Genomic DNA, 49,073 nt, shown 5'->3' on the forward strand with positions numbered 1-49,073 from the left:
CTACGATATTGATACTAAAGAAAAATTCCTTGAAATTCTTCAATTTAAAAATGCACGAGAGCAATTTCTAGAATTTGTTTATGATCATGAAGCGGAGCTAGAAAAATGGCAGCAATTTTATGCCGAGCGTTCGCGAATTCGCATTATAGAATGGCTGAGAAATAATAAATTCCACTTTGTTTTTGAAGAGGATCTTGATTTTACAAAAGTTATTTTAGAACAATTAAAAATACATCTTTTTGATACCAAGGTGAATAAAGAAATTGCTCAAGCGCGTCAGCTACTTCTGAATAAGGCTAAAGTGTATTATTCTAACGAGGCGCTGAACCCTCGTCCAAAAAGAGGGCGTCCTCCCAAGCAATCTACAAAAGTAGAAACTGAGACAACAATTTCTAGCGATATTTATACAAAAGTACCTCAAATTGCTCGGCGTTTTCTATTTTTACCAGAAATTACATCGGCCTCTTCAATAACGTTTTCAGAGAAATTTGATACTGAAGAAGAATTTTTGATCAATCTTCGAGGATCTACTCGAATAGAAGATCAATTAAATCTTGCTCAGCTTTCTGATCGATTTACTTCTTTAAAAGAGCTATCTGCAAAGATAAATTGCGATTCCCTATCTACAGAAGATTTCTTCGGAGAAGAAATTGATGAAGAAATTTCCTCTACTAAGCCTAAGGCTAATAAACGAGGGCGAAAAAAATCACTTGATAGTTTCTAATTTGATTTAGTCTAGTCTATTTCTAATAAAATTATTTAATTTGTTGAATGTACTTACTACTTTATAATAGTATGATCAAATTAAAATATATTTTATGGATATCTATCTTGGTTCTAGTCGACTGTATGGACTGTTTTACTATGTTAGTAGAGTTCCTATAGAGCCTATTCGTCGAGAATGGTCCACCCTTGTAGGTTCAATTGCTTTCTATGCTTCGATTCTTTTTCCCTTAGTGCTGAAACTCTGCTTAGGAGATTTATCTTTGTGGGGTATTATTCTTTATGGGTTTCTGGCATTCGTTACCCTTATTTTTGCTATTCTTGGTATTTCACTACTGCTGTACACTCTTCCAAGAGTAAGAAATGCTATAAAAGATACTTATTATAATGGTATTCATGCCTGGGATTTAACACGCCTCTCAACGACTGTCCCTACCTATGATGTAGAACTACTATCTCCGTTCGATAAATACTTGCCAAGTGATTCTGTTTTAGCTCGAATTGCTTTAACTTTAGAACACTTTATCCCTAGACCTTTTGAATACGGTCTTGTAAATCATGCTACAATGCTTCGTGATTTCCGAAGACGTCCTATTTCGGTTTTTTTCCCAATATTTTTATCAGACAAGAAAATAGACCTATTTGTTGAAGCTTTTCGCAGCGACTTAGATGCTCATATGGCTATGAAAGATTGTTATAGGCTGATTCACGCTAATGCTTTGATTTCAGAATTAGATTTGAAGTCTATCTCCATTTTGCCGAGTTCTGTGACAGCTGTGGACTATCCTTCATTGGAAGGAGATTCTGGAAGAAAGGGCCTTGTTCGTATATACCACCCTTCAAACAAAGCAGAAGATATAAATCAATTTCCCCAACTTATTCCCAATGATCGCTTACCTCAGGGCCCTTTATTTCTATCTTTTTACAGTAATATTAGAAAACAACATGATGCAAAAGAAATATTTGGAAGTAGAAATTTGGGATTCATAAAAGAATCTGTCATATTAAAGGCTCTTGAAGAACTTTTACAGTTATGTCTTCAGCAAAAGAATTTTTTTGCTTTGCAGTGGGATAATATTTATTTTGAATACGGTGATGAAAAGAGTATAAATCCTACTTTAAAAATTCGTTCCATGGTACCAGAAATCACTACTGAGATATCTGAATGTGGAATAGTGTGCGAAGCTTTGCTGCAATGGGCGTCAATTTTGGGAAGTCAAGAGCAGTTGGCTTGGTTAGATGGAAAACTTGATTATCTAGTATTTGATAAAAGTTTAGGAAGCGAAGATTCCAAGCCTCTTCCTGACATGAGAAAAGAAGAAGAGACACTTGAGTCAATAAGATTTCTGTTTCAAACTTCTGAAGAAAGGACGTTAGAAGAAAGAGCTTTGTACTGTCCAGAATTTGATAAAAATAAAAGTTCCTCTGTTCGAGTTATGCTGACGGATTATGAGAAAAACTGTATACGCCGTCGTATATCCCTTAGAGCTAAAGAACTTGAAGCGTTCAGAAAATATGAGGAGAATGTTTTTAAGAAATACTCTTTGAATCGATCTTTTGATAATATTTACGGTTACGAATCGTTGAAAATAAGAGAATTAAAGCAGTTCTTTAATGAGAGGCTGCGACAAAATGCGTTGTGGTCGTCTTTACCTGAAGAAATCAAATCTAAAACTAGGTTGTCAGTAATCAAGTCTTGTGCTCATTGGTTAGGAAAGTCTATGCACGAAAGCAAGGATTCTGATTTTATGTATCGAAATGATTATATGGGTTTACGTTTAGGCTGGTCATTTTGTTTAAGAATGACTTGGATAGCAGAGCCGGGGATAGAGCCTTGGTATCGTGATGCCTCTCAATCTAAGGAGATACTTGCTGCACTTTTAGCTCTTCAACACGGGGGATATATTTCCTTAGTACGTCCACAAACAGAGACTCCGGAGAAAATTACAATTTTACTCTAAAATAACTCTCTAATTAACTTAGTTTTTAGTAGTTATAAGCTTTTACATTAAATAAAAGTTCTATAATATAAGATTCTTTGTTTTATGAGTTTTGGTTTCCAATTATAATTGATTTTATATTAATTATTTAATAGTTTTATGCAGTTTTATAGTCTTGATAGCTATGTTCGTGACATTCCAGAATATACTCATTATAAACGAAGTATAAGAGCTCTTGCTAATGTCGTGATCACGTTTTATGTTTTAGCAATAATTATAGGCTTTTTAATAATATATTCAGCAGGATTGTCTCTGGGAGTAACTTTAGCTTGTGTGAGTACTTACATACTCGGAGTTATTCTTTTGAGTGCGTTTTTGCTTCTACTTGGCTTTAGCCGGCGGGATGAGCTTTTCTCGAGAAATAAAGTTCATGATGCCCACTACCGTGGTCTTCATTTTTGGAATTTAACTCGAAGAGCTTTAACAAAATTTTCAGAGACCTTGCCATATAATAAAGCTCTATATGCTCCTTTCAAAAAATATTTACCCGAGGAATCTTTGTTAGTTAAGATTTCTTTAATTTTAGAGCATTTCATAGAAAACCCTCCTCCTACTTCCCTTATTTACAAGGCCAAGATTTTTCGCGATTATCGAAAAAATCCAGATTCTGTATTTTTCCCTGTTTTTGAAAACAAAAACAATAAAATTATCTGTGAGGCTTTCTGTAATGACGAAAGTGCTCATAACGCTATGAAGGATTGCTACAGACTTATTTTTGCTAAGAACTTGATAAATAAGGCAGAATTTAAAGTTTTAGACGTCATTTCAAGTTCCATGGCAGAAGTTGATTATCCAGCTCCGAGAAATGATGTTGGTAGGCGTGGGTTGGTTCGATTGTATTATGATCAGGAACCATCAGAAGACGATTTTTTTCCTTCACTCATTCCAAATTATCGTTTGCCTCAAGGACCTCTTTATCACCCTTTACGTCAGTCTATGGGAAAAAAAGAAGAAACGGTACTGCAAGGTCTTGAAGAACTTTTACAATTATGTCTTCAGCAAGAATTTTTCTTTGCCTTGCAGTGGGATAACATCTATTTTGATTCTAGAACAACAAACCCCTCTTTAAAAATTCGTTCTATGAATCCTGCGATTGTAACTCATTCTCCTGAACACGGTATTGTATGTGAAGCTCTTGCTCAGTGGGCCTCAGTTTTGGGAAGTGAGGAGCAGATAAAATGGATGGCCTCTAAGCTTGACAAGCTGGCCTTCCCTAAACGCCTTGGGAATCAGAATGCAGAAGTTTTTTCAAATGGAGTGGAAGCAACTTTAGAAACTGAAGAAGACAAAATTCTGGAAGCAGCGGCTGCGTTATTTCAATCTTCTGAAGAGGAAAAAGAAAACACTTTGGATCTTTTTTCTTTTCAGTTATCTCAAGAACCTTTGGTTAAGCTTTCAGAGCAAGAAAAAACTTTTATTCGTTCTCAATTAGAGATTCGCTCTCTGGAGTTAGCATTATTTCGACAATTAGAAAATTCTTTAGGACAAGAGTTTCACTCATTTGATAATTATGATTATGAGAAATCTAAAGAAAAACAGCTAAATAGTTTTGTAAAGGATGCGAAAGTTCGTAATGAGATTGTCTTGGCTTTGCCAGAGGACATCAGAAAGAAAATTAAGAAACCTACTTTAATATCTTGTGCTCGGTGGTTGCTTTCCTTTTTTAATTCGCAGAGTAAAGACCACTTAACGGCTAATCTTTTTGGTAAGGATAATTTCAGCTTGAGAATGACACGGGTTTTGGAGTTAGGTCTAGAATCCTGGTACACTCTTCCTTCTCAAATAGATGAAGTTCGCGCTGCTTTACAGGTTATGAGTTATGCTGGACTTATTTCTTCCTTTTATGAAACAGGAGTTTTAGGAAGATTTGTCATTTTATCCTAAGAGAAGAATTTTTTTGTCTCTAGTTATTTTTCTAATAACCAGATTGTTGCTGTTCCCATAAGTAATTTCTTTTTCTTTTTTAGTTTAAAGCCTGTACGTGTAAATACTTGTTCAAGTTCTGTATCTTTAGGGAGGTTTTGTATACTCTCGCTTAGGTATTGGTAGGCGTTAGGATGTTTTGAATATAACTTCCCAATTGCAGGAACCAAAGCTTTTAGGTAAAGGGTATGGATACCGTGAATCAAACCTCGATTTTGGGGTCGAGTGAGTTCTAATATCCCCAATTTTCCATAAGGTTTTAGAATTCTCATTACTTCAGAAAGCACTTCTTCTGGATTAGAAAGATTTCTTAGACCATAGGCCATTGCAGCTAGAGATTGGGAATTATTTTCTATAGGAAGTTGGGATACGTCGTGTTGTAAGAAAGTCAGTTTTGCATGTTTTGAAGAGCGTTGTTTAGCTATTTGAAGCATTTCCAAAGAAAAATCTATAAGTGTAGCAGAGGATTCTGGATAGGTCTGTAGGTACTTTAAGGCAACTTTTCCTGTTCCTGAGCAAAGATCGACAAGATGATCAGATTTTCCTAACATATGTATTAAAGAATGATTCCAGAAGTAATGGAACCCTAAAGAAAGAATCGCATTGATCTTGTCATACTTTGAAGCTATGGCTCCAAATATCTTCTCAAGATTATGTTTGTTGGTACAAAGTTTCATAATATTTTTTAAATATTTTTAGGCCAGCATAGTCCTCATCTTCTAATCGATAACGACAAAGAGAATAATATTGTTCAAGTTGCTGGTAGGATAAACTTGTTCGTTTATGTGCTGTTTCTAAAACTTCTTTTGGAGATCTTTCAAAATGAGAAAAAGCAGCATTCAAAGTAAGAATTGGCAAAGAGTTTTCTTTCCAGGATGGGTTACAGAGGACTACAGCAAAAACAAAAGGTAGGCCTGTAAGTTCATCCCAGCTCTGTACTAGATCATAGGTTGTAAATCCAGGAATTGTTGGATGCTTTAAAGCAGAATCTCCGATGAGAAGAAGACCTTCATAAGTATCAGGAGAAGAGGTTGCTACCTCAGATGAGGAACAACTATACATTCGAGGTGTTGGAATTTGCCACAAATTCTGACAAAGAATTCTAAGTAGAGCAACAGAAGAGCGACTTTCTTTTGTTATGGCTATCCGAGGTTCTGGAGAAGAAAAAAAAGTTGGAGAAGCATAAAGATTTACACTTTGGATACGTTTATAAGCTGCTATTCCCCATCCAGGAAGGTACCTTAATTTATGAGAAATAGCGCCTACTGCTGAAGTTAAAGCAAGATCTATTTCATTATTCAAGAGCTTCGATAGGAGTTTTGCAGGAGGAGCAAGAACAAGCTTCATCTTTGCATTGCTTAAGAGTTGAAGAGAAAATGGCAAAGCATTGATGTAGCTTACACAGCCAAAGGTTACACTGTTTGAGAATTTGTGAGACATGGAGTTTTCCCTTGCCGCTCAATAAGGTTTGCCATGTTTTTAATATCCAGTTTTGTAGAATAGCCTAAAGATGCCATTTCAAAGATTTTTTCTCCTTGATGTGTTGAAGAAAGATCATTAGCTCCACAAGAAAGCATTTTCAAAGCTTCTTCGATTCCAAAATAGTTCCACATGGCTTTTAAATTAAGGAAATTATCTAAGAAAAGTCGTGCTACAGCAATTAAGGATTTTGGGGGGATTGTATGAGAAAAACCTAATCTTTTAAGTCTTTTTCCTAAAGAATTGTTTAATGTAGCGAATTTTATAGTTACGAAGTTTTTGAAGCCATGAGTTTCGTCTTGAAGATCTCTCAATAACTTCATATGAGTGATGATATCTTCTGGAGTTTCTCTGTGATAGCAAACCATAGTTGAGTTTGTAGGAATTCCAAGTTCATGGGCAAGCTTATGAATTGCTAGATATTTTTCTGGAGAGATTCTCCCTGGAGCAAGAATTTCTCGAACTCTATGAACAAGAATCTCAGCTCCTCCTCCTGGAATGGAGTCAAGACCAGCCTCTTTTAAAGTTATAAGAATCTCTCTTATAGGCATATCATGCAGCTGTTCAAGATAAGCATATTCAATAGCAGAAAGAGCTTTGATATGAAGTTTAGGATACTCTTTTTTTATCAAAGTAAAGAGTTTCGTATAATACTCGAGATTACAAGAAGGGTCACATCCAGCGACAATATGTAGCTCTGTTATAGTTTTTTTTACCTGGTGTATCTGTTCTAAGAGTTGCTCAGGAGAATAGTACCATCCTTTAGGATCACCAGGTTTGGCATAAAAGGAACAGAATGTACAGTTGAAAGCACAAAAGTTTGTAGGATAGAGGTAAAGTGTTGAGGAATAATAAACAACATCACCAACACGCTGTTTACGGATAATATCAGCAAAAGACCATAAAGCTTGGAGATCTTCTTCATTTTTTAAAAGGAGAAGTTGAATCGCATGCTCTGGTGTTAGACGTTCCCCCGATATTAAAGAGTCAAAAATAGTGCGAAGCCAAGGGGATTTAGGAAGGATTGTCTGAGGGGGAGGGGGTACTATCATAAGATTTTGAGTCCGAAGTTACTATTTTTTCTGAGAAGAATCTAATTTTTTTTTATTTCGACAGCAATCAGTTTTTCCACATCCTTTAGAGAGCGGTCGTCCTAAAAAGTAAGACATTAAGAGCAAAATCGAAAGACCTAATCCAATAAGAACTGTAGTAACACCTACTAACAATAAAAAAGACGTCACTTGAAAACCTTCTTTTTGAAGTTTTCTTAATGAAGATCTACCCAAATTGGAGAGCTCCATGCCATAGATAGATCTGTTTGCGTGACTCTAAGATAATAAAAAGCAAACGGAGAGTTTCCGTTTGGATCATCTAGAGTTACAGATCCTAGGGGTTCCATATCATCATATTCGTAATCTAAGTTATATCCTTGAGGGGTAAATGTTGTTAAAACTTCCCCATTACGAATAATCTCTACGGTTTTAAGAGGTGCTGTACCAGCTACAGATCCAGAAATATGACGATTAATAGCTAGCCCTGGTTTCGCTCCTACACATAATTCTGATCCCATAGGAGCAGAGGTAATATTGAAACTGAGATTGATTCTTGGACCTGTTGTTGCATAGCAGTGTCTTTGAAATAGAGCTTCTGTAAGAGAATCACGATGATACTTGTTGCAGATAATTGCAGTAAGTCCGGGAGAATATTGTGTTTGGTTTCCATCAAAGAAATCCTTATAGATTCCTCGATCATCGAGACCCCCAGCGACAAAACCAAAACGTAAGTTTTTTTTGAGACCCTCTATTATTGTCCCTTTAGGATTCATGTTATCCATTCCTTGAATAGGAAAAGGGTTCCCTAAAGCCTCTGTTTGTTCTGAACAACCCCAAGCATTGTAAATTTCTACAACTCTTTCGAATTCTGAATAGAAGTTATCAAAGTTGTATCCGAAACGTTGAGATGCTGTGAAACATGGAATCGAAAGGATTTCATGATTTGCAGTGCTTTTATAAAGCTTAGAAAGAGGAAGATGCTTGTAATCTTTGTGTTTTGAACATGACTTATTTTCTTTCATATGAAGAATATGTCGTATCCCTTCTTCTCCAGAATACTGAAATCCAGAAAGGGTAATAAAACGATCTTCTTCGTTAAAATCTCCAACAGTTTGATTTATAGTTTTCCAAATTTCTGGAGAAGAAAGATTCTGATGCTCAAAAGGCGATGTTGCATAGAAATTTAATGCACGATCATCTCGAAAATAACGCAGGCAAGCTTCGATATTTTCCTCAGAGTCCATACGTTCTGACTCTCCATGAAGGAGTCCCCACATGAGATTGGGAGCTGTATCTTGGAAACATTTGATAGGAGCAGAAGTAAAGATTTCTTGGGTTAAAAGATTTTTAAGTTGAATCCGATAAATTCCTGGTTCATTGAAATAGAGATTAGGAAGAATAACAAATCCTGTTTCAGGAATAAAAAGTTGCCAATTCAGATTTTCTCTTAAATGCTCATATGAAAGCTCTATACGAGTTTCTTCTGGAGAAAAATTTGTTAAGTTATCGAATTCATCTTCGAAGCGAATTGTGATATCAAAACGTTTGTTTTTAATGACATAGGAAGGTGTGAAAATTTGTATTTTTTTTAAGATATTTCCACGGATATCAATCGTAAACACGTCTGGTTCATCATAGCTTCCCTTGCCCGTAGGATCTACATAAAGATAAAAGGGTCTGCGACGCTGAGCAAAGAGTTGAGCTCCATTTCCGGCTGCATCTGTTTGTGGATGATTTGGAGATGGCCCAAGAATGATAACGAAGTTTTCTCCGGGTTCAAGCTCATAAGGAAGAGTAAATTCGAATTGTGGAACAGAACTGAGCTTTACGGGAATAGCTGTTGCTTGAAGAATTTCTCCTCCTGGCATTTCAGCATAAATTACATTGTTGGGTTGAGAAATATCTGTAGAAGGGCTCTCCCAATCTGAGGGTTTTCCGCTTCCTGCTAAGTCAAATTTAAGCTTAGTTCCTGCGGGAAGTGGGGTTGTTAGAGAATAAAGAAATTTCCAAGTGGAGATTTGCCCAGCTCTCGCTATAGAGGGATTAAGATAACAGATAGATCTACGCATAGTAAGAGAAACTTTAGATGATCAAAAAAAGGTGATCATACATTAAGCTCAGGGTTTTTCTCAATTCTCGTCTTTGCTTAGTGTTTGTAGTGCTTCATCTACAGTGTTAAACATTTTGAAATAGGATAGAAATCCTGTGACGTAGAGAGTTTGTTCTATAGTTTTGGGAACAGAAGTTAGAACGATTTTTCCAGAATTTTTTCCGACTTGGTGATAGCTTTGTAAAAGAACGCGAATACCGGCACTTGACATGTAGTCTAAGCTTGTACAATCTAAAATAATATTTTTAGATCCTAATGAGAGAGATTGTGAAATACTTTCTTGGACTTTTGGAGAAGTAATGCCATCAAGTTTGCCTTTGAGATGCAGAATTGTTGTTTTATTGCGATCTTCTTTCTGGATATCATCCATGCAACTTCCTTCAAATCGGTATGACTTACTTAAGTCCTCACTCTGATAAATCTCAGGATTTTTTGCCAAGAGATTTTTCTTGGGATTTTGTAGAATCAGGAGTCGTTAGATTTCCGTTTTCTTGGGGTGATTTTCAACTTACCAACACTTCGTTCAGAACAAGTAATAATTTCTATATCGAAATTTTCGTGGTGAATTTTCATACCTTTTTGTGGAACAGCCCCGGCTTTATGAAAAACATGACCTCCTAAAGTATCGTAGCTATTTCCGTGTTCTATTTTTAGGTTAAAGTATTCCTCGGCATCAGAAATATTCATCCGACCATCAACAATCCAGGAATTTCCGATTTTCTTATAGGGAAGATCTTCTTGAACATCGTATTCATCTGCAATCTCTCCAAAAATTTCTTCAATAATATCTTCCATTGTAGCAATGCCTTCGGTAAAGCCATATTCGTTAACAACAATGGCTAAATGGCGATGTTTTTGTCGGAATTCTTGCAGCAAAGATGCTGCTTTCTTTATTTCGGGAGCATAAAGCGGTGGTTTTGCTACAGAAGACACGGGTTGGAGAAAATCATCAGAATTTTTTGATAATTTCAAAATGTCTTTGACTAGTAGGACTCCTGTGATGTTATCAAGATTTTTTTGATAAATAGGAATCCTACTATAACCTTCTTCTATAATTTTTGGGAGAGCCTCTTGTATAGATATTTCTTCAGGAAGAGCAAAAATATCTATTTTAGGAATCATTACTTCGCGAACGATTAATTTATCGAAAGAAGAGATTGCTTCGGAGAGTTGATTTTGGAAAGCATACGTTGTCCAAAGACAGTCCGAGGATTGTTTGCTATACTGTGATTTTTTGTGAAAAGAAGCAGATAATGAGTGTGGGAAAGTTAATAAAGAACGTAGGGATTGGAGAATTTTTGGAGAAAGTTTTAGAGATAACCATGTGGGGAGTAGGTCACAATACAGGAGACCGGCGATAATATAACTAGGCCAAAAAATTAAAGATTTTATGGGAGATGTAGACGTTAAATAGATCACATGGCCTATGAAGCCATAAAAAATAAGAATAATAGTCGCAACTAGGGTAGATGCTTGAGGGAAACTACATCTTTTTTTTTCTTGGAAATCGTTTTTTGGAGATGTGGACTGAATAGGATCGAGATGTATTTTTTGAGTAAATCTTATTGCAAGAAGAAAAAATAGTAGGAGTATAGCGAGGGCTATGTGAAGCATCTTACGTTTTCAGTAGGGCACATTCTTTTTTTAGAATACATAAGAGTTGATTTTCTTTAACTCTCATTTTTTGTCTTTCTTTTGGGGTTGTATCTGTAAAATTTAACATGTGGAGAAGAGAATGTATCAAATAACGAGAAATTTCTTCGTAGACTTCTTCAGTAAGAGTCGTTTGCTTTAAGAAGCGTTGAGCTGCTTGAGGGCTAATGAAGGCTTCTCCAAGAATATGGGGAGAGGCGGAAGATCCTAAAGAATCTATGGGAAGAGTGATCGTGTCCGTTAAAGAGGGATCTGAAAAAATTTTATTATGAAGCTTAGCTAGAGCTCGATCACTTAAAAAATAAACAAACACTTGATCTGTTGAGATGTTTAGATATCGCAATACTACAGATACAAGCTTTTTTGTAGATTTCGCACTTATTGGTACATATTTTTGCTTATTAGAGACAAAAACTTTGATAGGTTTTGTTTTCAGAGTAAGCTTCCCGATCAAAAGAAAAACTTTATTTTAAAATAGGTGTTTTAGGGAGTCCTGTAGCTCTTTTTGCTTTAGCATCATCCCAACGACCCAGTTTGCGTAAGACTTCTATACGTTCAAATCGTTTAAGAACATTTCTTTTAGTAACCCCTTTAATGGATTTACCGTAACTACGATGACGAGACATAACTAACGTTCCTTTATTTTAGCTAACCAATCTTAGGGATGTAAACACTAACACTATTTAGAGTATTTTCGTGTACTTTATAAGCAATTCTTGGAGCTGCCTCAGGATGATGTATTGCATATTTAGGCTTACGTTTTTTAGGGCATTGTGCTCTACGACGCGCTTGTTTACTCATTCTTGTCATAAATAACTCAATATAGAATTTTTTAACTTTTCTAGAAAATAAAGAGAGAAAACTTCCTTTTACAAGAAAGAGATAGGATAGGGAAAAAATGTTTTTTTTTCAATAAAATGACGAGATCAAGGTAGAGGATCTACAGTTGTCTTAGAAATAGGATTCGAACTTTCTGTTGAAGAAAGAACGCCACAAGAAATGATGTATTTGAAGGCATCTTCTATTTTCATATCTAAGAAGGTTATATTAGATTTTTTAAATAAGGTTAAAAATCCTGATGTAGGATTAGGAGTTGTAGGAATGAAAACTGTAATGAGAGGATCATCTTGATTTTCCTTGTTACATACTAGAGGAGCTTCTCCAGCAACAAGTCCTATACAATGGGTGTAATCATTAGGAAAGGGAACCATAACAACCTGTTTGAAGGATCCTGAATGAGATCCAAAAATAGTTGTCATGACCTGTTGTGTAGCTTTGTATACGGTCTTGATAATGGGAATACGATGGAGGATTTTATCATATATTGACAGTACAGATTTAAAAATCATGAGGCGTGTTAGAAATCCAAGAAGTACTGTTGCAAAGAAAATTCCGAAAAGAAGAATAATTTGTAAAACGAATTTTAGCAGAGCACGGTGCTTTGAATAAAAGGAGATGTTTTCAAAAAAACTTGAAGCAAATCCTACGAAAGGCTGAGTTAGGAAGTTAACAATCATACCAACAATAGCGATAGTGATCGCTAAAGGTAAAAGAATAACAAGCCCTGTAATGAAGTGTTTTCGCATGAAAGTATTAGGGGGATAGCGCATACAGTTTCTTTTACTATATAGTTAGAGAATATTTAAGATAAGATTTTTATATAGTGTTGGTAGGACGGAGAAGAAATCTCCAGGGCATATCACGATATTCTTCCGCATAATCAATTCCTATGCGTGAGGTTGTAAGGACTTTTCCTGAAATTTTTTCATTACTAATGAATAGGTTTGAGGTGTTGAGAGAGATGTTGTTGTGTTTTAAAGTAATATTGAGAGCCTGACATACTTTTCCTGGACCATTGGTCAGAAGATGGAGAGGCTTATTTTCCCATACACGCCTTTGGATCATTAAAGGAAGACCTTCTTTTGGGAGAATGGCACGAATTAAAACTGCATGAGGGAGTTCTTGTGGTCCAGTAACAATATTAAAGAGTGTATGCATACCATAACACCGGTATACGTAAGCTGTGCCACCACGAGCATACATTGCTGCATTTCTTTGTGTTTTCCTATAGTTATAGGCATGACAAGCCTTATCATCTGGACCTCGGTATGCTTCGGTTTCTACAATATAGCCAGAAGTTACCAAATGGTTTTGTCTAGTGACGAGTTTATGTCCTAGAAGAGCTTTTGCTAAAAAGAGGACGTTTTCATTTAGAAAGAAATCTTCTTGTAGCATAGTGAGAAACTATTGTTTTTTCTTAGATTTTCTTACTGGGGATTTTTTTGAGGTTCCTTTTGATTTTGTTGTGATTGCCCACGTAATCGTTTGTGTTAGAAGATCTACTGTAGAGAGTTTCACCTGAATTGAGGCCCCAGGTTTTAGGTTGTCTGGAAGAGATTCTATTGAGGTTTTCTTTTTTAAAGCGTAGTTACTTGGAAGCTGTGCTGTAGGAATGAAACCTTCTTGACAGAATTCTGGAACGGTGAAAGAAATGCCTTCATGGTTATAGGAGATGACAAAAGCATGATAGATTGTTTCAGGCTGTTCTTGTAAAAATCTATTCAGGAAGCGGGCTTTTTTGATGCTTTCAAAAGCATATTCAGCTTTTGCTGCGATTCGCTCCTGAGTGGAACAAGAACGGACGATAATCTCAAGGCGGTTTTCATCCATAGCCATAGGGTTAAAGAGAAGTCTATGAACGACAAGATCAACATATCTTCGGATAGGACTTGTGAAATGTGTGTAATAGTCCAATTTGAGCCCATAATGGCCTTTGTTTTCTGTGGAATAGGAAGCTGTTTTCATGCTTCTTACAAATTGTGAGTGGACGACCTGTTCTAAGGGATGCCCTGTTGTTGTTGTTTGTAATAGGTATTGATAATCTGGCTCTTGAGTGGGTGTTAATTTAATATCAAACCCCATACTTTTAGCTATTTCTTGGAAAGAGATAAGGCTATCATTATTTGGAGGTTCGTGAATGCGGAATGGTAAAGCGATTCCTTGATGAGAGATGTGATAGGCAATAACTTCATTAGCTTTGAGCATGAACTCTTCAATAAGTTTATGAGAAGTGGTCTGAAGATTTTCTATAAGTGCGACAGGTTCTTGGAGATTATCTAAGGACATGGTGAAAGATGGTAAAACAAAACGTATACAACCACGTTCTTCTCTAATGTTTGCAAGTTTTTTGCTTAGAATTTCCATCGTTTGAAGGGTTTTTGAAATAGGATGAGTTTGTTTTTTTTCTAAGATAGCGTCAACTTCATCATAAGTCATGCGATACTTGCTGCGAATTACGCTACGGAAAACTTGATAATCAGAAAGATGGCCGGATTTCGTGAGTGTCATGAAAACGGATACAGCAAGTCTGTCAACATTAGGCTTTAAACTACAGAGATTATCGGAAAGTGCTGAGGGGAGCATAGGAATAACTTTTCCTGGGAAATATACAGAATTGCAACGTTTCTCTGCTTCTTTATCTAGAAAAGAATGTGGTGTGACGTAGTGAGAAACGTCGGCAATATGAACTCCAAGAATGTAATTATTATTGTGATCGTAGGTAAGAGATACTGCGTCATCGAAATCTTTAGCTGTTGCAGAATCTATAGTAAAGCATAGAAGATCGCGAAGATCTTTTCGTGTTCTTAGAGTTTGAACAATGTGTTTTTGAGAAAACTGTTTTGCTTCTTGAAGGGCTTCTTCGATGAAATCTTCTTTGAGGTTATATTCTGCTTTGATTGTAGGGAGGTCAGTTTTAGCATTTGTAATATTCCCAATGAACTCTTGCATTTCTAATGGAGAAGGAGCTTTTGCTGTAGGTTTTTGAGTCCATGGTGGAGTCTTAAGAAGAATACGATCCCCAACTTTGTATGTTCGTCCTGGAAGAAGATTTGCTGTAGCTAGTGCTTCTGGTCCCAGAGAACTGACGTAAACTTGTGCTGTTAGCGGAGTCTCTAAGGATGTAATTGTACCAACGAGAATCGTTTTTCCTCGAGATAGTACAGATGTAATACTGCCTTTCTTTTTTCCTTTATCTCTTGAAAAAGGAGAAACTGAGACGAGAACGCGATCTCCATCTAAAGCTCGTTTTAAATCTCTTGCTGGGATGAAAATATCGTAAGGGTGTTCTTCAGGGTTGTCTGGTGAGACAAAACCAAATCCTTTTTTTGCATGCACAAAGAGTGCCCCTGAAATCAAGATTTTGGATTGTCGATATCCAACTTTTCTAGGTTTTTTTTTTAGCTTTTTCAATAGTTATCCTGTAATTTGTTTAATTTTAGAGGCTTTCTTACAAATTGTGTAGAGTTTTTAATAGAAAGATTCTTTTATGAACAGAACTTCGAGGGAAAAAAATTCCTATCCCCCAAGAGAAGAAGGATAGGATGAAATGAGGATTTTTATTCGTTTTTATCAATGATTTCGACATCAGCATCTTCGATATGCTCTTCTGTTGAAGTGCTATTATTTGCAGCTCCTCCTGCTGGAGGTTTTGTACTAAAACTATGTTTTTTTAAATCTTCTGTATTGATATTGGGTCCGCCTGAGTTTTTAGCGTTTGCTGCAGAGGCTGCTGCAGCCGAAGCAGATTGAGATTGCATAGCTTCGCCGATTTTTTGCATATGTTTACTAAGATCTTCAGAGGCAGCTTTAATTTGTTCAACAGGAGCTTCTTCTTTAAGAGCTGTGCGAACCTTTTCAACACGTTCTTGGATCTCTTTAGTTAGGCTTTCTGGAATTTGATCTTTGTAGTCGCCAAGAGCTTTTTCTGCTCTAAAAATCATGCCATCAGCTTCATTTTTAATTTCAGAAGCTTCTTTACGTTTTTTATCTTCTTCCTTATTGAGCTCTGCTTCACGAACCATTCTTTCAATTTCTTCTTCTTTTAGTCCGGAGCTTGCCTCAATACGAATTTTTTGTTCTTTACCACTGGCAACATCTTTAGCTGAAACGTGAAGAATTCCGTTAGCATCAATATCAAAGGCGACTTCGATTTGAGGATGACCTCTAGGTGCTGGAGGAATATCTGTAAGATCAAATCTTCCAATTTCCTTATTGTCTTTCGCCATAGGGCGCTCTCCCTGGAGAACAACGATGGTTACTGCAGGTTGATTATCTGCTGCTGTGGAGAATATTTGTTTTTTTTGCGTAGGAATTGTTGTATTCCGTTCTACAAGAGGGGTCATGACTCCTCCTAGAGTTTCGATACCTAGGGAAAGTGGAATCACATCGAGAAGAAGAACATCTTTCACCTCTCCTCCTAACACTCCGCCTTGAATCGCAGCTCCAATAGCAACGACTTCATCAGGGTTGACGCCTTTATTTGGTTCTTTTCCAAAAAGTTCTTTTACGGCTGCTTGTACTGCGGGCATTCTTGACATTCCTCCAACAAGAAGAACATCATCAATGTCTCCAGGAGAGAGTTTAGCATCGCTTAATGCTTTTAAGCATGGAGATTTTGTTCTTTCAACAAGAGAAAATGCCAGTTTTTCAAATTGTGCCCGTGTTAGAGTCAAAGCAAGGTGTTTTGGCCCTTGAGCGTCCATAGTGATAAAGGGTTGGTTAATTTCTGTAGAAGAAACTCCAGAAAGCTCTATTTTAGCCTTCTCTGCGGCATCCTTAAGTCTTTGGAGAGCCATATTATCTTTACTAAGATCAATACCCTCTTGTTTTTGGAATTCTTCTATCATCCATTTGATAATAACTTCATCAAAGTCATCTCCTCCGAGATGGGTATCTCCATTTGTAGAGAGTACCTCAAAAACACCATCTCCAATTTCTAAAATAGAGATATCGAAAGTACCTCCTCCAAGGTCAAAGACAGCTATTTTTTTATCCCCAGCTTTATCGATACCGTAAGCAAGAGCAGCTGCTGTTGGCTCAGGGATAATGCGCTTTACATCGAGACCCGCTATACGTCCTGCATCTTTTGTTGAGGCTCTTTGAGAATCATTGAAATATGCTGGAACAGTAATGACAGCTTCCGTTACGGTTTCACCTAAGTAAGCTTCTGCTGTTTCTTTCATTTTCATTAAAATTTGTGCACCGATTTCTTCTGGGGTGTATTGCTTCCCATCCACATCGAACACAGCATCACCTTTAGAGCCTGCAACGACTTTATAAGGAACGGTTTTAATTTCAGAAGCAACTTCACTGTATTTTCTTCCGATAAATCGTTTTGTAGAACCTAAAGTTTTTTCTGGATTAGTTACAGCTTGACGTTTAGCAGGAATACCAACGAGTTTGTCTTGGCCTTTAAAAGCAACGATTGAAGGTGTTGTTCTTGTTCCTTCTGACGATACGATAACTTTAGCCTGTCCTCCTTCCATAACAGATACGCAGGAGTTCGTTGTTCCTAAGTCTATACCGATAATTTTATTAGATTTTTTGTTCATGGTGAGTACCTAATATCTAGAGAGTTATTTTATTCATGATTTTCTTTAGTTGTTAAAGCTTTGGCTACTTTGACCCTTGCAACCCGAATAGGGCGGTCTCCTATTTTATATCCTTTAGAAAATTCTTCAAGGATGGTTCCCTCTGGAGCTTCTGAAGTTTCTTGGGTTTCTACGGCTTCATGTAAGAAAGGGTCGAATTTCTGTCCTAAGGAAGAATATTCTGTGACGCCTTTATCTGAGAATATTTGTTTTAATTGCCCAAGAATCATAGCAAAACCTACAGCCCAGTTTTTAACGTCTTCGGACATCTGTGTTGTAAAATTTAAAGCTTTTTCCATGCTTTCTATAGGATTTAAAAAGTCTATAAGGACATTTTCAACAGCATATTGCATGAATTCCTGACGCTCTTTTTGCATGCGCTTTCGAGCGTTTTCAGATTCTGCAAGGGTCATAAGATATTTATCATTTTTTTCTTGCAATTCAGCTTTTAGAGCTATGATTTCTTGTTGAAGGTCTTGGATTTCAGTTTCAGAATTAGGAATTTTGTGTTCTTCTTCCTCATGATCGGGCAAGGTCTCTGTCATGATATCTCCTTAGAGGGTAATAATTTTATAGAGGCACTTCCTGCTAAAAAACTCGATTCTTTAGAAAGTTGAGGATCTGTAGAGCAGGGGCGTTTAAAGGATAGTTTAAATTTATAAAAGCTTCTAGTTAAGCTGTCTTTGATTCTGTTCGCAAATAGCTCCATCACAGGGAAAATTTCTTTATAAGGAAGGTTTTCGGATCCAAGGATTCCGAATGCTCCTAAAGGAGAGCGATTTATAAGAAAAGGAACAGCGATAACGCTACATCCTGAATAGGAAGATCTTAAAACGTCTGAAAGTTCTCTTCCTATGAATGCTGTTGGTTGATCTTTGCGCATACTGATTTCTAAGAGCTTACACATGTGCTGTCGATTCTCAAAAAGAGAAAGTCCTCGAGCAAGCATATCAGAATCTTTAAAGGCTTCGTATTTAAGGAGTCTTGAAAGTCCTGTTTGATGTAGATCTTCTTCGCTGAAATTACAATAGCGCATGAGGTAGCGAACAACGATCTCATTATATAGAGTCATGCTGATGTCTTCTTCTTTTCCAGAGAGAAAATCTTTTGGTGGGATTTTTTTTAGGTAATTTTGAAGAAAAAACTCAATACGTTTTAGGGATTCTGGCTCAAATGCTTCCGGAAGCCATAGGATGTCGGTAAATATTTGACCGAATTCTGTTGCAAGAATGACCACAGCTCTTTGCTCATCTACAAGAGTAAGTTGTATGTTGATAACCGAGTCGTTTTCAAATCTAGGTGAAGAAAAGAATACGGGGAGATCAAGAATTTCTCCGAGAAGTTCTATTATTTTCTGAAGATCTTTTGTGATATTGCGGCTTTCTTCAGGAATCTCGTTGAGCCTTGAAAGGATCGTATTGGGGATCTCATGATTTTTGTTGCTTACACATTGATCTATATAATAGCGGTAAGCTAGATCCGTAGGAATTCGTCCTCCAGAAGTATGATTTTTTTTAAGGAAGCCACTAGCTTCTAGTTCTGCAAAATAATTTCTTATAGTTGCAGTGCTTAACTGTGAGCCCAAGCTTTCTTTTAACGTCTTCGACCCCACAGGCTGACCTGTTTTTAGATAGAGTTCTATTGCTGTTAAAAGAACGTAAAGGATTTTCGAATCTCGTTTTGACACAGAGGATTTAGTCATTTCTATTTTCCGACGAGACAACTGCTATTGAGAGCATTATAGAAAAAAGTCCGATGGAGGTCAAGAAAGTTTAGCGCTTAAGATTATGGAGTGCTAACTTTTTCCTATTGGGAAAATGAAATTTTGTGAGATCTTGAAAGATGCTTTTGGCTCCAAAGGAGTAGGTCTTGCGGGGAAACCGCAAATTTTTCCCCAGATCGAGATTCTATTTCTAGTACTCCTGAAGATTGGAAAGTTTTTCCCAAAATAAGTTTGTAAGGGATGCCGATAAGATCACTATCTTTTAATTTAAATCCAAGTCTTTCATTTCGATCATCAAGCAAAGGTTCGAAGCCGTGTTGTTGTAGGTTCTGGTAAAGAGAGTTGGCAACTTCTTCAGAAGCAGAGTCTCCTCCGTTAAATAAAATAGCTATAGAAAATGGAGCAATAGCTTTTGGCCAAACAATTCCACGATCATCGGCTAATTGCTCAACACAAGCTGCTAAAGTTCTACCAATACCGATGCCATAAGTTCCCATCCAGCAAATCTGTTCTTTTCCCTCTTCATCTTGAAAAGTCACATGAAAACTTTCTGTATAGCGGGTTCCTAAGTTGAAAATATGAGCAACTTCTATTCCTTGAAAAGTTTGGTAGGGCTCATTCGGATGAAACGGGCAAATGTCGCCTTCTTGAGCAAGAAGGTAATCTGCGTATTCAGGTTGTGAAAGATCTCTACCCCAATTTACATTAATAAAATGTAGGTCTTTTATATTTCCAGCACAAATCAAATTTGTCATAGGGCGAAGAGTTTCGTCAGCAAAAAAGTTTAGAGGACAATTTAAAGGTCCGACGAAACCTTTTTCTACACCAAGATGTTTTATGATTTCTTCGTCGGAAGCAAGAACAGCATCATCAGCTTGAAATTTAGAAGAGACTTTTTTGAGATTCAGTTGACGATCACCACGGATTCCAATAGCAACAAACTTTTCTTGATCACTGAAAATTAGTTTCACTACAAGAGTTTTCAGGATTTTATAAAGAGGTTGGGAAAGGAAATCTCCGAGAGCTTCTATAGTTCTCACACCTGGGGTAGACTTTTTTTGAATAGGGAGAAGATTTTCATCATAAATGTATTGAGGTGGAATTGCTGGAGCTGTCTCAATGTTTGCGCTGTAGGTTCCGCTGACGCAAATGGTGTCTTCTCCTAATGCACAGAGGACTTGAAACTCCTCAGATTTCCCTTTTCCAATTTTTCCTCCATCGGCTTCTACGATTGCATAGGCTAGCCCTAAGCGATCGAAAATTTTTTGATAAGCATCTCGAAGTTTTTCATATTGTTCTTCCATTTGCTTTGGAGATTCAGAAAAAGTATAGCTATCTTCCATTAAAAGTTCACGAGAGCGAATGAGCCCGAATCTTGGGCGGATTTCATCTCGAAACTTTGTTGCTATCTGATAAAGGTGGATGGGGAGCTGCTTTCTTCCTGATAACCATTGTGCTAATAAGGCACTGATGATTTCTTCCTGAGTTGGAGCTAAACAGTGTTCTTTCCCTTCGCGGTCTGTAAGGTGATAAAGGAGATTTTCCGAAGCAAAAGCTTGCCAACGTCCTGTTTGTAGCCAGTACTCTGCAGGATGTAGTAAAGGAAGCAGAAGCTCTTGTCCTCCAATAGAGTTAAGTTCTTCACGAATAATCTCTATGAATTTTAAAACAACGCGCCAAAGAAGGGGGGTGTATGTATAAACCCCTTTTCCTGTTTTCCAGAGATACCCCGCTTTTTCTAGAAGCTCGTTAGAGAGAACAGAGGCATCTTTTTTTATATTTTTTGAAGTCTTGTAAAAAAGTTGAGAGGTTCTCATGGGTTGTTAATTTTGAGCTGGGAGATCTTGATGTGTAAACGCTTTTTAGAGGCGATCTTAACATAGGGGAGTTTCTATATCAATGATTTGCGTGTATTTTTTGACAAAGATTATTTATCAATTTGTTTATTTTTTAAATAAAAGAGTTAAACGTGCTTAGAAATAAAAATTATTTGTTGTTAAAATTGAATTAGTTTCTAATAAATTTTATTTCAGTAAAACAATATGTCAGCTATCAATCCCAATCCAAACCCTCCACCAGCTGGGGAGCCAAATCCTAATGAATCCACAGGAGCTGCTGATGAAGCTCCTGCAGTTCAACAACCCCCTATTCTTCTTCCCTCTCCTAATGTCCAGAAATTATTAGATCAACGTGCAAAAGCATTATCAGAAAAGAGTGGTCAATTGGGATCTGCAATGTCTTCTGTAATTTCTCCAGAAGAACTCCAGTCTATGGTGCAACAAGTGACTTCTGGAGAGAATGATGTTGATCTTTCAAAAGAACAGTTAGAACAAGCTGAGAAAGGTGCTGAAGAAATTTATATTGTCCTCAAGGATTCACATAGTTTGTCTACTGGTTTTTGTAACGAATTTAACATATTAATGCAGAGTAGAGAGCAAGAATTAGAGGCTGGTGCTTTTCCTAGAGCTCATGCTCCAGAATATATCGCGGGTCTTCGGTATGCAGCCAACACTCATAGAGCTTTGTTAGAAGTTATGGAGAATTGCCTAGATGTTCTAGGTAAGTCTATGGAAGAGTTAGATAGTCTTAGGAAGATTTTAGGAAATCGTTCTCCAGGCGAATTGGATACCATATATCAAGATAGTGGACAATCTCTTGAGCGCTTAGAAAAACTGGGTCTTATTTACATTGATGGTAGTTGGGAAATAGGTAATAGAGGTCTATTGCCTGGACTCAAGAGACAGGCTGAAAAAATGAAGGTTACTTTGGAAGAGGCTCCAGTTCCTTCAGATTCAGATATAACTAATTTAGAGATGAGGTTAGATGAAATAAGGTCTCCGAGTGCATGTAATCGAATATTAGATCAAATCTTCAAGGCTTTGAGTCGTCTGCTTCAACTTCTAAATCGGTTGTATGATCGGCTTGTTCTTTCTTTCTTCTTTTTACTAAAGCGTTTGGGATTAATTTCCGGAGGTCCTAGGCCTATGGCTGGAGTTGTGAATCCCGATGCTGCCTCTGGTGAAACTTTTACTCATGTTCAAAAAGGATCCAAAAAAAGTGTTTCTGATAGATCAGACCTAACAGAAGAAGATAAAATTCGTCGTCCAGATGAAGGATCTTCGGAAACCCAAGAAGATCCCAGTAAAAGAAATTAAGCTATATGTTGCATTTGAACGTGGGAGATAAGAAATTTTTAGAAGGGCTTAAGAGTTAAAGCGGCTATTATTCTCTCTCTTGACTATTGTCTTTTTTAAAATCCTTTTGTATGGTGGCGTCAAGTTGTAGATTAAGGAGAACATCTTTATATGAATACGATGAAGAAATGGATGACGGCGGCATGTATAGTAGGGTTGGCTCTCATTTCTACGAGATGCTGCTTCTTAAAAAAATCTTACTGTTCTTCTCCTTTTGATTATGTTTCCATTGTTAATCGTATTCTGGATGTTTGTGGTCTTCCCGAAGCAAATTCTTCCGAAGATTTAGTGGAAGCCACAGAGTCGTGGATGCTTTCGTCCGAAGAACGTATTTCTGGAGATATTGCTCCAGTATGTCAATTGAAAGATGAACACGCTTTTTATAATGACTTTTCACTACTTCGTATGACGCAGGCTGTGCCTTCATATGCAGCCACTTACGACTGTGCCGTAATTTTTGGTGGACCTCTTCCTGCGCTTCGTCAGCGTTTAGATTTTCTTATTCGAGAGTGGCAACGTGGGGTGAGGTTTCATAAAATTATTTTTCTTTGTGGGAAGCGAAATTGTTATCCAACTATAGAATCTCGAGAGCATTTTTTTGATTCTCGCTATAACCCCTTTCCTTCTGAGAACAATTGGGAAAATGAAACAACTCAAAAAGTGCCTTCTTCTGAAGAAGAAATAGCGAAATTTATTTGGGCTCAGATGGCTTTACCTCGAGCTTGGAGAGATTCTAGCATAAAAGTAATTTTTTTACTTGCAGAACCTTCAAATGGAGAATGTGCTTCTCGTTGGGATACACTAAAGCTTTTCCGTTCTTATCAAGGAGCTTTTTCTGAAAGGATACTATTTGTTAGCAGTCAACCCTTTATAAATCTTGATCGTTGTCGCTTGGAGAGTGTTTTTAATGAAGAAAACTACGATATCGCAGGACCAGGTTTTGCTCAGGGAGTATTAAAGTATCACTGGGCTTCAAGAATTTGTTTACATACTCTAGCTCAATGGTTGCAAGAGTCTAGTGGTCAGCTTAAGCTCTATAGGGAGTAGGTTGTTGGAAGATGAGTTTTGGATTATAGAAGTTAAAGTCTTTCCCAAAGCTAAAGAAAGTAAGATAGTGGGCTTTCAGGGAGAAGTTTTAAAGATTCGTGTTACAGAGGCTCCAGAAAAAGGCAAGGCTAATGAAGCTGTTATAACTTTATTGGCTAAAGCCCTATCTCTTCCCAAACGAGATGTCACTTTAATCTCTGGAGAAACTTCTAAGAATAAAAAAATTCTTTTACCAAAAAAAGTTCAAGAAACATTACTTTCTTGGATGAATTAAGCAGCGGCAGCATTGCTTTCTCCTTCAGACTTTGTCGTTGCCTTTCTATCTTTGAAAATGATAGATCGAAACTGCTTTCTTTCTGCCTTGTTGATTTTTACTCCAAGCTTTTTAATTACATCTTCGTTGAATGTTGTCATTTGAGATAACGGCTCCGTAATGATTTTACGTAGAGTTTCGGAATCTTGAAGATTATAGAGGAGATGATGTACGAGTTGTGCTACGAGTTTTCCTGATTTCTTATAATCCACACCACAAGCTATACAAGCTCCTTCTGGAATGAGAGAAAGATCATCCGTAATAATAGGAATTTTTTCTTTAAGGATGTCCTGAAGAAATGATAAACCCTCTTTATGAGAAATAGGTGAAAGAGGAATGAAAATCGCAGAAGGACGCTTATCTATAGCTTGACGGACTCGTGTTTTTAGAGTGCTATTTGTAATGGGGATCTCAATAACTTCTATTCCTGAAGCAATAAGTCTTTTAATCATTTCCTGTTGTACCCTTGAAGGGAAAGGATCAAAGGGTTTTAAGTACACTACGGATCCAGTATTTGTTGTGACAGCTTGTATTGCAAAACAGTATTGATTTACGTCTAAATTGTCATTGATCCCATGAATATTAGCTTGATTCTTTGGGATCATCAGAGTCTCTTCATTTGGTACTGCAGCATAAATAACAGGCTTTTTAGTTTCGATACTACTCATAACTTTTGTTGCTAAGGTTCCTAAAGTAATGACTGCAACAATATTTTTATCAGTATGTAGGAAACGCGCAGTTTTCCGTGCTTTTATGATGCTATCTTCGGCATTTACTGTGATAATTTCTGGGAGATTTCCAAAATTTTTTAGAGTATCTATACAACTTTGGCTACAGTCTTTCAAAAGAGGATGAGAAAAAGAATGAAAAATCGCTATTTTTGGAGATACTGTTCTTTCTGAGTATCCACTAATAACAACGGAAAGGAAAGAACTTATAAGGCAGAAAAAAAACAAATACTGAGTAATTTTACGCAAAATCATTATGAAAGTACCATATTAGCAGAAAAAGACGTTAGGGTGAGTTGTTGGCAAGCCTTAGCAATATCTTGGGGTTTAGCAAGTGCCGAAAGGCGAATAAAGCCTTTTCCATAGTTGCCAAAAGCATAACCTGGTGTTACGGCAATATGGTACTGATTTAAGAAAAAGTCAAAGACTTCATCATCAGAGATTCCTTTAGGAATTTCTACCCAAATATATGGGGCATGCTTCCCTCCATAAATATGAAATCCCGCTTTGCTAAGAGCTTTACAAAGTTGTAAACTTTGACGTTGATAGTGAGAAATAGCCTCCGAAGAGGAGAAAAAATCAAGGCCCACATAGCCTCCTTCTTGGATAGGTAGAGAAGCTCCATTAAATACTGTTGAAACGAGTCGCTGCCAATCTGGAAGGATAGGTTGTCCGTCATTATAACATAATTCTTTTGGGACGACACTCCAGCCTAAGCGCATCCCTGTAAATCCTAGAGGTTTAGAAAACGATCCAACTTCTATAGCACAGGATTTCGCTCCGGGAATTTCGAAAATACTTTTAGGTAATTGTGGATCTGTAATGAAGGTACTGTAGGCTGCATCGAATAAAATAACAGCATTATGGACCTGAGCATAGTCAACAAAGGCTTGAAGTTCTTCATGTGTAGCCATAACCCCTGTCGGATTATTTGGAAAACAGAGGCAGAGAATATCTATAGCGTGATTTTTGGGGAGCTCAGGAATGAACTGAGTTTCTTTTGTACTGGGGAGAGTTATTATTTTTTTGATTCCTGTAAGACGAGCTATATCGAGATAAGCAGGATATGTCGGATCTTGTAAAGCTAAAGTTTTTCCAGGACCAAATAAAGAAAATAAACGGAAGATATCGTTTTTAGCTCCATCCGTAATTGTGATTTCTTCGGAAGAGATAATGCCTTTGTATATGAGAGTAGAAATCTTTTCTCTAAGAATAGGAAGTCCCGCTTCAGGACCATAACCTTGATAACTTTTAAAAAAACTTTGTTTTTTAATACTGTTTTCTATTGCTGATGAGATGCATGAGTTTATAGGGTAACTTGTGTTTCCAACAGAGAGATCTGCAATCTCAATTTCTGGATTTTCTTTACAAAAACATCGAAGTTTATTGTTAATGCCAGAAAAAAAATAATGAGGAGATAAATTAGAAAAATAAGGATTTCTTTCCATCGAAAGTTCCCTTTGTAAGTCATAACCGGACGGTCAAACATCTTAAGAAAGGCTCAGCTTTTTTTATAGCCATTTATTATTTTTCTAGATTTTCAGGTTTTTCAAAAAATTTTCTAGATACGAAAATACTTTCATTCCATGGAAATTGTTTTAGAGAGTTTTGAACTATTGCAGAATAAATACTTTCTTTTCTATAGGTTATCAATGTCATGGAAAAAGTTTTTCAATTTCGTTATTGTTTGTGTGGCCTGTTTTATTGGATGGGGATGTTTTTCCCTCTATATCTTGATGGGTCTTCTTGTCTTGAGTGCGAATATCAAGATAAAGCTGCCTTGCGTTCTGAGCAACTACCAAAAAATCTTTGGGGAGATGGAAATGGCTGTTATTTAACAGGTTACACTCAAGCTTTGCTTGACATGCATTTTCTTGACAGCTGTGTTCAAGTTCTTATCGAAGATCGAACTGCGCATTTATTTTCTTTACCATCTGACGCTGTTCTTTCTAATACTATTGTAAATTTTATTAAAGACTTACCCTTTGTTTCTGTTGTTGAGATCTGCGATTGTCCTCAGGCCTGTTTTTGTCAATATTCTTCAACAACAACTCCTCTTCTTCCTAAGGAAAAAACTTTGGGAACCCACATTATTTGTGGAAAAGAAGGCATTTGGCTTCCTCAAAATACTATACTATTTTCTCCACTTATTGCTGATCCTCGGCAGGTGACCAATAGCGCCGGCATTCGGTTTAATGAAAAGGTTATAGGAAATCGTGTAGGATCTGCAATTTTTGGTGGGGATTTTATTTTCCTTCGTCTTTTTGATCTTTCACGATTTCATGGGGATCTTGATATTGGTTTACAGGGAGGGGTTTTTTCAGTCTTTGATTTAGATCATCCCGAATCTTGTATGGTAAATTCTGATTTTTTTATTTCTGGAGTTTTGGGATGTGCTGTAAATAAGTGGAGTTTTCGTTTTCGCTTATGGCATCTTTCTTCTCATCTTGGAGATGAGTTTATCTTGACTCATCCTGCTTTCCCTAGATTCAACTTAAGTGATGAAGGAGTCGACTTTTTTGCTTCTTGGCGCTACACACCACACATTCGCTTATATGGAGGATGTGGTTATATTGTAAGTCGTGATTTATCTTTTCCGGAGCGACCTTTTTATTGTGAATGGGGAGCAGAAATTCGTCCTTTTGGTTTAAGAGAAGGCAACCTGCATGCTCAGCCTATTTTTGCCATGCATTTTCGTTGTTGGGAAGAACACCGATTCGGTATAGATCAGACTTATATTGTTGGAATGGAATGGGCAAAATTCCAAGACATTGGAAGAAAAATTCGAGCTTTTTTAGAGTATCATCAAGGGTTCTCTAAAGAAGGACAATTTGTTCGAGAGCAGTGTAACTACTATGGCTTTCGCATGTCTTATGGTTTCTAAACAACAGTAAATCCTTTTTCTGGGGGAGGATATTCTGGTCCTATAGGAAGGGTTTGTAAGAGATAGTCATGAAAAACACGAATTCCTGCTTCTGCAGAAGAAATGCAGAAGAGACAGTTGTAGATCCATTCGGAACCCTGAATTGTCCCTCCAGCAATATTAATTTTGTATAATGATGAGATTTTTTCTGTCCAATAATCCTCAGGACCAATAAGAAATACTGGAACAGGAGCTTTTTTCTTGGTTTTTAAACTGACAAGTTCGAGAGCTAATTCAAAATCTGTTCCTACTCCACCTAAAAGAAATATAGCTAAATCTACGTGAAAATCTGCTTGACGTTCAAATAGAGAATCTAAACGGTAAGTCATTTTTGCTTCTACATAAGAATTTGTACTTTCTGCAAGCTCTGAGGTATATTCTATGCTGGCAAGATTGCCACAAGAAAGTAGAGAGAGCTCCTTTGCTATGCGATTACTCAAAGTCATAACACCAGTTCCTCCCCCAGTCATTATGGCAAGAGAAGCATTCTCAGGAAGATTAGGAAGGCGATATTTTTGAGAAAGAGCTTGTATTCCTTGAAGTAGTTCACGAAGAAGTTGCTCAGAATTTCCAAAAAGAATGCTGGAACCATGTATTCCAATGAAGTAGGCCTTTTGGAATTTTTCTATTTGATGTGGAGGCACAAACATTCCCACATCTTTGTTCCTACGCTTAATGTATTGTAGGACACTTCGAGAGTTCAAATCGACCCAGAAAACAGAAATTCCAGAAAGATCGAGATCTAAAAGAAAACTTCGATCTCTTTGAGAAAAATAAATGCCATGAGAATAAGAGGGAAATTGAAAGTAAATGCGTTTTAGAGAATCGGCGACATAATAAGATAAAAACATTCCTTTAAGCCATGATGAAGGAAAATAACGAGAGAAAAGTACTCCTTGACTAGTGATTTTTCCTGTTTCCATGGCTTCTAAAAAAGGATAATAAGGCTCTTGTTGGATACATTTTTCAATGAGCTTGGGATCATTGTCATTGAGTATAGAGGTATTTGTAGATACAAGCCATGAGCTTGGTTGCAAATTAGAAATTTCACTGCCTTTTGATATAAATGTTGCAGTTTTTTCTTTTCCTTCAGGAGCAGAGTGGAAAATTTTGAAGACTTCTTCTTCAGAGTCTAAAGAGGTTTGAAGAAGGTCACGATGGGAGAAAAAAGAGTATTCTTTATAGGGTTCAATAGTAAAAAATTCTAAAGGAATTCTTTCTATAGACTCAGAAGCATCACCATAAAATTCATAGATATCTCCAGATTCTTGAGTTGTTGGTTCGAGAATATTTGCAGCAGTATGATTTAATCCTTTAGGTAAAAGATCTTGAACAACACGAGCAAAGACTGTGCGAATATGTAAGGGTTCTGTTTTAATTAAGAGAATTTTTTGTGCTTGAGGAATTTTTTTTTGATTTTGATGATGTTGATATAAAGAAAGGAATTTTCTTACTTGTAGACCTGGACGACTTAAGGCTTTGCTAATGAAGGGTAAGAAGCCATAAATTGTTTGTTCGTAAGTTACAATTCCTGGCAAAGTCGGTAGGGATGCTACAAGCCTGTTATCAATAACATCAAACGTTATAAGATTTTCTAATTTCTTCCCAAAACGAAGGAGAGGAGAACCATCTCTATCTTGATAATTGAGCATTCTTTCTAGGTAGCAAGGAAGTCGCACAAGCCGACGATCATCTGCAGCGAACAATTTTCCAAAGAAGCTTCCTGGTTCTAAGAGACTTAACATTGCCGTTGCTACAGGATCTTTACTGTAAAAGTGTAGTTGTATTTGAGCTTCTCTGCGGTTTTTATCTAATTCGCAATTGAGCATAAGGGCTTCGATACCTAATTGTGCTAATGAACTTTTTAGATTAAGTTGTAGGCAGTATTGGGGTAAGTGAAAGCCTAAAAAGTACTCGGGAATATTTTGAATTTTAGCTTCTCCTTCATAGAGATTTTGTGAAAGCATCTTTAAAGGAGAGCATAGATAGCCATCTGGAGAGATAGCGTCATGATGAGAATGAATTAAATGACCCATGGACCTGCTATTTAGAAATAAAGGTTTTGTTTTAGAGAAAAAATCTTTTTAAGAAAATGGAAAGAATTGTCTTTGCGATTGAGAATTATTTTTCTCTGAATACAATGGAAGGTTTTTAAGAGGGATGGGAAATATGCAAATTCTGAGGAGTGTAGGTACTCACGATGGTTCTTTTCATGCTGATGAGGTTACTGCGTGTGCTCTCCTGATTATCTTTGATCTTGTAGATGAAGAAAAAATTATTCGTTCTCGTAATCCCAAAGAGCTGGAGAAATGTGAGTATGTTTGTGATGTCGGAGGAATTTATTCTTTAAAAGATAAACGCTTTGATCATCATCAGCTATCTTATGTAGGGCCGTGGAGTAGTGCAGGTATGGTTTTACATTATCTTCAACAGATAGGGGCTCTCGATTCTGAAGAATATCATTTTCTCAATAACACCCTAATTCGTGGTGTAGATGATCAAGATAATGGAAGATTTTTCTCAGCAGAGGGTTTTTGCTCTTTCTCCGACATCATCAAAATTTATAATCCTAAAGAAGAAGAAAACTCTAAAAAAGATTTCTTTATAGCCTTGCATTTCACTATGGATTTCTTGCGTCGTTTGAGAGAGAAGTTTCGTTATGATCGTGCATGCCGAGAAATCGTTAGAGATGCTATGGAAAAGGAGAGGCTATGTTTATTTTTCGATCACCCTCTTGCTTGGCAAGAAAATTTCTTTTTTTTGGGAGGAGCTTCTCATCCTGCAGCTTTTGTGTGCTTCCCTTCTTGTGATCAATGGATTTTACGTGGTATCCCCCCAAACTTAGATCGACGCATGGAAGTACGAATCCCTTTTCCTAAAAGTTGGGCAGGACTTCTTGGAGAAGAATTGTCTAAAGTATCGCAAATTCCTGGCGCGGTATTTTGTCATAAAGGTCTTTTCCTTTCTGTTTGGACAAATCAAGAAAGCTGTCGAAGGGCTTTACAAGTGACTTTAGAAAAGAGAGGTATAGTGTGACAACTATTTTTGAAAAGATTATTGATGGAGAAATTGATAGTGAAAAAGTTTTCGAAAATGAAAATTTCATAGTGATCAAAGATCGCTTTCCTTTAGCTCCTGTACATCTACTAATCATTCCTAAAAAGCATATTGAAAAGTTTCAAAATATTGTCGAAGAAGATCTTATTCTTCTTGCTGAAGCTGGAAAAATCATACAACAATTAGCTAAAGAATTTAATATTACTGATGGCTATCGTATTGTAATTAATAATGGTGCTTCTGGAGGACAAACCGTATTCCATCTGCATATACATCTTTTGGGCGGACGCTCTTTAGGGGCTATTGCTTAGTATTTTTCTATTGTTTTGGATCCTTTATTTGGGGAAATGAAACATTGCTCCAATGCTTGTTGACACAGGATGTCTTTCAAGCTTCTCAAGAAAGTCTTCGCTTACTCTCTTCAGGACACTATTCTTTGGCACAAGCTAGATGGATGTTAAAGGCTTTTGCACAACAGAAAGATCTTGATTTATGGAGTTCTAGTTTTCGTTCTTGTTGTCAGCGCTATCCAGAATTATCAAAAAATCGAGATATTATTGAAGATTTAGGGTTAGAGATCATTAGCTCTGGAATAAAGCATCCCTCAGTAACAGTGCGTGCTATGAGTATTCTTTCTACAGGCCTTGCTAGGGACTTTCGTTTAGAGCATATTCTTTTGCAAGGATTTCATGATGACAGCGCTATTGTTCGTGCTTTATCTTTACAAATGTCTTTGCAGTATGGTTCTGAAAATCTTAAGCGAGCAATAGAATTTTTAGCTAGGAATGATGATTCTGTCCACGTACGCATGACTGCATACAAAATTGCGGCTCTTTTGCATATTGATAGTTTAGCTTCTTGGTTGAGAACTCAAGCAACAAATGGCTTTCTTGATGGAGAAGAACGAAGAGAAGCATTGAGAGCTTTATTAAGGTTAACATCTCAACCTTTGGAAAAATATGTATTTCAAGAGAACATAGACCAAGCTTTATTCATTTGCGAGATGCTTCGTCATCAAGATTACCCGAAAAATAGTGAAGAATTTTCTACATTGATTTCTATTTCACATCCTGAAGTGCAGGAAGCAGTTCTTCTCGCGGCTTTAGCTTGTCGTCGTGAGATTTCTTTTGATTCTGAATTTATTCAAAGTGTCCGAAATTTAGCAATAAGTTCTCCTTTTCCCAAAGTGCAATTACAAGCTGCTGCATTTTTATATTTATCAAAGGATCCTTTAGGATGCAGACTTCTTGTTGAAGGGTTACAATCTCCATCTTCTACAGCTTGTGAAGCTGCTTCTGTAGCTGTATGCTCTTTAGGAGTCCATGGGATACCTTTAGCAAAGGACCATGTCTCTTCCGTTATTTCAAGGAAAGCTTCTGCAAATCTTGCTGTACTACTTCTTGTAAGTCGTGAGGATATTGAAACCTCAGGGAAAATTATAGCAGACTATCTTGAAAATCCCGAGATGTGTTGGGCTATAAAACATTTTCTTTGGGAAACTCAATGCAATCTACAAATTGAAACTCTTCCTCATTATGCTGATATGATGAAACGAGAGATTGGGAGAAAGCTTATGCATTTATTAATAGTTTCTCATTACAGCCAGGCAAAAGCTATAGCAACAAAATTTCTTATAGGGCAGCAACAGGGATGGAGTTTTTTTTCTAGTATTTTCTGGGAAGAAGGGGACGAACAGACATCAGAATCTTTTATTTCAGATGTTTCTTTTGCTGCACAATTTGAGGGGGCTTTAGCAGAATTTTGTCAGAAGAAAGACTTTGAATCTCTGCAAACTCTTCTTAATTTTTTTTCTAAAAGTCGTTGGCAAGATAAACTTGCTATAATTGAAGGAATCGCTTTTTCAGAAAATTTTGAAGCTCTTCCTTTTCTCTTAGAGTGCTGTTTTAAAGAAACCCCTTCGCTGCGGAGTGCAGCTGCAGGGGCATTGTTTGCTCTTTATAAATAGAAGAGTTTTAAGTGATTACATTTTTTTGTCTTGGTTATCATCAAGTATGTCTTCTGTCAACTCTTCTTGATCATGCTTTGAAGATTTTGTTTCTGTAACTCGTTGTTTGTAGTTTCTTAGAGCGTTAATTAAAGAGTCTAGGAGCTCTTCTTGCTTTTCTTTAGAAGTTTCTTTTTTGCAGTATTCTTGGATCATTTTCAATAGCTCGTCTAAAATACAAATTCCATTATAAATGAATTTTTTTAATAAATAGGAAGCGGGTTTTTTAAAAGTTTTAAAAATCATGATAATAAACTTTTTAATTTTTTATTTATTCTATAACAAATGAATTTCATTCTAAAAAGTTTTTTATGGTTGAAAAAAAAACAAAGTTCTATGATCTTTGTGTCATGAAAAATAAAGCCCTATACTGGAATCTTTGTGATTCTCTATTCTCTTTAAGTTTTCGCCATTCTGGGCGTTACCTTCATCCCTAATTTCTTTTATATACATTTGTAAATCTCAAAAAATTTGAGTTAAAAGCTGTAAATTTTTTAGTTGGTAATAGGATTTTAGGTATGAATTTTTCATTATTTTTATTTTGTTTATTAGGAATTCAAGCATTTTGTCTTTATATTGGGCGTAAGGGGTGCTCTGGGATACGTGATCGAGAAAGTTATTTCCTTGCAGGAAGAAGTTTAAAGACTTTCCCTTTAATGATGACTTTCATAGCAACTCAAATTGGAGGTGGAGTATTGCTCGGGGCAGCAGAAGAAGCTTTTTGTTATGGCTATGGAGTTGTCCTTTATCCTCTTGGTGTTGCTTTAGGACTGATTTTTTTAGGCATAGGGCCAGGAAGAAAACTAGCCTCAGGATCTTTAGTGACTGTCATAGCAATTTTCCAAGAAGTTTATGGTTCCAAAACTCTTCGAAAAATTGCCTTTATTTTATCTGCATTGTCTTTATTTTTTATTCTTGTTGCTCAAGTAGTCGCCTTAGATAAGCTGTTCGGCGCTTTCCCATATGGAAAAGTTTTTGCAACACTATTTTGGATCATTTTAGGATGCTACACCTCTACAGGAGGATTCCGAGGTGTTGTAAGAACTGATGTAATTCAAGCATTATTTCTTCTTGCTGCTGTAATTGCTTGTGGTTATGCTGTTTGGTCTTGTGCTCCTCAAGTTATAGAAGTTGTCCAGAAATTTCAGCCTTTATCTTTTGCTAAGCTTTCAAGTTGGGTTTTTATGCCCATGCTTTTTATGCTTATAGAGCAAGATATGGTCCAGAGATGTGTCGCCGCCTCTTCTCCTAAAAATTTGCAAATTGCTGCGATCTCTGCAGGTTGTGTTATTCTGGCATTTAATTTTATTCCTTTATTTTTAGGAACTTTAGGAGCTAAAGCTGGAATTTTGGGATCGTGTCCTTTAATTGATACAGTAACGTATTTTTGTGGTCCCTCCTTTGCAGCAATTATGGCTGCCGCTGTTGGAGTGGCAATTCTCTCTACAGCTGATTCTTTAATCAGTGCTTTGGCGCAGCTTATTAGTGAAGAAATCCCAATGATGCGTGTTGCCCACTATCGCTATCTTGTTTTAGGACTAGCAGCGGCAGCCCCTCTTGTTGCTATAGGCTTTACCAATATTGTGGATGTCCTGATTTTAAGTTACAGCCTTTCTGTTTGCTGTCTTTCTGTCCCGATTGGTTTTTCTTTGCTTTTTCATTACCAACCTAGCTCTGCTTCTGGATGGGCAGCAGTTCTTTCCGGAGGAATAAGCTATGCGCTTACCTGCTATTTTTCTATAAGGAATTTTGGAGATCTTTTTTCTTGGCTATGTTCTTTATTCGCATTTCTTTGTGTGGAGAGCCTTTGTATTTTTTGGATTAGGTATCAGCAAAAGCAAGAAAGAGACTTCATCTCACATAAAGAGTGAGATGAAGTGAATAGATGCCGTTATTCGAGAATCGGAACTGGGAACTGCTTAAGCTGTGATAGAAGATCGATAAGAGAAGAGAGCAGTGCCTGATGGAACGTTTCATCAGAGTGATTAAGAATGCCTTTTAAAATCTTTCTACTATAGTGAATAAGCCAATATAAAGCATAAAGTAGGCATTGTAAGATATAATATTTACACGCTTGTTTTACCATAAACCTCCAGGAAAAGACTGTTTTTGTCTTTCCAATTGATTTTCAAATAGTTAAAAAGAGATTTTATCGGCAATAGAATTTTTAATTTCTAAGAGAGATTTTAGAATGCTCTCGAATCGAAGGTGTTTGTAGAAATCTTAAATTTGGTAATTGCCACGAGAGCTGTTCTAATTTTTCTGGAGTTACGTGTTGATTCCCATCACAAAGAGCCGATTCAGGATTATGGTGTACTTCAATCATAAGGCCGTCCGCTCCTGCAGCAAGAGCTGCAGCAGCAAGAGGGAGAACTAATGAGCTTTTCCCCGCTGCATGAGAAGGATCCACAATTACCGGTAATGAAGAGATCTCCTTAAGCAGAACTAAAGTATTAAGATCTAGGGTATAGCGAGTCGAACTTTCAAATGTGCGGATTCCTCGTTCGCAGAGGATCACTCCTGGACAAGAAGATGAAAGCAAAAGATACTCGGCAGCAGAAAGCCATTCCTCGAGAGTTGCAGAAGGATGGCGCTTAAGAATTACCGGACGATGGGCTAGGCTAACTTCTTGTAGAAGAGGGAAGTTTTGCATATTTCTTGCACCAATTCTCAATATGTCGACATTTTCTGCAGTAATCTCCACATCGCGGATATCAAGAACCTCTGTTTCTGTTAGAAGACCATGGATACGCTGAGCCTCTTTATGCCAAAGTACACATTCTTTTTGCCATCCTTGAAATGTGTAAGGACTTGTTCTTGGTTTCTTAATAGATCCTCGTAGCACTGTTGCTCCAGCTTGCTTTACTGCCAATCCTGAAGAGACTGCGTGTTCGTAACTTTCCAAAGTACAAGGACCAGCAATAAGAATCGGAGAACCGTCTCCTAGAGAAACTTCGGGAGAAAGAGCTACATGGCGTACGTCTTCAGGATGCTGTTTTAGAGAATGCGGTAGGGGATAAGTGAAATTTAGAATAGGTAAAACTCCTCAAAAAATTCTTGTTCTACGATACTTTATTGTTTTACATACGAGGTTTTCTAGGCTTGCGAAGTAGACAGCCGTAGTGATTCGGAAAACGAATTAGGATAATTTTTGCTTCGGCTTCACTCGCAAACCCTGCAGAAAGGAAGCCATGGTTTGCTGTCCCTTGAACTGCTGTTGGATCATACAGTGTTTGACATAATGCCGGCTTATGTAAAGCACTTGTTAACCCAGCAACGTGAGCACTTTCTGCTTGTTGTTTGATAGCATCTAGAAGATCTTGGAGTTGTGCCGCACTAAAAGAACGAAGATAAGCAAGAAAGCTCTCTCTAAAAGCTGCTGTTGCCTCATGATCAAGTCCTTCAGGTTTACGAACTAAAGCTGATATCATTGTTTCTTTGAATTGTATGAATTTTGTTAAATGTGGAAGCATTTCTTTGAGTGATGGTAATAGCAGTGGAGCAAAATGTTGTAACTCTAGTTTGAAAGCTTTAGAAGCGTTGTCATAGTAAGTTTGAAGCTGTTGTTCTAAAGAAGAATTTCCAGAACGAACCTCAGGATAATTTAGTAGGAAGCTAAAGAGAAGTTGTCCAAGGGGAAGTTTTTTTACGAAAGAATCTTGATCTGGAGGAGTGAGTTGAGGGTGCTTTGTTCCTTGATAGCCAAGAATATTTAAATGAGAAATAAAACTTTGCCATAATTGAGGGTAAGCAAGAGCAAGTTCTTCTTGGAGCCTTTTTGCTTCCATAGTTAGAGGTGAGTTATCAGAGAAAACTTTATGAGAAAAAAGAAAAAGTTTCTCTTGAAGATCTGGATGAAGAATTGCAACATCCGGACGAGTTGCAAAGTAACCACAAAGATGAGCAGTTTTTTTCATTACTTCACTTTCGTTCTCATCGGGTAGAGGCGGAGAGAGAGTCGCTGTCCCTAAAATTGCTGTAGCTAGACTTTGTAATACTGAAAGATTTTCTGATTTTTTTAACCCATATTGTAGATACGGCATAAGAAGAGACTTTATATTTTGAGCAGCCTTTTTTGTTAGAGGATTAGAGAGAAAGTGAGGGTGTTGTAAAATAAAGAAAAAGAGTTGCATTCCACGAGTGTAAAGAGTGTCTTTCATTGCTGGAAGTGTTGTGTCGGATGATATTTTAAGACTAGAGAAATTGCAAAACTCTGCAAATTGCTGTTGCCATTCATCACTTACAAATAAAAGTGCAGTAAGCTCTTCAACATTTTGTTTTAAGAATTCCAAGCGATGTTGAAGAGTGCCGCCAGCTTCAAAAGCTGTTTTGAGACCTTTTTTAAGTAGTAATGCAATACGTTTAAAAAGTTTTTCTAAGTTTGGGATGAGATGAGCACATTCTAAACTATCATGCATAGAAAGAAAAGAAATCACAAGTTCTGCTGTGAGTTTTTGCTCCCAACAGCGATTTAAAGTGTTCTCTAATAGTGAAGTGTGTTGTCTATTAAGATTTAAAACTTCTGCTAAAGTTGCTTGAAAGCCTACGGTTTTTCTAATCTCTTCTTCTGCAATGGAAAGAAAATTTTGTATAAAAACATTAGTTTTAAGTGTTGGGCTTGTGTTTATGCACGCTAAAAACAATAAAATTTGAGAATAAGGAAATTCTTTTGAGTGACGCTTTTGAATACATTCTAAAAAGCGTGTGAAATGGCTGTATTCTTCTACAGAGAGCTTGTCTAGTACATTTTTTTTAAACTGTGTTCCAAGCAATTTCGAATTCGAAGTATTCAAAGCCAGATCAAGATTGTTGAGTAGCTCATGTAAAATTTGTTTTAAAAGATTTTGATTATCTTGTTCTTGAGGCGAAAGCTTGGACGTCTCTTCTTGAGTTAAAAAAATCCAGGGCAAATATTCTAAAAGTAACGTTAGTTGATCGGAAGCCGATGTCAATGGCATAGATGGTTGAAAAATAACATTCTGTAGGAAAGGTGTTGTTGGCCTTTGCCTCCCAAGAAATTGCATTGCTTGAGGAAGTAGAGCTTCCTCAATATCAGCAACAAAGGCTGCTCTAGCATTTTCTTCTCCTAAAATGTTTATTTGTTGTCTTACGGCATGAGTGGCTATTTTTTGTAAATATGAAACTAGAATCTGGGTACACTCTTGAGAAAGAAGAATGCTATCAAAGAGTTGTTGTAATGTTGGACAAGTTGTGCAGGAGTGTAAAAGATCTGCCACTTTATGAGAAAGTTGATTCGCTTCTTCTGATGATGATGCAAAAGGATGTTGTAAAATAAGATTGGCTTCTTCAGAAAATGCTCGAGGGCGAGTTGTTTGAGACTCATACAAAGAACAAAGCCAGCCTACAGCATAGGCATGATAGAAACATGTTCCATCTCCTGGGACATCAACAATATAGTAATTCTCATTTAGATAACGAATTTGATCGATATAGGGGTGTAGATATGCTGGGATAGAAGGATCTCTTGGAGGGAGTAGTGTGATGAGATGTCTAAAAGGAATTAAAGGGTCTTCACAAATTGGCATCGGATAGGAAGCAACAAAGTTAGGATTGATATCACGTTGTCCTGGAAGGGTAAATAAAGCCGCTTCAGGAGCAAAACCTCGAGAATATTGCCATACCATGGCTTCTATAGATCCAGGAATAATATGGGACGGCATGTTTGGGACGTTAGGAAGGGTATAAATAATAGGCCGAAAAGGAGGTTTTTGCTTTGGCTGAGGTTTTTTCGGCGGTTCCTCCTTTGGAGGCTGGTCTTTAGGGGGAGTTTCCTTAGGATCTTCAGGAATAGGAGGTTTTTGAGCAATTGTTAAGGTTTCAATTGTTGGGGCCTTAGGTATGGGAGCTGGAGGGAGGCCTTTTTCCCGAATGATGTGATTCCTGTAATAATGGATAAGAAGTAAAATACCTAGTGTAATGATGTGTAAGAGAATATACCCAATGACACGCAACACTCTAACAATTAGAGAATCTTTAGGATTTGTAGTGAGGTGGTACTTATTATTACTCCCAGGTGGTGGGCAGGGGGCGGGAGCTGCAGGTCCTGTCATAAGTTTCACAAAGCAGAGTTTGTTCTCAAGTTTTTCTTAGACGTCAAAAGCTACTGTCTAATTTTTTTGAGTTGGATAGTTTCTCTATTTTAGATACACTGCCCTCCAATGTCAACTTTAGAGTACGCTGTTTAGATGAAGTTAATAAAGCTATTTCTCAAGTGTTTTTGTGTGCTAAGTCTTCTAGGTTTATTTGGTTGTAGCTCTTCTGTAGATCGAAACGCTACATGGATTGTCGGTACGAATGCTACCTACCCTCCTTACGAATCTATTGATAAAAATGGCAAAGTTATCGGATTTGATATAGACCTAGCTCAAGCTTTGAGCAAGAAATTAGGGAAAAATCTTGAGGTTAAAGAGTTTGCTTTTGATGCTCTTATCCTGAATTTGAAGCAACATCGTATAGATGCTATCCTTGCAGGAATGTCTATAACTCCAGACAGACAAAAAGAAATTCATATGATTCCTTATGATAATGGAGAAGAAGTACGCGAGCTTATCCTAGTATCAAAACATTCCAATCCAACTCTTTCTCTTTCTCAACATTCTTCAGTTGCTGTGCAGACAGGAACATTTCATGAGGAGTTTTTATTTTCCTTACCTGGAGTTCGTGTTCGCTCTTTCGATACAGCTTTAGAGATTTTGATGGAAGTACACTATAATAAATCTCCTGTTGGCGTATTGGAGTCTTCCGTTGCATGTCTTGCTCTTAAAGAGTTCCCTGAGCTGTTTGCTACAAAGCTTCCTCTTCCTGAAAAATTTTGGTCTCAAGGTAATGGTATCGGAATTGCTAAAGATCGCCCAGAACTTGTAGAAGATATTCGGAAAATTTTACAGGAATTAAAGGAAGATGGTACGTTTGCCTCACTTCAGAAGAAGTGGTTTTTAGTAGCACCCCTAGAGTAAAAAATTATCCAGCCTGTACTTCTAATTTTAGAAACAGTTGAACAGATTTTTCTGTAGGCAAAATTCTACAGAAAATCTTTTTTAAAATTTACGAACTTTAGTTTGTTGTTTTTGATATTTCTACCCAATGTATTTCTTTTCAAATTTTCTGAATGTATTTGTGTTAAATCAATTTTTTGGTTGATAGAATTCAACTTTTGAAGAAAAGGATCGTGTTTGATCTTCTTTAGAATTTGTGATATCCTGTTGTGAATTTTATGGAGACTGCTTGCTATGCTCGGTTCTTTTCCATGTTATCCTGGAATAGGAAATCGTGCCGAATATAAAGGGAGGCATTTCTACTGTTCTTTGTGTTCAGAGGTCGTAAGTCCCTGTTTTGTGGATGTTGTGGTTGTAGATAGTCAAGGGACCTCTACAGAGATCCTTAAGGTTCTTCGCTGTAAGAGACATCGTATCCAAGGTTTAGGCCCCTATGGTCCTATTACCTCTTTGTGGGCCCTAGAGTCTAAAGATCAGAACGCTACAGTTGTATGCCAAAATATGCTAGAAGTCTGTTCTCGAGTTCGAAATTTTGATATTTGCTCTTTATTAAGTTTTGTTGCAGGTGGAATTTGCTTTCTTGGAAGTCTTGCTTTAGGATTGATAGTAAGCCCTTTAGGTTGGTTAGATCAGTGGGCGATCCCCGTTGTTGTTGCAGGAGTGGGATTGGCCTTATGTTTTTTGGGAGCTATCCTTGCGTATCTTGCTAAAATTCGTATTCGTATTTGGAAAAACCTGTCCTCTGAGTATGTCCAACACTGCTCGTTAAGACAAGTACAGCAAGATACAGAGAAATACGCTGTTCTTACCCCGTTCCCTCCAACGTGTTCCTTGGCAATTTCTCCGTTTAATGTATCTTCAAAGCATGTAGACCCTTCCCAAGAAGAGGAACCCACTTCTTTTTCTTAATGCCCTTGTAAGATACAATTTCGGGAATAGAAGATCGCTTTATAGGTGCGTATGGAAACTTTTGAAGAAGAAAATTCCTCTTCTGGAAAGCTCATGTTTTTGGGAACAGGAAATCCTGAAGGTATTCCTGTACCATTTTGTTCTTGTTCCGTGTGTCAGGAAAGGAAAGTGCATCGTTTACGTCCTTCTGTACTCATAACATTTCAAGGAAAAAATTTTCTGATAGACGCAGGTCCTGATTTCCGAGAACAGATGCTACGCTACGATATCAAGGAGCTCTCTGGAGTTTTTTTTACGCACGCACATTATGATCATATTGGAGGGATTGATGATTTGCGTGCATGGTACATTGTTAAGCAACGCCCCCTTTCCGTTATACTTTCAGGAAGCACATTTCGTTATTTAGAGTCTTCTAAGAGTTACTTACTTTCTCCTCATGGTAAAGACTCATCTCTTCCCGCAGTGCTTGATTTCCAGATAGTGAATGAACCCTATGGTGAAGGTGTTTTTGAAGGGCTTTCTTATGCATACGTTACTTATTATCAGCGTTCTTGTGAAGTTTTAGGATTTCGCTTTGGAAATCTTGCTTATCTTACAGATTTATTAACATATGACAGAAAAATTTTTAGTTATTTAGATCATGTAGATACGTTGATCCTTTCTGCATCAACTTTAAAAATTCCTAAAGCCTTTGGTGGAAGATCTTCTTCCCATCTTACTATAGCAGAAGCAAAAACTTTTGCAGAGCATATTGGAGTTAAAAAACTTATCATTACCCATATTGGTCATTGTTTGGAAAATGAACTGGGTCAGTATTCTGAATGTCTTTTTGCTTATGATGGTATGGAGGTCTCTTGGACAAGATAAAAAAAACTTTGAAGAAAAAAATAGAAAATACTTCAGATATTAGATTTTCTTTACCTCGAGAAGAACAAGACTCTTCTCAAGCTTTAGCAGTTACTTGTTATAACAATAAAATCTCACAAGAAATTGTTAAGGAACATCTTGATGAACTTATTTCTCTTGCAGATTCTTGCAACATCACTGTTTTGGAAACGCGTTCGTGGATATTACAAACACCCTCGGCTTCAACTTTTTTAAATGAAGGAAAGCTTTTAGAGATCGAAGGGATTCTTAAAACTTTCCCAACTATAGGAGTGGTAATTATCGATGAGGAAATCTCTGCTTCTCAACAAAGGAATTTAGAACGTCGTTTGGGCGTCATTATTTTAGATAGAACAGAGTTAATTTTAGAGATCTTTGCTAGTCGAGCCTTGAGTGTAGAGGCTGGGATTCAAGTAGAACTAGCTCAAGCTCATTATCTTTTACCTCGTCTTAAGCGAATGTGGGGTCATTTGTCTCGACAAAAATCTGGAGGAGGGAGTGGGGGCTTTATTAAAGGCGAAGGTGAAAAGCAAATAGAGCTTGATCGTCGTATGGTTCGGGAAAAAATCTACAAGCTTACAGTACAGCTAAAAACTGTAGAAAAGCAGCGAGCAGGGCGTAGAAAAGTAAAAGAGCGTAGTGGGATTCCGACTTTTGCTTTAATTGGTTACACAAACTCAGGAAAAAGTACTCTATTGAATCTTTTAACAGCAGCAGAAACTTTTGCTGAAGATAAGCTATTTGCTACTTTGGATCCTAAAACACGAAAATGCGTACTTCCTGGAGGGCGCCGTGTCCTTGTTACAGATACTGTAGGGTTTATTCGAAAACTACCGCATACCTTAGTCGCAGCTTTCAAAAGTACTCTAGAAGCTGCTTTACATGAGGATGTATTGTTGCATGTTGTGGATGCTTCGCATCCTTTAGCTGAAGAACATATTCAAACAACGTTTGCATTATTAAAAGAGCTTCACATAGAAAATCCTAAAATAATCACTGTTTTGAATAAAATAGACGCTCTTCCTGATGGTAAAGTTTCTATGAAATTGCGATTGCTTTCTCCAAGAACAATTTTAGTTTCAGCGAAAACTGGTGAGGGAATACAAAATCTTCTTAAAGCTATGTCTTCTATTCTTCAGAAAGGATGTTGCGAAGTTGCTTTGCGTTTCCCATATACCGAATATGGAAAATTTACAGAGCTCTGTGATGCAGGACTTGTCATGTCTGTAGATCATCAAGAGGATTCTTTAGTTGTTGAGGCTTACCTACCTTTAGAATTTCAAAAGAAATTTCGCCGTTTTGTTGTGCGTGGTGAACTCTCCCTCAAAAAAGATTAATAATTTTTATTTTTAAAAAAATACCTCTCCTGGAAACTCAATTTAAGATTTTCTCTGAATGCAATCTTTATTAGTTAGGAAAAGGGACGATATTTTAAAATACTTTTCTTTCTAAGATAATGATTCTGAATAAAATTCTATGACTATTGCAGAGGCAACGAAAACTTTTAAATTGGTTTGTTTAGGGTGTCGCGTAAATCAATATGAAATTCAAGGCTATAGAGATCAGCTTACAATGCTAGGTTATGTAGAAATCTTCGATGCGAATACACCTGCAGACTTATGCATTGTCAATACATGTGCTGTGACTTCTGCTGCGGAGAGTTCGGGACGCCACGCTGTTCGTCTGGTTTGTCGACAGAATCCTGATGCATGCTTAGTCGTTACGGGATGCTTGGGAGAAGCTGATAAGCAATTCTTCCTCTCTTTAGGACGACAGTGTCTTCTTGTCCCTAATAAGGAAAAAGGACACCTTATAGCAAAGCTTTTCCCTCATTTAGAAGAGCCTCCAGAATTTCGAATTCGGAGTTTTGAAGGGAAATCACGAGCGTTTATAAAAGTTCAAGATGGTTGCAACTCCTTTTGTTCCTACTGTATTATTCCCTATTTACGAGGACGATCCGTTTCCCGTTCTCACAAAGCTATTCTTGAAGAGATCTCTACTCTCGTAGATCGAGGATACCGTGAAGTCGTTGTCGCAGGAATCAATGTTGGTGATTACTGTGATGGAGAAGTGTCCTTAGCATCTCTTATACAAAAAATAGATCAGATACAAGGTCTGGAAAGAATCCGAATTTCTTCTATAGATCCTGAAGATGTTAACGAGGATCTTTGCAACACTTTGGTTTCTTGCAGGCATACCTGCCCCTCCTCTCATTTAGTACTTCAGTCGGGATCTAATGCTATTTTAAAAAGAATGAATCGCAAGTACACGAGAAACATGTTTTTAGATTGTGTAGAGAAGCTTCGTTCTTTTGATCCTCATTACACCTTTACTACAGATGTTATTGTGGGTTTCCCTGGAGAAAGTGATCAGGATTTTGAAGATTCTGTGAAGATAATTGAAGATATCGGTTTCATAAAAGTACATATTTTCCCCTACAGTCCACGCCCTCGAACGAAAGCCTATGCTTATGAAGCGCAAATCCCACAAAAGATTATAGCAGAGCGTAAAAAATACTTAGCAGAAATTGCAAAAAATGTTGCCCAAAGAGAAATGAAGAAACGTTTAGGAATTACGACCTCTGTGCTTGTTGAGCAAGTTTTGAATTCTGGAGAAGCTGTAGGGCATACACCTTATTTTGAAAAGGTTTTTTTCCCCGCTTCTTTAGGTACTTCTGAAAACTCTCTAGTTTCCGTTATCTTAGAAGATGTTCGTGAAGATGGTTTTTTAGGAGTACAGATATGATTTCTATAACACAAAGATTAAGGCCTTACACTAGAGAACCTGGAAAATTTATTCCTATTCCTGGTTCGACGCTTTATGCTCAAATTTTTCCTGGGCTTTGGCGCTTGTTTTCTCAATCTCATGAGCTTATTGCGGAAGAATCTTTAGCAATTCCTGGACCTTCAAAGCGTTTTGTGGTTTTCCAAGATCTTCATCGTGGGGGGCTTGCTATTCATTCTGAATATTACAAATATTACCTCTTACCCTCAGGAGCTTGTGAAAAATCTACGCAGGGGTTGCCCTCAGCATCATCCGCACGACCTCTTCTTTTTCTTGGTGTACATAAACACGCAGATTGGCAAAAGATTCGGAGTCGTCAAGATCTAAAGGAAATCTTACCTTTCTGGTTTCGCTTAGGCGCTATGGTTCCGAATTCTTGCCAGGACGAAGAAGTTTTAAATCTAGGGACAGGGAAACTTCTAGCTGCAGCTCAGGAAAAAATTCTCTTAAGAGACAAAGTTACGATTTGTTCTACTCTGCTTTCTTTAGCTATGGCAGGATTTTCGGATTGTTTTCTTCCTAGGTTATATGATGAGGACTATCAAGGTATTCTTCCTAAGAATCTCGAAAAAGAGAAATCCGTACCATTTATTCTTTTACGTAAAAGCTTTCCAATCCTTCAGGAAATTTTTGTTCGTAGTCAGGACAGCATTTTGGAAATTCTCCCTTCTTTACCTCCAGAATTTCCTTGCGGGCGTCTTATTGGTGTGAGTTTACCTCATATTGGAACACTTTCTTTAGTCTGGACAAAAAAGACTATCCGTCAGCTTGCATTAACGGCAACGCATACAACAACAATCCTTTTAGATTGTGGATCTTCAGTGTCTAGATGTCGCCAACGTCAATGGATCGGTAAGCGTCAACCGGGAAAACAAACGCTTTCTTTGGGGGAAAGTGTGGAGATAAAAGCAGGAACAACTTATCTATGGGATTGTTTTTGCAAATAAATTCTCTGTAAAATGGTCGAGCGGTTATTCAATTCTCGAGATCTTGCTTTGTTGGTGTCTGGAAGACAGAGTAACCCTCATAATTTCTTGGGAGTTATCTCTGAAAACTCTGATCGCGATCGCATAGTGCTTTTCCGTCCTGGAGCTAGGGAAGTTGCTGTCGAACTTCAAGGAGAAACATTTTATACTCTACCTCATCATTCAGGGTTATTCTCTTTGTCTGTTCCGAAAGGTGTAGTTCTTCAAGATTATCGTGTTTATCATCAAAACGGTTTACTAGCTCACGATCCCTATGCTTTTTCTCCTTTATGGGGAGAACTTGATTCCTTCTTATTTCATCAAGGCAGGCACTATAGTATTTATGAAAAGATGGGAGCAATCCCTATGGAAGTAGAAGGAATTTTTGGCGTGCTCTTTGTTGTCTGGGCTCCTCATGCTCAAAGAGTCTCTGTTATTGGTGATTTTAATTTCTGGAACGGCTTAGTTAATCCTTTAAGAAAACTTTCTGAAGGAGGAGTTTGGGAACTTTTTATTCCTGGATTAGAAGAAGGAACTCACTATAAATGGGAAATCGTAACAGCTTCCGGAGAAATTGTTATCAAAACAGATCCTTATGGAAAGTACTTTGGACCTCCTCCTCAAGGAGTTGCTGTTGTTGCGAATTCTGAAAGGTATGTATGGAGTGATAATCTCTGGATGCAACAGAGAAATAAGAATCAAGATCGTCCTATAATGATTTACGAAATACACCTGGGATCTTGGTTATGGCATGAGGATAGGCCTCTGGGTTATCGTGAACTTGCTCCAAAACTCGCAGCATACTGTAAACAAATGCATTATACTTTTGTAGAGCTCTTACCGATTACGGAACATCCTTTAAATGAATCTTGGGGTTATCAGGTTACAGGTTATTATGCCCCAACACATCGTTATGGTTCTCTAGAGGATTTTCAGTACTTTGTTGATTATTTGCATAATGAACATATCGGAATTATCTTAGATTGGGTTCCTGGCCATTTTCCTACAGATTCTTTTGCTTTAGCAGATTTTGATGGTGAGCCTCTTTATGAGTTTTTAGGGAACGCTTCCCCTCTTCATCCTCATTGGAGTACCTATACTTTTGATTTTTCCTCTAAAGAGGTGGTGAATTTTTTAATAGGAAGTGCTCTATATTGGATAGACAAAATGCATATAGATGGTCTACGTGTAGATGCAGTTGCTTCTATGCTCTATTTAGACTACGGAAGAGAGCCTGGAGAGTGGTCTCCAAATAAATTTGGAGGAAAAGAAAATCTTGATGTTATTGAGTTTTTTAAACACCTAAACTCTATCATTCATCAATACTATCCTGGAGTATTGACATTTGCAGAAGAATCTACGGCTTTCCCTAAGGTTACGGAATGTGTTGATCGTGGGGGACTAGGTTTTGATTATAAATGGAATTTAGGATGGATGCACGATACGTTTTATTATTTTACAAGAGATCCTGTGCATCGCTCCTATCATCAAGGAAAACTAACTTTTAGTTTGTGGTATGCTTTTAACGAACGTTTCCTTCTACCATTTTCTCATGATGAAGTTGTTCATGGTAAAGGAAGTTTACTCAGAAAAATGCCTGGAGATTTTTGGGAAAGCTTTGCTCATCTTAGATTATTATTAAGTTATCAGTTATGTCAGCCAGGGAAAAAACTTATCTTTATGGGAGGAGAATTTGGACAAAGAAACGAATGGTCTCCAGATCGTTCCTTAGATTGGGACCTCTTAGAGAATCTTGAGCATAAAACCTTACAATATTGTGTCTCAGAAATGAACTTTCTTTACATTCGTTCTCCTTATCTATGGGCAGGAGATGAAAACCATGAATCTTTCCGTTGGATAGATTTCCAGGATTCCAATAACAATGTCATTGCGTATTACCGTTTTGCTAAAGGAGAGCATTCAACGGCTCTCCTTTGTATTCATCATTTTAGTGCGGGCTGTTTTCCTTCATATGTTCTTCGATGTCAGAGTATTAAGAGTTGCTCTTTGCTTTTGAATACAGATGATGTGGTTTTTGGTGGATCAGGAAAAGGAAGGAGACAGCCCATTCTTTGTCAGGATCATGGGGAGATTTGGGGGATAGATATCGAGCTTCCTCCTTTAGCAACTATGATTTTTAAAGTACAATTTTCTTAATAAGAATCATTAATAAATAGCTCTAAGAGATATTGTTACAGATTACTTGATAACAGGGATCATAGATTATATGGCCGACTGTATTTTATAATAAAAATAGTTTTTATTTTTTTTTAAACTTTCATGTCATCGATCCCCAGTATACATAACAACCCCGGAGGACAAGATCCTCTGCATTCGGTACAGGCTAGCCAGATAACCTCTTCAGTAGACAAAGCTTCTAATATTATTTCTGTTCTTCCCTCAAAAATTGAAAACACAGAGATTGAAAAGAAAACATTTACCCACTCTGTGGGAATTCTGGCGGGATTCATAGTTTTAGCTGTAGCGATAACTGTTGTCGTCGTTGCTCTTACAGTCCTTGCTCCAGGAGTTCCTCAAAGTATTTTATTAGGAATAGCATTGTCTGGTGTAGGATTGGGAGGTTTTTCTGTAATGAAGAACCTTGTGTATATTGTTCGTGATTTGATTGCTCCTAGAATGAAAGAAAAAACCCGCCTTCGCAGTGCTTTAGCTGTCGGTATAGGGTTTTCTGGATTTGGTTTAGCTTTAAAATTAGGATCGAGTTTTGTTCCTGGAGGGTATGGAAATCTTATCGGAAACTTAGGATCTAGCGCATATAGCAAAGGAGGACAGTCGGTTTTTACCAGTCTTTCTCACTTTATTTATATGAGGTTCGCTCGTTCTGAAAAGGTTGCTAGGGGAGAAGCTTTAAGTCCTCAGGAAACTTTAGTTGAAGCGAAAAAACTTCAGCATATTTCTTTAAGTTTGGGAATTATAGGGGTTGGTTTAGTCGTTCTTGGGGTGCTTCTTGCTGTTGTAGGATCTGTTATGCTTTCAGGAACTCCAGCTATGATTGCTATAATTTTTGCTCCTCCACTTATCTCTATTGGAATCTCTACGGTTTTAAAGACTATATTAAGGAGTAGCTTAAGTCAGTGGAAGAATTTTTTAGATGCTCAAGTAAAAAGGGATCTATTAGTAGAAACATCCCTAAAAGATATTCGTTCTCAAGGGAATAAGCAATCCGAAAATGTACAGAAAACTCAAGAAAATAAAAAAGCTCCAAAAATAATTTCTATAGAAGAGGAAGAAGAGAATGCCGGAATTCCCAGGGAATATGTAAACATAAGCGAGAGTCTTAATAGAATTTCTAATGCAGAAATTAATCAGAAATTTTCTTTAACAACACGGCAAAAAGTAATTTTCGCTCTTACAACTCTGTTATTTTTAGCTGCTTTTGCAGCTTTACTTGCATCAGGACTTGGAGGACTTGTAGGAGTTCAAGCTCTTTTGGTTGTTACTGTCGGATCTGCAGTAGCATCCACAACTCTTCCTATAGTGTCGTCAGGATTGTCTTACTATGCTTTTCAACTGAAATCTCGCTTACATATCAGTAAGTTACGTTGGAAAGAGCTTAGAGATAAAAGACATGTTCGTAAGAGTTTAGAAAAGGTTGGTGTGACCTATACAACAAAGGAATTTAACAAGGCTTGGGAAGTTGTTTATAAAAAGTCTGTTTTAGAAACAGAACGCGCTATTCGTGAAGAGGTTCATGCTTTTGAAAAAGGTGGGGAGGCAAGTAGTTCTATTGTTGGGGGGATTCTTATTGGTGTGGGGGTTGGTATTATGCTTCTTTCTTTAGTTCCTATATTTGCTCCTGTGATTCCTGGATTTCTAGCTTTAGGTGGTGTATTCCTCTCTTTAGGAGGCGCAATACTTCTGCAGAAGCTTGTACACTGGCTTCATGAAGAACTCATAAAGATTCGTAATCGGCAGAAGGACCGTCAAAGGTATATTTATGGTTCTAAAGATCGGGAAACGCAGGATTTGTCGTGTGATATTCTTGTAGACGGGATTGCTTCCGGCAACGAGGTTCTATTTGATGATGGCTTTATGGACTTCATGGATGAAGTTATCGATTTTACTCCTGATGATTAGAGATCAGCTTAGGATCTTTCATTTATAACTAACTTAATTTTAGATTGTTCTTTAT

43 protein-coding genes are annotated in these 49,073 nt (G+C 37.2%); 20 read left to right on the forward strand and 23 right to left on the reverse strand.

What is annotated here, in order from left to right:
- The 3 genes from JMS40_RS02540 to JMS40_RS02550 form a co-directional block, all read left to right on the forward strand.
- A partial coding sequence (locus JMS40_RS02540; protein ID WP_201456711.1) for a UPF0158 family protein occupies positions 1 to 724 on the forward strand: 724 nt, incomplete at its 5' end.
- A 94-nt stretch (positions 725 to 818) separates the two neighbouring features.
- Positions 819 to 2,684, forward strand: a complete 1,866-nt coding sequence (locus tag JMS40_RS02545) for a hypothetical protein (protein ID WP_201456712.1) — start codon at positions 819 to 821, stop codon at positions 2,682 to 2,684.
- 138 nt (positions 2,685 to 2,822) lie between these two features.
- A complete protein-coding gene (locus JMS40_RS02550) occupies positions 2,823 to 4,607 on the forward strand; it encodes a hypothetical protein (protein WP_201456713.1) in 1,785 nt (594 codons plus the stop codon).
- Positions 4,608 to 4,630: 23 nt separating this feature from the next.
- On the opposite strand, the gene ubiE is transcribed toward JMS40_RS02550, so the two are convergent.
- From ubiE to JMS40_RS02630, 16 genes are all read right to left on the reverse strand, one after another.
- On the reverse strand, positions 4,631 to 5,323 hold the full coding sequence (gene ubiE / locus JMS40_RS02555) for a bifunctional demethylmenaquinone methyltransferase/2-methoxy-6-polyprenyl-1,4-benzoquinol methylase UbiE (RefSeq protein WP_201456714.1): 693 nt from the start codon (positions 5,321 to 5,323) through the stop codon (positions 4,631 to 4,633).
- A complete protein-coding gene (locus JMS40_RS02560; RefSeq protein WP_201456715.1) occupies positions 5,298 to 6,086 on the reverse strand; it encodes a menaquinone biosynthesis protein in 789 nt (262 codons plus the stop codon). The genes ubiE and JMS40_RS02560 overlap by 26 nt, the downstream gene beginning before the upstream one ends.
- Positions 6,059 to 7,177 carry a CofH family radical SAM protein gene (locus JMS40_RS02565; protein WP_201456716.1) on the reverse strand — a complete coding sequence of 373 codons (1,119 nt, stop codon included), beginning with the start codon at positions 7,175 to 7,177 and terminating at the stop codon, positions 6,059 to 6,061. Before JMS40_RS02565 ends, JMS40_RS02560 begins: the two co-directional genes overlap by 28 nt.
- Positions 7,178 to 7,392: 215 nt before the next feature.
- Entirely contained in the window at positions 7,393 to 9,246 is a 1,854-nt protein-coding gene (locus JMS40_RS02570) for a DUF3604 domain-containing protein (protein ID WP_201456717.1), read from the reverse strand.
- A gap of 60 nt (positions 9,247 to 9,306) precedes the next feature.
- Positions 9,307 to 9,657, reverse strand: coding sequence for an anti-sigma factor antagonist (locus tag JMS40_RS02575; protein WP_201456746.1), 351 nt, complete (start codon positions 9,655 to 9,657; stop codon positions 9,307 to 9,309).
- Positions 9,658 to 9,752: 95 nt separating this feature from the next.
- The gene (locus tag JMS40_RS02580; protein WP_201456718.1) at positions 9,753 to 10,901 is read right to left on the reverse strand and encodes a hemolysin family protein; all 1,149 of its coding nucleotides are present in this window, start codon (positions 10,899 to 10,901) and stop codon (positions 9,753 to 9,755) included.
- A gap of 1 nt (position 10,902) precedes the next feature.
- Positions 10,903 to 11,376, reverse strand: a complete 474-nt coding sequence (gene ybeY, locus JMS40_RS02585) for an rRNA maturation RNase YbeY (RefSeq protein ID WP_201456747.1) — start codon at positions 11,374 to 11,376, stop codon at positions 10,903 to 10,905.
- A gap of 28 nt (positions 11,377 to 11,404) precedes the next feature.
- Complete coding sequence (locus tag JMS40_RS02590; protein WP_201456719.1) at positions 11,405 to 11,566, reverse strand: small basic protein; 162 nt, start codon at positions 11,564 to 11,566, stop codon at positions 11,405 to 11,407.
- Positions 11,567 to 11,588: 22 nt separating this feature from the next.
- Positions 11,589 to 11,750 (reverse strand): hypothetical protein, encoded by a 162-nt coding sequence (locus JMS40_RS02595; protein WP_201456720.1) that lies wholly within the window; start codon positions 11,748 to 11,750, stop codon positions 11,589 to 11,591.
- A gap of 116 nt (positions 11,751 to 11,866) precedes the next feature.
- Complete coding sequence (locus JMS40_RS02600) at positions 11,867 to 12,526, reverse strand: DUF502 domain-containing protein (protein ID WP_201456748.1); 660 nt, start codon at positions 12,524 to 12,526, stop codon at positions 11,867 to 11,869.
- A 70-nt stretch (positions 12,527 to 12,596) separates the two neighbouring features.
- Positions 12,597 to 13,175, reverse strand: a complete 579-nt coding sequence (locus JMS40_RS02605; RefSeq protein WP_201456721.1) for a DNA-3-methyladenine glycosylase — start codon at positions 13,173 to 13,175, stop codon at positions 12,597 to 12,599.
- Positions 13,176 to 13,184: 9 nt separating this feature from the next.
- Entirely contained in the window at positions 13,185 to 15,191 is a 2,007-nt protein-coding gene (locus JMS40_RS02610; protein WP_201456722.1) for a ribonuclease R family protein, read from the reverse strand.
- A gap of 146 nt (positions 15,192 to 15,337) precedes the next feature.
- The gene (gene dnaK, locus JMS40_RS02615; RefSeq protein WP_201456723.1) at positions 15,338 to 17,332 is read right to left on the reverse strand and encodes a molecular chaperone DnaK; all 1,995 of its coding nucleotides are present in this window, start codon (positions 17,330 to 17,332) and stop codon (positions 15,338 to 15,340) included.
- A gap of 29 nt (positions 17,333 to 17,361) precedes the next feature.
- On the reverse strand, positions 17,362 to 17,916 hold the full coding sequence (locus JMS40_RS02620; protein ID WP_201456724.1) for a nucleotide exchange factor GrpE: 555 nt from the start codon (positions 17,914 to 17,916) through the stop codon (positions 17,362 to 17,364).
- Positions 17,913 to 19,073, reverse strand: coding sequence for a heat-inducible transcriptional repressor HrcA (gene hrcA / locus JMS40_RS02625; RefSeq protein ID WP_201456725.1), 1,161 nt, complete (start codon positions 19,071 to 19,073; stop codon positions 17,913 to 17,915). Before hrcA ends, JMS40_RS02620 begins: the two co-directional genes overlap by 4 nt.
- Before the next feature lie 104 nt (positions 19,074 to 19,177).
- On the reverse strand, positions 19,178 to 20,911 hold the full coding sequence (locus tag JMS40_RS02630) for a proline--tRNA ligase (protein ID WP_201456726.1): 1,734 nt from the start codon (positions 20,909 to 20,911) through the stop codon (positions 19,178 to 19,180).
- Between the two features lie 225 nt (positions 20,912 to 21,136).
- On the opposite strand from JMS40_RS02630, the gene JMS40_RS02635 reads away from it, so the two are divergent.
- From JMS40_RS02635 to JMS40_RS02645, 3 genes are all read left to right on the forward strand, one after another.
- Complete coding sequence (locus JMS40_RS02635; protein ID WP_201456727.1) at positions 21,137 to 22,249, forward strand: CT392 family protein; 1,113 nt, start codon at positions 21,137 to 21,139, stop codon at positions 22,247 to 22,249.
- A 150-nt stretch (positions 22,250 to 22,399) separates the two neighbouring features.
- Positions 22,400 to 23,335 (forward strand): hypothetical protein, encoded by a 936-nt coding sequence (locus JMS40_RS02640; RefSeq protein WP_236558939.1) that lies wholly within the window; start codon positions 22,400 to 22,402, stop codon positions 23,333 to 23,335.
- 4 nt (positions 23,336 to 23,339) lie between these two features.
- A complete protein-coding gene (locus tag JMS40_RS02645; protein WP_201456728.1) occupies positions 23,340 to 23,609 on the forward strand; it encodes a DUF167 family protein in 270 nt (89 codons plus the stop codon).
- Here JMS40_RS02645 and JMS40_RS02650 read toward each other — a convergent pair.
- Both JMS40_RS02650 and JMS40_RS02655 read right to left on the reverse strand, forming a co-directional pair.
- A complete protein-coding gene (locus tag JMS40_RS02650) occupies positions 23,606 to 24,631 on the reverse strand; it encodes an ABC transporter substrate-binding protein (RefSeq protein ID WP_201456729.1) in 1,026 nt (341 codons plus the stop codon). The genes JMS40_RS02645 and JMS40_RS02650 overlap by 4 nt on opposite strands.
- Complete coding sequence (locus JMS40_RS02655; protein ID WP_201456730.1) at positions 24,631 to 25,824, reverse strand: LL-diaminopimelate aminotransferase; 1,194 nt, start codon at positions 25,822 to 25,824, stop codon at positions 24,631 to 24,633. The genes JMS40_RS02650 and JMS40_RS02655 overlap by 1 nt, the downstream gene beginning before the upstream one ends.
- 266 nt (positions 25,825 to 26,090) lie before the next feature.
- Here JMS40_RS02655 and JMS40_RS02660 point away from each other — a divergent pair, with 266 nt between their 5' ends.
- Positions 26,091 to 27,260, forward strand: coding sequence for a DUF1207 domain-containing protein (locus JMS40_RS02660; RefSeq protein ID WP_236558942.1), 1,170 nt, complete (start codon positions 26,091 to 26,093; stop codon positions 27,258 to 27,260).
- Here JMS40_RS02660 and JMS40_RS02665 read toward each other — a convergent pair.
- Positions 27,257 to 29,335 carry an LOG family protein gene (locus JMS40_RS02665; RefSeq protein WP_201456732.1) on the reverse strand — a complete coding sequence of 693 codons (2,079 nt, stop codon included), beginning with the start codon at positions 29,333 to 29,335 and terminating at the stop codon, positions 27,257 to 27,259. The genes JMS40_RS02660 and JMS40_RS02665 overlap by 4 nt on opposite strands.
- 133 nt (positions 29,336 to 29,468) lie before the next feature.
- Between JMS40_RS02665 and JMS40_RS02670 the strand changes: the two genes are divergently transcribed.
- The 3 genes from JMS40_RS02670 to JMS40_RS02680 are packed head-to-tail and all read left to right on the forward strand — an operon-like array spanning position 29,469 to position 32,322.
- Complete coding sequence (locus JMS40_RS02670; RefSeq protein ID WP_201456733.1) at positions 29,469 to 30,335, forward strand: MYG1 family protein; 867 nt, start codon at positions 29,469 to 29,471, stop codon at positions 30,333 to 30,335.
- Entirely contained in the window at positions 30,332 to 30,667 is a 336-nt protein-coding gene (locus JMS40_RS02675) for a histidine triad nucleotide-binding protein (protein WP_201456734.1), read from the forward strand. Before JMS40_RS02670 ends, JMS40_RS02675 begins: the two co-directional genes overlap by 4 nt.
- Before the next feature lie 44 nt (positions 30,668 to 30,711).
- A complete protein-coding gene (locus JMS40_RS02680; protein WP_370545324.1) occupies positions 30,712 to 32,322 on the forward strand; it encodes a HEAT repeat domain-containing protein in 1,611 nt (536 codons plus the stop codon).
- Positions 32,323 to 32,337: 15 nt separating this feature from the next.
- Here JMS40_RS02680 and JMS40_RS02685 read toward each other — a convergent pair whose 3' ends face one another.
- Entirely contained in the window at positions 32,338 to 32,517 is a 180-nt protein-coding gene (locus tag JMS40_RS02685) for a hypothetical protein (RefSeq protein ID WP_201456735.1), read from the reverse strand.
- A gap of 155 nt (positions 32,518 to 32,672) precedes the next feature.
- On the opposite strand from JMS40_RS02685, the gene JMS40_RS04610 reads away from it, so the two are divergent.
- A complete protein-coding gene (locus JMS40_RS04610; RefSeq protein WP_255504509.1) occupies positions 32,673 to 32,798 on the forward strand; it encodes a hypothetical protein in 126 nt (41 codons plus the stop codon).
- An 81-nt stretch (positions 32,799 to 32,879) separates the two neighbouring features.
- On the forward strand, positions 32,880 to 34,232 hold the full coding sequence (locus JMS40_RS02690; RefSeq protein ID WP_201456736.1) for a sodium:solute symporter family protein: 1,353 nt from the start codon (positions 32,880 to 32,882) through the stop codon (positions 34,230 to 34,232).
- Between the two features lie 20 nt (positions 34,233 to 34,252).
- Here JMS40_RS02690 and JMS40_RS02695 read toward each other — a convergent pair whose 3' ends face one another.
- From JMS40_RS02695 to JMS40_RS02705, 3 genes are all read right to left on the reverse strand, one after another.
- Positions 34,253 to 34,447, reverse strand: coding sequence for a hypothetical protein (locus JMS40_RS02695; RefSeq protein ID WP_201456737.1), 195 nt, complete (start codon positions 34,445 to 34,447; stop codon positions 34,253 to 34,255).
- An 81-nt stretch (positions 34,448 to 34,528) separates the two neighbouring features.
- A complete protein-coding gene (aroF, locus tag JMS40_RS02700; protein WP_201456751.1) occupies positions 34,529 to 35,395 on the reverse strand; it encodes a 3-deoxy-7-phosphoheptulonate synthase in 867 nt (288 codons plus the stop codon).
- 46 nt (positions 35,396 to 35,441) lie between these two features.
- Positions 35,442 to 38,432, reverse strand: coding sequence for a hypothetical protein (locus JMS40_RS02705; protein WP_236558940.1), 2,991 nt, complete (start codon positions 38,430 to 38,432; stop codon positions 35,442 to 35,444).
- A 135-nt stretch (positions 38,433 to 38,567) separates the two neighbouring features.
- Between JMS40_RS02705 and JMS40_RS02710 the strand changes: the two genes are divergently transcribed.
- The 8 genes from JMS40_RS02710 to JMS40_RS02745 all read left to right on the forward strand — a co-directional run bounded on the left by JMS40_RS02710 (position 38,568) and on the right by JMS40_RS02745 (position 49,018).
- Entirely contained in the window at positions 38,568 to 39,338 is a 771-nt protein-coding gene (locus JMS40_RS02710; RefSeq protein WP_201456739.1) for a transporter substrate-binding domain-containing protein, read from the forward strand.
- 273 nt (positions 39,339 to 39,611) lie between these two features.
- On the forward strand, positions 39,612 to 40,286 hold the full coding sequence (locus JMS40_RS02715; protein ID WP_236558941.1) for a hypothetical protein: 675 nt from the start codon (positions 39,612 to 39,614) through the stop codon (positions 40,284 to 40,286).
- Between the two features lie 51 nt (positions 40,287 to 40,337).
- Positions 40,338 to 41,153, forward strand: coding sequence for an MBL fold metallo-hydrolase (locus tag JMS40_RS02720; protein WP_201456740.1), 816 nt, complete (start codon positions 40,338 to 40,340; stop codon positions 41,151 to 41,153).
- Positions 41,141 to 42,508 (forward strand): GTPase HflX, encoded by a 1,368-nt coding sequence (gene hflX, locus JMS40_RS02725; protein ID WP_201456741.1) that lies wholly within the window; start codon positions 41,141 to 41,143, stop codon positions 42,506 to 42,508. The genes JMS40_RS02720 and hflX overlap by 13 nt, the downstream gene beginning before the upstream one ends.
- A 139-nt stretch (positions 42,509 to 42,647) precedes the next feature.
- Positions 42,648 to 43,916: a tRNA (N(6)-L-threonylcarbamoyladenosine(37)-C(2))-methylthiotransferase MtaB gene (gene mtaB / locus JMS40_RS02730; RefSeq protein ID WP_201456742.1), complete on the forward strand. Its 1,269-nt coding sequence runs from the start codon at positions 42,648 to 42,650 to the stop codon at positions 43,914 to 43,916.
- Positions 43,913 to 44,902 carry a hypothetical protein gene (locus JMS40_RS02735; protein WP_201456743.1) on the forward strand — a complete coding sequence of 330 codons (990 nt, stop codon included), beginning with the start codon at positions 43,913 to 43,915 and terminating at the stop codon, positions 44,900 to 44,902. The genes mtaB and JMS40_RS02735 overlap by 4 nt, the downstream gene beginning before the upstream one ends.
- 12 nt (positions 44,903 to 44,914) lie before the next feature.
- Complete coding sequence (glgB, locus tag JMS40_RS02740) at positions 44,915 to 47,077, forward strand: 1,4-alpha-glucan branching protein GlgB (RefSeq protein WP_201456744.1); 2,163 nt, start codon at positions 44,915 to 44,917, stop codon at positions 47,075 to 47,077.
- Positions 47,078 to 47,200: 123 nt separating this feature from the next.
- On the forward strand, positions 47,201 to 49,018 hold the full coding sequence (locus tag JMS40_RS02745; protein ID WP_201456745.1) for a hypothetical protein: 1,818 nt from the start codon (positions 47,201 to 47,203) through the stop codon (positions 49,016 to 49,018).
- Positions 49,019 to 49,073 lie beyond the last annotated feature (55 nt).

Origin of the sequence: Chlamydia sp. 17-3921 (assembly GCF_902705545.1) — a bacterium.
Taxonomy (GTDB): Bacteria; Chlamydiota; Chlamydiia; order Chlamydiales; family Chlamydiaceae; genus Chlamydia.

Coding starts and splice junctions, on each gene's coding strand:
- glgB (WP_201456744.1), top strand. CDS start 44,915: ATGGTCGAGCGGTTATTCAATTCTCGAGATCTTGCTTTGTTGGTGTCT.
- JMS40_RS02690 (WP_201456736.1), top strand. CDS start 32,880: ATGAATTTTTCATTATTTTTATTTTGTTTATTAGGAATTCAAGCATTT.
- dnaK (WP_201456723.1), bottom strand. CDS start 17,332: ATGAACAAAAAATCTAATAAAATTATCGGTATAGACTTAGGAACAACG.
- JMS40_RS02590 (WP_201456719.1), bottom strand. CDS start 11,566: ATGTCTCGTCATCGTAGTTACGGTAAATCCATTAAAGGGGTTACTAAA.
- JMS40_RS02655 (WP_201456730.1), bottom strand. CDS start 25,824: ATGGAAAGAAATCCTTATTTTTCTAATTTATCTCCTCATTATTTTTTT.
- JMS40_RS02650 (WP_201456729.1), bottom strand. CDS start 24,631: ATGATTTTGCGTAAAATTACTCAGTATTTGTTTTTTTTCTGCCTTATA.
- JMS40_RS02595 (WP_201456720.1), bottom strand. CDS start 11,750: ATGACAAGAATGAGTAAACAAGCGCGTCGTAGAGCACAATGCCCTAAA.
- JMS40_RS02715 (WP_236558941.1), top strand. CDS start 39,612: ATGCTCGGTTCTTTTCCATGTTATCCTGGAATAGGAAATCGTGCCGAA.
- JMS40_RS02620 (WP_201456724.1), bottom strand. CDS start 17,916: ATGACAGAGACCTTGCCCGATCATGAGGAAGAAGAACACAAAATTCCT.
- JMS40_RS02605 (WP_201456721.1), bottom strand. CDS start 13,175: ATGCTACAAGAAGATTTCTTTCTAAATGAAAACGTCCTCTTTTTAGCA.
- JMS40_RS04610 (WP_255504509.1), top strand. CDS start 32,673: ATGGTTGAAAAAAAAACAAAGTTCTATGATCTTTGTGTCATGAAAAAT.
- JMS40_RS02705 (WP_236558940.1), bottom strand. CDS start 38,432: ATGACAGGACCTGCAGCTCCCGCCCCCTGCCCACCACCTGGGAGTAAT.
- JMS40_RS02565 (WP_201456716.1), bottom strand. CDS start 7,177: ATGATAGTACCCCCTCCCCCTCAGACAATCCTTCCTAAATCCCCTTGG.
- JMS40_RS02550 (WP_201456713.1), top strand. CDS start 2,823: ATGCAGTTTTATAGTCTTGATAGCTATGTTCGTGACATTCCAGAATAT.
- JMS40_RS02640 (WP_236558939.1), top strand. CDS start 22,400: ATGAATACGATGAAGAAATGGATGACGGCGGCATGTATAGTAGGGTTG.
- JMS40_RS02735 (WP_201456743.1), top strand. CDS start 43,913: ATGATTTCTATAACACAAAGATTAAGGCCTTACACTAGAGAACCTGGA.
- JMS40_RS02570 (WP_201456717.1), bottom strand. CDS start 9,246: ATGCGTAGATCTATCTGTTATCTTAATCCCTCTATAGCGAGAGCTGGG.
- JMS40_RS02600 (WP_201456748.1), bottom strand. CDS start 12,526: ATGCGAAAACACTTCATTACAGGGCTTGTTATTCTTTTACCTTTAGCG.
- JMS40_RS02630 (WP_201456726.1), bottom strand. CDS start 20,911: ATGAGAACCTCTCAACTTTTTTACAAGACTTCAAAAAATATAAAAAAA.
- JMS40_RS02745 (WP_201456745.1), top strand. CDS start 47,201: ATGTCATCGATCCCCAGTATACATAACAACCCCGGAGGACAAGATCCT.
- JMS40_RS02580 (WP_201456718.1), bottom strand. CDS start 10,901: ATGCTTCACATAGCCCTCGCTATACTCCTACTATTTTTTCTTCTTGCA.
- hrcA (WP_201456725.1), bottom strand. CDS start 19,073: ATGACTAAATCCTCTGTGTCAAAACGAGATTCGAAAATCCTTTACGTT.
- JMS40_RS02685 (WP_201456735.1), bottom strand. CDS start 32,517: ATGATCCAAGAATACTGCAAAAAAGAAACTTCTAAAGAAAAGCAAGAA.
- JMS40_RS02545 (WP_201456712.1), top strand. CDS start 819: ATGGATATCTATCTTGGTTCTAGTCGACTGTATGGACTGTTTTACTAT.
- JMS40_RS02695 (WP_201456737.1), bottom strand. CDS start 34,447: ATGGTAAAACAAGCGTGTAAATATTATATCTTACAATGCCTACTTTAT.
- JMS40_RS02710 (WP_201456739.1), top strand. CDS start 38,568: ATGAAGTTAATAAAGCTATTTCTCAAGTGTTTTTGTGTGCTAAGTCTT.
- JMS40_RS02635 (WP_201456727.1), top strand. CDS start 21,137: ATGTCAGCTATCAATCCCAATCCAAACCCTCCACCAGCTGGGGAGCCA.
- JMS40_RS02665 (WP_201456732.1), bottom strand. CDS start 29,335: ATGGGTCATTTAATTCATTCTCATCATGACGCTATCTCTCCAGATGGC.
- JMS40_RS02720 (WP_201456740.1), top strand. CDS start 40,338: ATGGAAACTTTTGAAGAAGAAAATTCCTCTTCTGGAAAGCTCATGTTT.
- JMS40_RS02560 (WP_201456715.1), bottom strand. CDS start 6,086: ATGTCTCACAAATTCTCAAACAGTGTAACCTTTGGCTGTGTAAGCTAC.
- mtaB (WP_201456742.1), top strand. CDS start 42,648: ATGACTATTGCAGAGGCAACGAAAACTTTTAAATTGGTTTGTTTAGGG.
- JMS40_RS02670 (WP_201456733.1), top strand. CDS start 29,469: ATGCAAATTCTGAGGAGTGTAGGTACTCACGATGGTTCTTTTCATGCT.
- JMS40_RS02575 (WP_201456746.1), bottom strand. CDS start 9,657: ATGGATGATATCCAGAAAGAAGATCGCAATAAAACAACAATTCTGCAT.
- ubiE (WP_201456714.1), bottom strand. CDS start 5,323: ATGAAACTTTGTACCAACAAACATAATCTTGAGAAGATATTTGGAGCC.
- JMS40_RS02660 (WP_236558942.1), top strand. CDS start 26,091: ATGTTTTTCCCTCTATATCTTGATGGGTCTTCTTGTCTTGAGTGCGAA.